44 protein-coding genes and 1 pseudogene are annotated in these 55,870 nt (G+C 55.0%); 18 read left to right on the top strand and 27 right to left on the bottom strand.

Annotated elements, in window-relative coordinates; translation table 11 throughout:
• Positions 1–474, bottom strand: a pseudogene (locus B2R48_RS17960) (ABC transporter permease); the annotation flags it as partial.
• A gap of 94 nt (positions 475–568) precedes the next feature.
• Here B2R48_RS17960 and B2R48_RS17955 point away from each other — a divergent pair.
• On the top strand, positions 569–1,276 hold the full coding sequence (locus tag B2R48_RS17955; protein ID WP_297003196.1) for a regulatory protein RecX: 708 nt from the start codon (positions 569–571) through the stop codon (positions 1,274–1,276).
• A gap of 66 nt (positions 1,277–1,342) precedes the next feature.
• Positions 1,343–1,678: an arsenate reductase (glutaredoxin) gene (gene arsC / locus B2R48_RS17950; protein ID WP_297003193.1), complete on the top strand. Its 336-nt coding sequence runs from the start codon at positions 1,343–1,345 to the stop codon at positions 1,676–1,678.
• A gap of 47 nt (positions 1,679–1,725) precedes the next feature.
• Here the strand turns inward: arsC and B2R48_RS17945 are convergent, their stop codons facing one another.
• Positions 1,726–2,352: a hypothetical protein gene (locus B2R48_RS17945; protein ID WP_213475344.1), complete on the bottom strand. Its 627-nt coding sequence runs from the start codon at positions 2,350–2,352 to the stop codon at positions 1,726–1,728.
• Positions 2,353–2,523: 171 nt separating this feature from the next.
• Between B2R48_RS17945 and B2R48_RS17940 the strand changes: the two genes are divergently transcribed.
• Genes B2R48_RS17940 through B2R48_RS17930 form a run of 3 tightly spaced genes read left to right on the top strand, consistent with a single transcriptional unit; the run spans position 2,524 to position 3,794 of the window.
• Positions 2,524–2,892 carry a CidA/LrgA family protein gene (locus tag B2R48_RS17940; protein ID WP_062953619.1) on the top strand — a complete coding sequence of 123 codons (369 nt, stop codon included), beginning with the start codon at positions 2,524–2,526 and terminating at the stop codon, positions 2,890–2,892.
• Positions 2,889–3,614 (top strand): LrgB family protein, encoded by a 726-nt coding sequence (locus B2R48_RS17935; RefSeq protein WP_062953618.1) that lies wholly within the window; start codon positions 2,889–2,891, stop codon positions 3,612–3,614. Before B2R48_RS17940 ends, B2R48_RS17935 begins: the two co-directional genes overlap by 4 nt.
• Before the next feature lie 6 nt (positions 3,615–3,620).
• Positions 3,621–3,794: a hypothetical protein gene (locus B2R48_RS17930; RefSeq protein WP_297003189.1), complete on the top strand. Its 174-nt coding sequence runs from the start codon at positions 3,621–3,623 to the stop codon at positions 3,792–3,794.
• 53 nt (positions 3,795–3,847) lie between these two features.
• Here B2R48_RS17930 and B2R48_RS17925 read toward each other — a convergent pair whose 3' ends face one another.
• Entirely contained in the window at positions 3,848–4,300 is a 453-nt protein-coding gene (locus B2R48_RS17925) for a hypothetical protein (protein ID WP_297003187.1), read from the bottom strand.
• 198 nt (positions 4,301–4,498) lie between these two features.
• Between B2R48_RS17925 and B2R48_RS17920 the strand changes: the two genes are divergently transcribed.
• Complete coding sequence (locus tag B2R48_RS17920) at positions 4,499–4,942, top strand: MarR family winged helix-turn-helix transcriptional regulator (RefSeq protein WP_297003185.1); 444 nt, start codon at positions 4,499–4,501, stop codon at positions 4,940–4,942.
• Positions 4,943–4,978: 36 nt separating this feature from the next.
• On the opposite strand, the gene truA is transcribed toward B2R48_RS17920, so the two are convergent.
• Both truA and B2R48_RS17910 read right to left on the bottom strand, forming a co-directional pair.
• Entirely contained in the window at positions 4,979–5,725 is a 747-nt protein-coding gene (gene truA, locus B2R48_RS17915) for a tRNA pseudouridine(38-40) synthase TruA (protein WP_297003183.1), read from the bottom strand.
• A gap of 111 nt (positions 5,726–5,836) precedes the next feature.
• Positions 5,837–7,057, bottom strand: coding sequence for an argininosuccinate synthase (locus tag B2R48_RS17910; protein WP_062953614.1), 1,221 nt, complete (start codon positions 7,055–7,057; stop codon positions 5,837–5,839).
• A 218-nt stretch (positions 7,058–7,275) separates the two neighbouring features.
• Here B2R48_RS17910 and B2R48_RS17905 point away from each other — a divergent pair, with 218 nt between their 5' ends.
• On the top strand, positions 7,276–7,992 hold the full coding sequence (locus B2R48_RS17905) for a M48 family metallopeptidase (protein ID WP_297003179.1): 717 nt from the start codon (positions 7,276–7,278) through the stop codon (positions 7,990–7,992).
• An 80-nt stretch (positions 7,993–8,072) separates the two neighbouring features.
• Complete coding sequence (locus B2R48_RS17900; RefSeq protein WP_297003177.1) at positions 8,073–8,705, top strand: LysE family translocator; 633 nt, start codon at positions 8,073–8,075, stop codon at positions 8,703–8,705.
• Between the two features lie 101 nt (positions 8,706–8,806).
• Here the strand turns inward: B2R48_RS17900 and B2R48_RS17895 are convergent, their stop codons facing one another.
• Positions 8,807–9,712 (bottom strand): LysR family transcriptional regulator, encoded by a 906-nt coding sequence (locus tag B2R48_RS17895; protein ID WP_062953611.1) that lies wholly within the window; start codon positions 9,710–9,712, stop codon positions 8,807–8,809.
• Between the two features lie 189 nt (positions 9,713–9,901).
• Here B2R48_RS17895 and B2R48_RS17890 point away from each other — a divergent pair, with 189 nt between their 5' ends.
• The 5 genes from B2R48_RS17890 (at position 9,902) to B2R48_RS17870 (ending at position 16,379) form a co-directional block, all read left to right on the top strand.
• A complete protein-coding gene (locus B2R48_RS17890; protein ID WP_062953704.1) occupies positions 9,902–10,891 on the top strand; it encodes a Bug family tripartite tricarboxylate transporter substrate binding protein in 990 nt (329 codons plus the stop codon).
• A gap of 61 nt (positions 10,892–10,952) precedes the next feature.
• A complete protein-coding gene (locus tag B2R48_RS17885; RefSeq protein WP_062953610.1) occupies positions 10,953–11,480 on the top strand; it encodes a tripartite tricarboxylate transporter TctB family protein in 528 nt (175 codons plus the stop codon).
• Positions 11,481–11,498: 18 nt separating this feature from the next.
• Positions 11,499–13,001 carry a tripartite tricarboxylate transporter permease gene (locus tag B2R48_RS17880; RefSeq protein WP_213475328.1) on the top strand — a complete coding sequence of 501 codons (1,503 nt, stop codon included), beginning with the start codon at positions 11,499–11,501 and terminating at the stop codon, positions 12,999–13,001.
• Positions 13,002–13,023: 22 nt separating this feature from the next.
• Positions 13,024–14,202 carry an acetylornithine deacetylase gene (gene argE / locus B2R48_RS17875; protein WP_297003171.1) on the top strand — a complete coding sequence of 393 codons (1,179 nt, stop codon included), beginning with the start codon at positions 13,024–13,026 and terminating at the stop codon, positions 14,200–14,202.
• Between the two features lie 746 nt (positions 14,203–14,948).
• The gene (locus tag B2R48_RS17870) at positions 14,949–16,379 is read left to right on the top strand and encodes a DUF4041 domain-containing protein (RefSeq protein WP_297003168.1); all 1,431 of its coding nucleotides are present in this window, start codon (positions 14,949–14,951) and stop codon (positions 16,377–16,379) included.
• A 157-nt stretch (positions 16,380–16,536) separates the two neighbouring features.
• Here B2R48_RS17870 and B2R48_RS17865 read toward each other — a convergent pair whose 3' ends face one another.
• Positions 16,537–18,417 carry a transglycosylase domain-containing protein gene (locus tag B2R48_RS17865; RefSeq protein ID WP_249742237.1) on the bottom strand — a complete coding sequence of 627 codons (1,881 nt, stop codon included), beginning with the start codon at positions 18,415–18,417 and terminating at the stop codon, positions 16,537–16,539.
• Between the two features lie 296 nt (positions 18,418–18,713).
• Positions 18,714–20,645, bottom strand: coding sequence for a transglycosylase domain-containing protein (locus B2R48_RS17860; RefSeq protein ID WP_297003165.1), 1,932 nt, complete (start codon positions 20,643–20,645; stop codon positions 18,714–18,716).
• Between the two features lie 419 nt (positions 20,646–21,064).
• Between B2R48_RS17860 and B2R48_RS17855 the strand changes: the two genes are divergently transcribed.
• The gene (locus B2R48_RS17855; protein WP_297003164.1) at positions 21,065–22,267 is read left to right on the top strand and encodes an aminopeptidase P family protein; all 1,203 of its coding nucleotides are present in this window, start codon (positions 21,065–21,067) and stop codon (positions 22,265–22,267) included.
• A 51-nt stretch (positions 22,268–22,318) separates the two neighbouring features.
• Here the strand turns inward: B2R48_RS17855 and B2R48_RS17850 are convergent, their stop codons facing one another.
• From B2R48_RS17850 to B2R48_RS17820, 7 genes are all read right to left on the bottom strand, one after another.
• Positions 22,319–23,722, bottom strand: coding sequence for an amidase family protein (locus tag B2R48_RS17850; protein ID WP_297003163.1), 1,404 nt, complete (start codon positions 23,720–23,722; stop codon positions 22,319–22,321).
• Between the two features lie 21 nt (positions 23,723–23,743).
• Positions 23,744–24,649 carry a 2-hydroxyacid dehydrogenase gene (locus B2R48_RS17845; protein ID WP_297003162.1) on the bottom strand — a complete coding sequence of 302 codons (906 nt, stop codon included), beginning with the start codon at positions 24,647–24,649 and terminating at the stop codon, positions 23,744–23,746.
• On the bottom strand, positions 24,646–26,265 hold the full coding sequence (locus B2R48_RS17840) for an ABC transporter ATP-binding protein (RefSeq protein WP_297003161.1): 1,620 nt from the start codon (positions 26,263–26,265) through the stop codon (positions 24,646–24,648). Before B2R48_RS17840 ends, B2R48_RS17845 begins: the two co-directional genes overlap by 4 nt.
• Positions 26,262–27,095 carry an ABC transporter permease gene (locus B2R48_RS17835; protein WP_084271919.1) on the bottom strand — a complete coding sequence of 278 codons (834 nt, stop codon included), beginning with the start codon at positions 27,093–27,095 and terminating at the stop codon, positions 26,262–26,264. Before B2R48_RS17835 ends, B2R48_RS17840 begins: the two co-directional genes overlap by 4 nt.
• Before the next feature lies 1 nt (position 27,096).
• Positions 27,097–28,074 (bottom strand): ABC transporter permease, encoded by a 978-nt coding sequence (locus B2R48_RS17830; protein ID WP_297003160.1) that lies wholly within the window; start codon positions 28,072–28,074, stop codon positions 27,097–27,099.
• Positions 28,075–28,162: 88 nt separating this feature from the next.
• Entirely contained in the window at positions 28,163–29,716 is a 1,554-nt protein-coding gene (locus tag B2R48_RS17825) for an ABC transporter substrate-binding protein (protein ID WP_297003159.1), read from the bottom strand.
• Positions 29,717–29,824: 108 nt separating this feature from the next.
• Positions 29,825–30,595, bottom strand: a complete 771-nt coding sequence (locus B2R48_RS17820) for a class II aldolase/adducin family protein (RefSeq protein WP_213475311.1) — start codon at positions 30,593–30,595, stop codon at positions 29,825–29,827.
• 186 nt (positions 30,596–30,781) lie between these two features.
• On the opposite strand from B2R48_RS17820, the gene B2R48_RS17815 reads away from it, so the two are divergent.
• The 4 genes from B2R48_RS17815 (at position 30,782) to B2R48_RS17800 (ending at position 36,819) form a co-directional block, all read left to right on the top strand.
• Positions 30,782–31,486 carry a GntR family transcriptional regulator gene (locus tag B2R48_RS17815; RefSeq protein WP_213475310.1) on the top strand — a complete coding sequence of 235 codons (705 nt, stop codon included), beginning with the start codon at positions 30,782–30,784 and terminating at the stop codon, positions 31,484–31,486.
• Complete coding sequence (locus B2R48_RS17810) at positions 31,483–32,529, top strand: histone deacetylase family protein (protein WP_297003158.1); 1,047 nt, start codon at positions 31,483–31,485, stop codon at positions 32,527–32,529. The genes B2R48_RS17815 and B2R48_RS17810 overlap by 4 nt, the downstream gene beginning before the upstream one ends.
• 109 nt (positions 32,530–32,638) lie before the next feature.
• Positions 32,639–34,018 (top strand): aspartate aminotransferase family protein, encoded by a 1,380-nt coding sequence (locus B2R48_RS17805; RefSeq protein WP_297003156.1) that lies wholly within the window; start codon positions 32,639–32,641, stop codon positions 34,016–34,018.
• Positions 34,019–34,215: 197 nt separating this feature from the next.
• Entirely contained in the window at positions 34,216–36,819 is a 2,604-nt protein-coding gene (locus tag B2R48_RS17800; protein ID WP_297003154.1) for a response regulator, read from the top strand.
• A 25-nt stretch (positions 36,820–36,844) separates the two neighbouring features.
• On the opposite strand, the gene B2R48_RS17795 is transcribed toward B2R48_RS17800, so the two are convergent.
• From B2R48_RS17795 to B2R48_RS17740, 12 genes are all read right to left on the bottom strand, one after another.
• The gene (locus B2R48_RS17795) at positions 36,845–41,701 is read right to left on the bottom strand and encodes a CHASE domain-containing protein (RefSeq protein WP_297003152.1); all 4,857 of its coding nucleotides are present in this window, start codon (positions 41,699–41,701) and stop codon (positions 36,845–36,847) included.
• Positions 41,702–42,466: 765 nt separating this feature from the next.
• Positions 42,467–43,108: a dTDP-4-dehydrorhamnose 3,5-epimerase gene (gene rfbC / locus B2R48_RS17790; protein WP_297003151.1), complete on the bottom strand. Its 642-nt coding sequence runs from the start codon at positions 43,106–43,108 to the stop codon at positions 42,467–42,469.
• 6 nt (positions 43,109–43,114) lie between these two features.
• The gene (locus B2R48_RS17785; protein ID WP_297003149.1) at positions 43,115–44,281 is read right to left on the bottom strand and encodes a hypothetical protein; all 1,167 of its coding nucleotides are present in this window, start codon (positions 44,279–44,281) and stop codon (positions 43,115–43,117) included.
• A gap of 112 nt (positions 44,282–44,393) precedes the next feature.
• Positions 44,394–45,599 carry a polysaccharide pyruvyl transferase family protein gene (locus tag B2R48_RS17780; RefSeq protein ID WP_297003148.1) on the bottom strand — a complete coding sequence of 402 codons (1,206 nt, stop codon included), beginning with the start codon at positions 45,597–45,599 and terminating at the stop codon, positions 44,394–44,396.
• Between the two features lie 91 nt (positions 45,600–45,690).
• Positions 45,691–46,686: a UDP-glucose 4-epimerase GalE gene (galE, locus tag B2R48_RS17775; protein ID WP_297003147.1), complete on the bottom strand. Its 996-nt coding sequence runs from the start codon at positions 46,684–46,686 to the stop codon at positions 45,691–45,693.
• 109 nt (positions 46,687–46,795) lie between these two features.
• Positions 46,796–47,986 carry a polysaccharide pyruvyl transferase family protein gene (locus B2R48_RS17770; RefSeq protein WP_297003145.1) on the bottom strand — a complete coding sequence of 397 codons (1,191 nt, stop codon included), beginning with the start codon at positions 47,984–47,986 and terminating at the stop codon, positions 46,796–46,798.
• Between the two features lie 38 nt (positions 47,987–48,024).
• Positions 48,025–49,347, bottom strand: a complete 1,323-nt coding sequence (locus tag B2R48_RS17765) for a glycosyltransferase family 4 protein (protein WP_297003143.1) — start codon at positions 49,345–49,347, stop codon at positions 48,025–48,027.
• Positions 49,334–51,529 carry a hypothetical protein gene (locus tag B2R48_RS17760; RefSeq protein WP_297003142.1) on the bottom strand — a complete coding sequence of 732 codons (2,196 nt, stop codon included), beginning with the start codon at positions 51,527–51,529 and terminating at the stop codon, positions 49,334–49,336. Before B2R48_RS17760 ends, B2R48_RS17765 begins: the two co-directional genes overlap by 14 nt.
• 62 nt (positions 51,530–51,591) lie before the next feature.
• Positions 51,592–52,362: a hypothetical protein gene (locus B2R48_RS17755; protein ID WP_297003140.1), complete on the bottom strand. Its 771-nt coding sequence runs from the start codon at positions 52,360–52,362 to the stop codon at positions 51,592–51,594.
• A 20-nt stretch (positions 52,363–52,382) separates the two neighbouring features.
• Positions 52,383–53,648 carry a glycosyltransferase family 4 protein gene (locus tag B2R48_RS17750; RefSeq protein ID WP_297003138.1) on the bottom strand — a complete coding sequence of 422 codons (1,266 nt, stop codon included), beginning with the start codon at positions 53,646–53,648 and terminating at the stop codon, positions 52,383–52,385.
• The gene (locus B2R48_RS17745) at positions 53,645–54,490 is read right to left on the bottom strand and encodes a class I SAM-dependent methyltransferase (RefSeq protein ID WP_297003136.1); all 846 of its coding nucleotides are present in this window, start codon (positions 54,488–54,490) and stop codon (positions 53,645–53,647) included. Before B2R48_RS17745 ends, B2R48_RS17750 begins: the two co-directional genes overlap by 4 nt.
• The coding region (locus B2R48_RS17740; RefSeq protein WP_297003134.1) for a glycosyltransferase family 2 protein at positions 54,487–55,870 on the bottom strand (1,384 nt) is incomplete at its 5' end. The genes B2R48_RS17745 and B2R48_RS17740, both read right to left, overlap by 4 nt.

The raw sequence follows: 55,870 nt of genomic DNA, 5'->3' as shown, positions 1-55,870 counted from the left end.
GAAATACAGGATCGCCCAGATGTTGTGAATCGCGACATCGACAAAGAATGACATGAAGATCGCCGTTACAACGCCGACAACCACCCCGCGCGTCACCGCGCCAAAGGCAAAACCGGCAACCATTTCACCGGGCGACAGTGGCGGCATCAGGATATCAACGATGTTGCCCTGAACCTTTGCAATCGTGATCGAGCTGGATGTATTGGCAAAGGCATTCTGCACCATGGTCATCATGATCAGACCCGGGGCGAGGAAGGTGGCAAACGCGATGCCGTTCACCGTTTCAACAGCACGCCCAAGGGCCAGCAGGAAAACAGCAAGAAACAGCAGACTGGTCACAACTGGTGCTGCAACCGTTTGCAAATAGACATTCAAAAACCGACGGACTTCTTTGGCATAAAGGGTCCAAAGTCCAAGCCAGTTCACAGCCCCCATATGACGCGGGGCAAGAGCAGGTTGCTCTGACTCGTTCATGGAATTTCCTTCGGAAAAATGCAGACAATTGCGCGTAAAATAGGGAGAGTGGGGGCACACTTGCAAGGGTGTGAATTCATTCATAGTGGCAGCCATGCGAAACAAACATCGTCAAAGCCCGGAAACCAGCGACTCAGAGCCGGAAAAAAAGCCCGCCGGAAATGCGCGTTTTTCAAGCCGATCAGACAAAAAGTCGAAAACCCGGTCATATGAGCCCAAACGCCCGCGCAAGGTCACCCGTGACTATCTGATGAATTATGCCACCTGGTATCTCGAACGCTTTGCTGCGTCGCGTGCCCGGCTTGAAACGCTGATGCGCGGGAAAATTCGCCTGTCGGTCGCAGAACACGGCACCGACCCGGACGAAGCCGTCGCGTGGATGAATTCGGTGCTTTCGGCCTGCGAAAAGGCGGGATTCATCAATGACGATGCCTATGCCAAGGGACGCGCACGTTCCTTGCTGCGCCGGGGCAAGGCGCTTCGGGTGATTGCCGCTGATCTGTCATCGCGTGGCATTGCCAGTGATCAGGTCGATGCGGCCCTGGCCGAACTCAGGGCCGAGGCCGATGACGCCGCTTATGAAGAAGTGCGCGGCACGGACCCGAACATTGCCGCCGCCGCCGCCTATGCCCGTCGTCGGCGTCTTGGCCCGTGGCGCCGCCCCGACATCCGAGAAGAAAAACGCGACAAGGATATGGCAGCCCTTGCCCGACAGGGTTTTGGCTATGACACCGCCACCCGCATCATCAATAGCGAGATCGAGGAACTTGAAGACCTGCTGTCGATGATCGACGGCATTTGATCAGCCCGCCAAAGCCGGGTATCACTAAACAACACCCAGACACCCGCTGATACGGAGAGCCCACCCATGATGGTCCGCATCTACCACAATCCGCGCTGCTCGAAATCGCGCCAGACCCTGGCCCTGATCGAAGAACAGGGCATCACGCCCGATGTGATCGCCTATCTCGACACCCCGCCCACCCCACAGGAACTTTCAGGCATTCTTGATATGCTCGGCATGAAGCCCGAAGACATCCTGCGCAAGAAGGAGGCCCGCGAAGAAGGCATTGCCGATCTGCGCGGCGACGAGCTGATCGAAGCCCTGTGTGCCCATCCGCGCGCCCTTGAACGCCCGATTGTGGTCAATGGTGACAAGGCCGTTCTCGGCCGTCCGCCGGAAAATGTTCTGGAAATCCTCTAGGACATACGCATGCTATTTTACAATCATGCCTAACAACCGAGGCTTGGCTAAGTTTGCCAAGCTTCAAACAGGCTCTGATGCCTATCTCTCCAGACCTTTTTTGTGGCTGAAGCACTGACGGTGTATGTTCCGGATGCAGCTCCAAGCAACTCGATAATTTCGCCCGCCTTGTCGGCTAAGTGCCATAAATCTGTATAAAAGACCCCCTCTGGCTCGAAATCGAGTAAATGCGCCTGTCTTGCATTTCGATAGTCGCGAAATGCCTTAAGGATTTTTGTTTGGTTGTTTGCTTTAAGTGAACGGTGAGAGTTTGTGTCCTTTAGGCTTTCCCATACATCTCTCGCCCGCGTCAGCTGAAGCTGTCCATTATCTGCCCTGCAAAAATCAGACGCCAACTCGGGTTCTTCAAGACAATGCATCATCCGTGGAATGCAAATTCGATTTTCACCAGCATTGTTATCAAAGAGCCTCGCAACACCGGCAACCGCATTACTCCCCACAACTGACTTAACAATCAGCTTTAGTGAAGCTCTAGCAGGCTGTGATTGTTTCTCGAACCAATACTGAAACTCTTCACTGTCCCATACCAATGCAAACTCACTACATCCGGCCACCCAGTCCCACTGCGTGCGCAACTTTTTTAACCAGTCGTCCAGTGTCTCGACGTCAACCATCGGCTACCCTCCAGCGAACAAAAGCGTCGCTAAAATCCAGAACAGAGTAAATTTTCAAACGCCTGTGCCAACCTGGCACGGGCGTTTTGCGTAATTAATAAAAGTAGAACACCCCCGGACGTATTATGTCATGCGCAGAAAAACATGCATGTACCTGTGGGGAGGTCGCCCGTGATTGCTGCTTTTGCCCTGATCCTCGTTTGCCAGCTCTTTGGCGAGGTGGTCTCGGAACTTTTTGATCTGCCGGTGCCCGGACCGGTCATTGGTCTGGTGTTGCTGTTTGTTGGTCTTCTGATCAAACGCAAGCCGCCCAAGGTGCTGACAGATGCGGCCGACAATCTTTTGATTCATTTCTCGTTGCTGTTCGTTCCGGCCGGTGTCGGGGTTGTCACCCAGATTGATCGCCTTAAAGGTGACTGGCTGCCGATTGCGGCCGCCCTGATCATCTCCACCCTGCTGGCCATGGTGCTGACCGCGCTTTTGATGTCGAAACTGCTGCCCAAGGCCAAACCGGGCGAAAGTCTGGAGGACGGGCAATGAACGAGACTGATATCACCCAGCTTTGGGTTTACCTGTCCGCCAAACCGCTGACCGGGCTGACCATCACGCTTGTCGCCTATGCGATCGGCTTTTGGCTTTATCAGAAAAGCGACCGTAACCCGATCTGCAATCCGGTGGTCATTGCCATTGCCCTGATTGCCCTGTTGCTGAAAGCCACCGGCACGCCCTATGCCACCTATTTCGAAGGTGCGCAGTTCGTTCACTTCCTGTTGGGTCCGGCGACCGTGGCCCTTGCCGTACCCCTGTTTCGCCAGACCGAAACGCTTAAACGCGCGCTGCCCGTCATCGCCTTTGGCGTTCTGTTCGGATCGCTGGTTGCCAGTGCCAGCACGGTCATTCTGGCCTGGGCATTGGGCGCAAGCCCTGAAACGCTGGCCTCCCTTGCCCCGAAATCGGTCACGACACCGGTTGCGATGGGCATTGCTGAAAATATCGGCGGCGTTCCGGCCCTGACCGCGGTTTGCGTGATCGCCACCGGCATTGTAGGGGCCACACTTGGCCCGATGGTGATGAATATGGCGCGCCTCAAGGACTGGCGGGCACGCGGCTTTGCCATGGGCGTGGCATCGCATGGCATCGGCACCGCACGTGCCTTTCAGGTCAATGAAACCGCCGGGGCCTTTTCCGGCCTTGCCATGGGGCTCAACACCCTGGCCACGGCATTGACCATTCCGTTCCTGTGGCACTGGATATTCGGCTAGGCGACAATGCCCTTTGTACTGATCCGCAGGAAAAGCACATCACGCGTACAGGCGGGCAAGGATTCGGCTTATGACCGCAATTACGGCACCAAGGAAATCTGGCGTCAGGAATTCCCCGACATCGAGAAGGTGCAGTTGCCTGATGAGTCCGAACTGTTCGAGTTCTTTGGCTTCGCGTAACGCAAACTGGTGCTGAATTCAGGCAAAAGGGGTGGGACATGTCCCACCCCTTTTTACGTCGATCTCGCCAAAGCCAATCCATCCCGGATATTTAATCCGATCAGGCAGATATTGATCAGACCTGCCAGCAGCTCAAGAATCTGAACGCCGACAAAAAGGCCGTCAAAACGGCCCTGCTGCGCAAGTATGGCCAGTGTAATCGCCGAAGGTGCGAGCACCAGTATGCCATTGGCCGCAATCACCTGCATCCGGCGAAGCTTGGTCTTGAGAATCCCGCTTGGCGTCCCGCCCGACAGGGCAAAACCCGACCCGCCCGTTGCGGTTAGTACAGGGATCAATCCGATCAATCCCCACGCAATGGCCGTCTTCACCAGCGTGATTTCGCCAATGTTTCCGCGCAGTTCAACAATAACCGTCGCCAGCCAGAAGCTGGCAATAAAACCAAGGGCTGCCATGCCCGCAACACGATGCAGGCGGCGCAGCAATAAACGATTGAATGTGGACATCGTAATCTCACTTTCCAGACAGGTTGATACGATGTGGCGCCACACACGATTTCGTCACCATACGTGACCGAGAAAACGCGACCGGTTGCCTGAACAAAACACTCGCGAACCGTTGGGTCATTGCGTACAGTACACAAATTAAATAGCACGCTATGTATTATATAGCAAGCTATGTATTTATACCGTCGAGAAGTTGCCATGCCCCTTGATCGCCGCCAATCCGCTGGATACATGACCAACTGGGCCGCCCGCCTGTTTGCGCGCGCCATTGATCAGAAACTCAAACCGCTTGGACTAAGCAGCGGCTATCTGCCGGTGTTTTTCGCCCTTGCCGATGGCAGTGCGCGTACGCAAAAGCAGTTGGCCCGCGATGCCAGCATCGAACAACCCACCATGGCCGCGACCTTGAACCGGATGGAACGTGACGGGCTGATCACCCGCGAAAAGGACTCTGATGATCGCCGTGTTACCCATATCCGGCTCAGCGATCAGGCGCGGACAAACGCCGCAGACATTCAGGCCATGGTCAATCAGGTCAACGAAACCGCACTTTCCGGGTTAAACAGTCTGGAACAGCGGGTGTTTCTTGATGCGCTGGGCAAGGTTACCACCGCCCTTGCCAAGGCCGAGGACGCGGAATAATCGGCGCTTCGATCTAAACGGAATTTGCTCTGGGGATCAGTAATCGACCTTGACGAAATAAAGCCCGTCCGCCGGGGCCGTCGGGCCACCAGCGGCACGGTCGCAGGCCTCAAGCGCATATTTAACGTCAATCGGCTTCCAGTTGCCCTTTCCGACCAGTACCAGCGTGCCAACCATGTTGCGCACCTGATGATGCAGGAAGGACCGGCTTTCGGTATGGACCCGGATTTCAAGCGGGTTTTCGATACCGCGCGTGACTTCAAGTTTTTCCAGCGTCTTGATCGGACTTTTGGCCTGACATTCACTGGCCCGGAAGCTTGTGAAGTCAAACGTGCCAATCAGGTGCTGGGCCGCTTCATTCATGGCATCAACATCAAGCGGCTTATAGATTCCCCACGCAAGCCCGGCCTCGAACGTCAGCGGGGCGCGACGGTTGATGATGCGATACATGTAGTAGCGTTTCTTTGATGAAAAGCGTGCATGGAAGTCCTCAGTGACTTCCTCGCATTCCTTGATCGCCACCGGATCGGGTTTCAGGTGATGGTTGATCGCATTCATCACCGCGTCCGCCGGGTAATATTTCGGCAGGTCGAAATGCACCACCTGCCCCAGCGCATGCACCCCGGCATCGGTCCGGCCCGACACATAGACGCGCACGAACGTCCCGACGAATTTTTCGATTGCGGTCTCAAAGACCTTCTGAACCGAAATCACTTCGTCCTGGTACTGCCAGCCGTGATAGGGGCGGCCATCATATTCGACGGTGCATTTATAGCGCTGCATGACCGATATAGTTGTCTGAACAAGTTATGCGCCCGGTTATAGCCGGGCTTGGAAACGAAAACGAGGGGCGAAATCGCCCCTCGTTCGCGATCCATCACAGTAGATGCGTGATTACTTCAGATCGTCATTGCCATAGCCAAGGCGCAGACGCAGTGCGTTCAGCTTGATAAAGCCTTCTGCGTCATGCTGGTCATAGACCGTGTCGGCTTCGAACGTGACGTGTTCTTCCGAATAGATCGAGTTCGGCGATTTACGGCCTGTAACCGTGACATTGCCTTTGTAAAGATCAAGGCGAACCGTGCCGTTCACCGAACGCTGGGTATCGTCGATCAGGCGCTGCAGGGCCTGACGTTCCGGCGACCACCAGTAACCGTTATAGATCATCTCCGCATAGCGCGGCATCAGCTCGTCCTTCAGGTGACCGGCATTACGATCAAGCGTGATGCTTTCCATTGCGCGGTGCGCAGTCAAAAGGATGGTGCCGCCCGGGGTTTCGTAAACGCCGCGCGATTTCATGCCGACATAGCGGTTTTCAACCAGATCCAGACGACCGATACCGTTCTTGCCTGCCAGCTCATTAAGCTTGGTCAGCAAGGTGGCCGGGCTCATGCGTTCGCCGTTGATCGCAACCGGGTCACCTTTTTCGAATTCGATTTCGATGGTGGTGATCGCATCAGGTGCGTTCTGCGGGGAAACGGTGCGGACAAACATGTTTTCGTCCGGCTTGACCCACGGGTCTTCCAGCGCCTTGCCTTCATAGGAAATGTGCAGAAGGTTGGCATCGGTCGAATAGGGCGGCTCATCGCCACCGGCCTTGTCGGCCGAAATCGGAATCTGGTGCTTCTGGGCAAAGTCCAGAAGTGCTGTACGCGAATTCAGATCCCATTCACGCCACGGTGCGATAACCTTCACATCCGGCTTCAGGCCATAATAGCCGAGCTCGAAACGGACCTGATCGTTGCCCTTGCCGGTGGCACCATGGGATACCGCATCGGCGCCGACTTCCTTGGCAATCTCGATCTGGCGCTTGGCGATCAGCGGACGCGCGATCGAGGTACCGAGCAGGTAAACACCTTCATACAGTGCATTGGCGCGGAACATCGGGAAGACATAGTCGCGGACAAATTCTTCACGCAGATCTTCGATAAAGATCTGTTTGACGCCGAACATCTCTGCCTTTTTGCGGGCCGGCTCAAGCTCTTCGCCCTGGCCGAGGTCGGCGGTGAAGGTCACGACTTCGCAGTTATACTGTTCGCGAAGCCATTTCAGGATGATGGAGGTATCCAGACCGCCTGAATAGGCAAGGACGACCTTTTTGACCTGATCGCTCATGGGAGTGACGCCTTTCTTCTTCCGATGTAATGCAGGGCGCGGCACCAAACGCCTGCGTCCTGTCGGGGCTGCAACTCATCTGTCGCAAATCGCCCCTAGACCTTGAGCGCGGAGTATAGGAAAACACTACTAAGGGGCAAGACCCAAGATGGGCTTGGCTCCAAAAAGGCACAAAAAGATCGCACTTTTTGCCCCGCTTTTGGAAAAATCTGCACCGAATGCTCAAGAATACCGAAGAAACCGAGATCGATCTGCCCAAAATCGGCCCGCTGCCGGTCCGTTTGCGCCCAAGTGCGCGCGCGACGCGACTCAAGCTGCGCATCGATCCGACATTTGACGGCGTTGAAATCGTCGTGCCCAAAGGGGTCTCGCGCAAGATGGCGATTTCGATGCTCCATCAGCATGGCGACTGGGTCACCGCCCACATGCAACGCCTGCCCGAACGGGTGCAATTTGCGCCGGGCGCGTGGATTCCGTTTTTGGGCCACGATCACGCCATTCGTGCCGTGCCCGATGCCAAACGCGGAGTCTGGGTCGAGGCGGGTGTTATCTGGGTGTCGGGTCAGCCCGAACACACCAACCGCCGGGTAACCGATTTCCTTAAGAAGCAGGCCAAGCTTGAAATCGCCCCGCGTGCGCATGCCTATGCCGAACAGATCAGTAAAAAGGTCAATCGCATTTCGCTAAAGGACACCCGGACGCGCTGGGGCAGTTGTTCGTCCTCGGGCAATCTGTCGTTCAGCTGGCGGCTGGTGCTGGCCCCCGAAGATGTGCTGGATTACGTCGTCGCCCACGAAGTCGCGCATTTGCAGGAGCTTAATCATTCTGCCCGCTTCTGGGCCGTGGTAGATGATTTGTATGGCCCGTCAAAAAAGCAGCAACACTGGCTGAAGAAAAACGGGCCAGCCCTGCATCGCTATGGCGCGGGAACCTGACATTGCGCACCGCCACAGCCACCCCGACGCCAACCGTAAAATAAGCATCCCCCACATTCCGTTCGGAAAGACGCCCCGATATGCTGATCCCTTTTGAAACCCTTGCGATTTTCATCCCCACCGCGCTGGCGCTGAACATGACGCCGGGCAATGACATGCTGTTTTGTCTGGGTCAGGGCATCAAATCGGGGCCGATGGCGGGCAATGCGGCAAGTTTCGGGATTGCCACGGGGGCGCTGATCCACACCATGCTTGCGGGACTGGGTCTGGCGGCACTCGTTGCCGCTCATCCGGTGGCACTTGATGTGTTGCGCTGGGCGGGGATTGCCTATCTGGTGTGGCTGGCGATTGGTGCGTTTCGAAGTACAGATCAGCGCCTGAAACCCGCACAAACCAAGCGTTCCGGCGCGTTTGCCGCCTGGCGGGACGGGATTGTGGTGAACCTTCTGAACCCCAAGATCATTGTCTTTGTGCTGGCGTTTATTCCGCAGTTTGTCGATGCGTCACGCGGGTCGGTGTTGTTGCAGTTCCTGATTTTCGGGCTGATTTTGAATATCGGCGGGACGATTATCAATTGCCTGGTGGGCAGTTTTGCCGGGAAAATCGGGCAGGTTCTGTCACGGTCTGCGAAGATTGCCCGTGCCTTTCAGATCGCGACCGGATGTATCTTTTTGGGGCTTGCCGCCAAGCTGGCAATCGATAAAGGAAATTGAATAATCCGGGGCATTATTCAAAATTTCTGAATAATCGTTGTTTCACAGGTGTTTCACAGATGTTTCACAGATCAGCTGCGAAAACCCAGCACATCAAATCCTCATACAATACAGCCACTGGCCCGCAGATTTGGCAATTCGGCCCGCAGGAATGCCAGAAAGCTTTTTTCCACCGCGCTCAGTTCACGTGACGAGGTAAACAGCGCGACATCCCATTCGATGGAGGGCGTCAAAGTCCGCGCGACCACCTTGTCGGTATCGGCCAAAAGGGCAGCGAACGGATCGCTGACAGCAATGCCGACATTGCGTTCGACAAGGCGCGAAATTGTCCGGATCGTGCGGGCCTCGACCGCGATTTTGCGCGGCCAGCCGGCAATCTGGAAGATATAGTCGATCTTGGTGCGCAAGGGGGATCCGATGGACAGCTCGACAAAGTCCTCGCCGCGCAGCAAATCGATATCGATGGTTTCAAACTTTGCCAGTCTGTGATCAACCGGCATCAGACAGACGGCACGCGATTGCGCAAGCGGGGTGATCACAACATCGGGGTCCTGCAGATCAAGGGTAATCCCGATGCCCAGATCGCATTGCCGGGTGGCAATCATGTCAAGCATCCCTTCGAGTCCCGTATCAGTAATACTGATCGAAACGTTCGGGTGGTTCTGTTTGAACTTTGCAATGACATCAAGCAGATAAGTATCGACATAGATCGGCTGGGCAGCGATCCGGATTGCGCCGAGCTGATCATTGGCAATCGCACGCGCCTGGGTTTCAACCTCGCGAAAGGCATTCAGCGATCGCAGCACGGTTGCATGGAACTGCTGGGCCTCGCTGGTGGCGGTCAGCTGATTGCGTTTGCGGGTAAACAGTTCAAACCCGACCGATTTTTCAAAATTGTTCAGCAACCGGCTGACCATCGGCTGGGAAATGTTCATCGCCTGAGCCGCACGCGTTACAGAACCGTGGGTCATAAAGGCATTGAAACTTTCAAGTTCGCGCAGGTTCAAATCACTCTCTCCGACATTCGGCTTTCATCCGCACCGGGTCTTTCAGTATGTATTTTAGTTATACTGGAATTAATTTTTTGCGTCACCAGTTATGCTTTGGTTATGCAGGAAGGCACAAAAACAAAAGACAGAGTGAAAACCCGTCTGAGCTCCGGCAATCCTGCCACCACCATCCAGGGAGACATGAAAATGTTTCGACAGCTCAAAAAAGCAGCCGGCATTGCTGCTGCCATCCTTGCAACGACAACCATGATTTCCACAGCCCAGGCCGATGCCTATCCCGAGAAGGCCGTGACGCTGGTCGCGCCGTATGGCGCTGGCGGTGCATCTGACCTGGCCGCCCGTGCGCTGGCAGAGACCGCAAACAAGTATACCGGCGGGCAGCCGGTCGTTGTTGTCAACAAAACCGGCAATGGCGGCATGAATGGCGCGCGCTTTGTTTCCGAAGCGGACCCGGATGGCTATACCCTTCTTCTGTCGCGTGTCGGCATGGCGCTTTATCCGGCTGTTTACACCGACAGCCCGGTTGGCTGGGATGCCTACACCTTCCTTGGCATGCTTGAAGCAACCCCGATGATTTTGGCTGTTAACGCCAATTCCGACATCCAGAACATCGACGAGCTGATTGCCAAAATCAAAGACAGCAACGGTGCAACCACCTATGCCGCATCCGGCCCCACCGCGATTGACGGCTTTACGGTTCAGGCATTGCTGTCTGACGTTGGTCTTGACCCGCTGACCGCTTCCACCCTCGTGCCATACAAAGGCGGCTCTGCTTTGGCTGCTGCCCTTCTTGGCGGTCACGTTGACTTCCTGGCCATTGCTGCCGGTTCACTGATGCCCCACATCGAAGCCGGTAAAATGCGTCCGCTGATGGTTTATTCGCCCAAGCGCATGGCCGCACTGCCGGACGTCCCGACCGCCAAGGAACTCGGCTATGCACAGGCTGGTCAGGTTGGCGGCTGGAGCGGTTTGTATGCTCCGAAGGGTCTTCCGGAAAACGTCGTTGCGAAATGGACCGAGATCCTGGGTCAGGTTGCAACCGACGAACAGTGGCTTGACCTTGCCGCCAAGCGTGGCTCGACCTCGATCATTGGTGATCAGGACCCGGCCGCCTTCGTCAAGAGCCAGTACGAGCTCTATAACGGCATGGCCAAGAAGTTTGGCTACATCCAGTAAGCGATAGGGTCCCGACCCTACCAACGTCGTTTAATTCAGACTTTTGATGCGAGACGGAACCATGAACCAAAATCGCGATTTCTATGCCGGACTGGTGGCCACGGTGTTCTTTGCCGTCATCCTGTTCGTTCTGATTCCGATCTATGTGAAGGTTCCGTCTTTCATTCCGGGCTTTGCCCCGCCACCTGACATGTGGCCGCGCGTGGTCGCGGTGATCGGGCTGGTGATGGGGGTTCTTGCCCTTGTTCTTGCCTTTCCCAAGATGCGCGAAGCCAGCCGCAATCAGGTCGAAGGCCTTGGCAGTCGCGTGCTTGGCAACAAGACCCACATTCAGCGCTTTGTTGGCGTCTTGATCGTGTTTGCCGCCTTTGTCTATGGCATGCCCCTGATCGGTTTTGTTCCGGCAACGGTGTTGTTGCTTGGCGTGCTGTTCATCATGACGGGCAATTTCGAACGCAAATTCTGGATGATCGGCCTTTCGATCATCTTCCCGGTCTTGCTGTATCTGCTGTTTACCAAGGTCACGCACACGCCCTTCCCCGAAGGCAAGCTGTTGTCTTTCAGCCTTTCTGACCTCGTAACACTTTAACCGAGAGCCCCGAACGTTATGTGGAATGAATTGCTTTACGCCTTTGAGGCGGTCGCGACCCTTCCGAATTTTCTGGCGATGTTTGCCGGGATCTGGGCCGGGGTGATCATCGGTGCCATTCCGGGCATGACCGGAACAATGGCCGTGACGCTGGCACTGCCCTTTACGTTTTACCTGCCGCCGGTCACCAGCATTTTGCTTTTGGTGGCGCTGTATAAAGGGTCAACCTATGGCGGGTCGATTTCGGCCATTCTGATCAAGACACCGGGGACGGCATCGGCCGCGTGCACGGTGCTGGACGGTTATCCGCTGGCGCGTGCCGGCAAGGGTGGCAAGGCCCTGAATATCGCGCTGGTATCAAGCTGTATCGGTGACTTTATTTCGAACATTTCGCTGTTCTTCCTGGCCATTCCGCTGGCGACCTTTGCGCTGCGGGTCGGACCGCCGGAATTCTTCATGCTGATGGCGTTTTCATTGACCATCGTGGCAAGTATTTCGGGCCGTTCGCTGGTTCTGGGGATCATTTCGGCCTGTCTTGGCCTGCTTCTGGCGACCGTGGGCGAGGATATTTACGGATCTTATCGGTTCGCGCTTTCCGAAGACATGAAATCGGGTCTTGGCATGGTGCCGGTTCTGATCGGTCTGTTTGCCCTGCCGGAACTGATCAAGATGGTTGTCTTCCGCCCGGAAGAAAACAACGATGCGATGAAGCTTGGCGATAACCGCCTGACCCTTGCGGAGTTTCGCGGGTCGATCAAATCGATTTTCCGCGGATCAATCATTGGCGTGATCCTTGGTGCGATCCCCGGCATTGGCCCGTCGACAGCCGCCTTCTTTTCCTATAGCGAAGCGCGCCGGACGTCGAAAAACGGTGACAAGTTCGGCGAGGGTGAGCTTGAAGGCATTGCCGCATCCGAGTCCGCCAATAACGGGTCTTGTGGTGCCACCATGATCCCGCTTCTGGCCCTTGGCGTGCCGGGGGATGTGATTACCGGTGTGATGCTCGGTGCCTTTATGATCCACGGCCTGACACCGGGACCGCTTCTGTTCCAGAACAATCTGGGCGATGTCTATGCGCTGTTTATCGGCATCCTGTTTAGCTCTGTCTTCCTGTTTATCGCAGGCAAGGCAACAGCCGGTGCCTTTACCAAGATTTCGCGCATTCCCCAGACGCTGCTTTTGCCCTGCATTCTGATCCTGTGCGTTTATGGCATCTATTCCATCGGGGCCAGCCCGTTTGATGTCACAGTCCTTCTGGTGATGGGTGTGGTCGGCTTTGCCATGATGTTGCTCAACATCCCGGCAGCCCCGTTCCTGATCGCCTTTATCCTTGGCCCGATGTTTGAAGACAATATGCGCCGGTCGCTTGCCATTTCGCGCGGTGATCTTGGTGTCTTCTTCCAGTCATGGATTTCCTGGGGCTTCTTTGCCCTGACCGTTCTGTTCGTCATCCTGACCATTCGCCGCGAATGGAAGAAATGGCGCAACAATCGCAATGCCGATGCGGCATCTGCGTCCTGATCCGAGCAAAAAAGAAGATAAAATGTCCAAACCAAACATGTCGCGTCTCCACAATGCCATTGATCTGCTTGGCAAACTGGTGGCGTTCGACACGACCAGCAAAAACTCCAATCTTGGTCTGATCCATTTCGTCCGTGACTATCTGGCGGAATACGGCATTGAGTCGACGCTGTTCCATGATGAAACCGGACAGAAGGCCAACCTTCTGGCGACCATCGGTCCCAAAGGGGTACCGGGCATTGCGCTTTCGGGTCATACCGATGTGGTGCCCGCCCTTGAAACCACCTGGGAAAGCCCGGCGTTTGAGCTGACCGAGCGCGATGGCAAGCTTTATGGTCGTGGGGCGGCGGACATGAAGGGCTTTTCGGCCTGCGCGCTGGCGATGATCCCGGAACTGGTCAAACGTGATCTTGAAATCCCGTTTCATCTTTGCCTGTCCTATGACGAGGAAGTCGGCTGCATCGGTGTTGGGTCAATGGTCGATCACTTGGCGGCGATGGAGACACCACCGCGTCTGGCCGTGATTGGCGAGCCGACCAACATGAAGGTCATCAATGGCCAGAAGGGTAAATATTCCATGCGGGTTGGCGTGACCGGCACGGCGGGGCACAGTTCCTTTGCCCCCAATCACGTCAATGCCATCGAATATGCATCGCGTGCGATTAACCTGATTGCCGAACAGGCCCGGGATTTTGAAGAAAACGGCCCGTTTGACGAAGACTTCACCGTGCCGCACAGCACGATGCTGACGACCACGATCAGCGGCGGGACCGCGACCAACGTCACCCCGGAATATTGCGAATTCACCTTTGAAATTCGCCATCTGCCCGACCATGACGCCGAAGCGGTGATCGCCGGTCTGCAACAGACCATCATGGATACTCTGGATGCGGAGATGAAGGCCAAGGCGGAAGATACCGGCTTTAGCTTCGAGAAGATCTTTTCCTATCCGGGCATGGGTGATTGCACGGATGCGGACGCCTTTTCCTATGTCAGCAACATCATCCCGGAAATTTCGGGCAAGGTGTCATATGGCTCCGAAGGGGGCGTATTTGAAAAGCAGGGCAACATCCCGTCGATCATTTGCGGTCCGGGCAGCATCCGACAGGCCCACAAGCCCAACGAGTTCATTGAAATTTCGCAGATCGAGGAATGCCTGGACTTCCTCGAAGCGTTAACGGATCAGGCCATCGCGGCCTGATATCTCACCATGACGAAGCGCCACCCGCACCGTCAGTTGGAACCCTGCAGCAGAATGTCTCCCATCCCGATGCTGCACCCACGGGGTTTTGACAGGTGAGAAACTCCCGATCACATCCCCCCCGATGTGATCAAAGCAAGCCAAACTCAAGGCCGGCTCGTGAAAGCGATGCCGGTCTTTTTTTGTGGTTTTAGCGGAAATAAGGAAAAAATGAACCTGTCCCCTTTTCACTTTCTTTTCGCCCTGTTGGAAGCATTAACCTTGCTTCGGGTATTTGCGCTTGCTTTCTTTTCGTGTCAATCTTAGCAGGAACACAATCTTTCCGGGTATTGCTGCATGGGTTCTATTTGCTTGCTCTACAGGCTGGTCCGGTGAGCATAGGTCTACTGTATCGATAAAGGCTCAAGTTGGGATTGCAAGTTATGGCTCGAAGAAGCGCTTTAAGGACGACTATTAAGGTTGTTAAGGCCATTGATAGGGCTAACCGACGAGCCATTAAGGAACGAGAGCGACAGGAGAGGGCTAGAGAGAGAGAGGCCCTGCAACGTCAGCGAGAACGGGAGCGTTTGCAGCGTGAGCGAGAAAGGGAAAAGCTAAAGCTGCAGAAAGAGAAAGAAAAGCGCCAAAAGGAGCTGCTAAAGGTCGCGATTCAAAAAAATCGCGAGGAAGAGAAAATCGCCTACGAGAAGAGATGTATCCGTAGAAAGAACCTTAGAGAGACAATTATTGATTTGGAGTTGATGTAGGTGGATTATTCTCTTCCAGTATATATTTTGATTTCAGTTTGTTCCTCTGTAGTTGTTACATACGCCTTTGTTCGTCGCCGGTTTGGTAAGAAAATTAAGAATTTTTCTTCATTAGAGCGTGATATTGAAGAGAGAATTGCGAGGAAATCTGAGCTAAATACGCAACTGATCGAAGCGAATGAAAGTCTCAAAAATATTAAATCTGAGACAGCTGACCTTCGGCAGCTTAAGGATTCTGAGGGGGCGTTAATAGAAGCTGTCGAGTGCCTGAAGGAAGAGCAGGGCGAGATTTCTCAAAATATTAAGAATGCTAGAATTCAGCTTTCAAACATAAAAAACGAAATGTCTGAGCTCGTACCTCAGCTCGATTTGTACTCGCGGCTTGAAGATTTTGTTAGTTACGGGCATTTCGAAACTCCCGACTACTTATTCGAGACAACCGAACGATTTGAAGAAGAAATTCGGCGCGTTCGAGATCAGCAAAAAGAGCTCATCTCTAGTAACCGAGCTGTTGAGATCCCTGATTCGATAAAGTTGTCACAAGATGAGGCTCAGAATAAGAAAATTCTCAAGGGTCAAAGCCAGTTATTGTTAGCGGCCTTTAACATCGAATGTGATTTTCTAATCGGAAAAGTTTCCCCAAGTCGGTTTTCTAGATCTTTAGAGCAGATAGAAAAACTCGCAAACAAGCTTGAGAAAAACATGCTCAGCTTAAAGTGTGGGATTACCGATGCATATATAAAGCTGAAGTTCGAAGAATGCCGACTGTTCTATCAATACAAGTTGAAGAAGCAGGAAGAGCAAGAGGAACAGCGCCTCATTAGAGAGCAAATACGGGAAGAGCAAAAGGCAATTAGGGAATACGAAGCCGCAATAGCAAAAGCTGAGCAGGAAGAGAAAATCTATCGAGATATGCTTGAAAAAGCGCGAGAAGAATTGCTTCTTCTTGGAGATGAGCAAAAGGCGGCGGCAGAATCCAGAATCAAGGAGCTTGAGGAAAAGCTTCTGGAAGCTGAAGCAAGTGAGAGGCGTGCTAAAAGCTTGGCCGAGCAAACCAGAAAAGGCCACGTATATATCATTAGCAACATTGGCTCGTTTGGAGAGAACGTTTATAAAATCGGTCTCACGCGGCGTCTGGATCCGATGGACCGCGTCAAAGAACTCGGCGATGCCAGTGTTCCATTCCCTTTCGATGTCCATGCAATCATCTACTACGACGATGCCCCTGCACTGGAAGCTGCGCTGCACCGCGAGTTCTCTCATTCGAGAGTAAATGCCGTAAACTTGCGCAAAGAATTTTTCAGAGTGGACTTAGAGAAAATTCGAACCGCTACAAACAAGCTAACAGAGAAAGAAGCTGAGTTCCGAACTACGATTGTTGCCGAAGAGTATTACGAAACGAAACGGTTACAAGAGGCTCACTCTGCTTAAAAGGGGGACAGTCCCCTTTTCACATTTGCTGTCCATAGATTCCCGCCTTCGCGGGAATGACGGATGGGATGGGATGGGGCGGCGCTGAGCGAGCGGTTGAACGAAAACAGGCGGCCCGAAGACCGCCTGTAATTTCGCCAAAGACACTTGAGGTGCCTTACTGCTTCTTGTTGCCCGAACTGTAGCCGGCGGTGAAATCGCGCCAGCTGTCGTCCTCGCCGATCTTTTTGGAGCGCGCGAGTGCGGCCTTGCCAAGCGACCGGACCGGGATGTTTTGGTGGGCGTGCAGCATGAAATCACGCCAAAGCGCGGCGGGAAGCCCACCACCGGTGACCTGTTCATCCATCGGACTGCCATCGTCATTGCCCATCCAGATGCCCGCCACCAGATCGGAGCTGTAGCCGATGAACCAGGCATCGCGGTAATCGGACGTCGTGCCGGTCTTGCCCGCGGCCGGGCGGTCAATGATGGCGTTGCGCCCGGTGCCCTTGGACACGACCGCGGCCAGCATGTTGTTCATTTCCCCGGCATGAAGCGGGTTCATCAGACGGGACGGGAAGTCGTCAGAGCGTTCATACAGCACTTCGCCCCCCTTGCCGGTGATCTTGCTGACCGCATGCGGGAAAACGGCAAAACCGCCATTGGCAACGATGGCATAGGCACCGGTGAGCTCGAGCATCGAGACTTCGCTGGTGCCAAGGGCGAGGCTTGGTTCCGGTTTGAGTTCCGATGAAACGCCCATGTCGCGGGCCTTTTGAATGACCTTGTCCAGGCCGACTTCAAGGGCAAGCTGTACGGCAATCGAGTTGTTCGAGGTCGCGACCGCATCACGGATCGACATGGTGCCGTGATGCTTGCGATCAAAGTTGCGCGGTTCCCACCCGTCAATGACGATCGGTCCGTCACGCATCCAGTCATTTGAGCCAAAACCGTTTTCAAGCCCGGCGAGATAGACAAACAGCTTGAATACCGAGCCCGGTTGACGGCGCGCCTGTGTCACGCGGTTATACTGGCTTTCAAAATAATCACGGCCGCCGACCATGGCGCGCACCGCCCCGTCGGGCGTCATCGCCAGAAGGGCGGCCTGTCCGACATTGTGTTCCTTGGCACCGTTGCTTTCGAGCGCACGGAGCAGGTTTTCCTCGGCGATTTCCTGAAGGCGGGAATCAAGCGTGGTATGTACCAGAAGATCCTGATCGACATAGCCAACATAATCGCGCACCCGATCAAGAACCCAGTCCGAGAAATAGCGAACCCCCGGCCCGCTCTGAGCGGAACGCGCGGTTCGTACACGGGTCTGTTTGGCGCGTTCGGCGCGCGCCTTGGTCAGTGCCCCGGTCGATGCCATCGCGGCCAGAACGACATTGGCGCGATCAGCGGCAATTTCGGGATCAACCATCGGGTTATAGCGGCTTGGTGCCTTGGGCAGACCGGCCAGAACCGCCGCCTCATACAGGTTCAGGCGCCGCGGGTCGGTGCCGAAATAATGGCGTGCTGCGGCATCAATGCCATAAACACCCGATCCGAAATAAATGCGGTTGAGGTACAGCGACAGGATCTGTTGCTTATCAAACTTGAATTCCAGCCAGATGGCCAGAAGCACCTCTTCGATCTTGCGGCCAAAGGAACGTTCGGGTGACAGGAACAGGTTCTTGGCGAGCTGCTGGGTGATGGTGCTGCCGCCTTCGGTAATGCGCCCGGCGGTCAGGTTGGCCCAGGCTGCACGCATGATACCAACGACATCAATGCCGAAATGGTCATAAAAGCGGCGGTCTTCGATGGAAACAAAGGCCTGACCGACATAATCGGGAAGGTCACGCACTTCGACCGGGTTTCCGTATCGATTGCCATAGGCGGCCAGATTCTGGCCATCAATGCTGATCACGCGGATGGATGGTTTGCGTTCGCTCGCAACATCAAAGCTGACCTTGTCTGGCAGGCCATAGCCGTAATAGGCAACAACCCCGCCGCCCAGAACCATGACCCAGATCGAGCCGAGAACGATGAATTTTGCAATGGCTTCCGGCCCCGGAATCATATCGCCGAGGCGCGCGAAAAGACCACCGCCCTTCCTGCGCGCGCTGCTGACCCGTTTTTTGGTCTTTTTGGAACCTTTCGATCCCTTACGGACACTTTTCTGTCTTTTGAATTCTCTTTGCGCCACAAACGCACCTATCGGTCTGGTCCGGCCCTGGCACACGCGAACTCACCGGTTATGTCAACGCGCCCCAAAATCGCGTCCAACAGGTGATCGCGCCGCTGTTTCCGGCGAATGTCAATTTTTGTCCCAACCGAGGAGGGAGTCCCCCGTCTCCCCGTTCTGCGACGGTTTTGTCAGTTATTATTGCTTGCCTGATCGTGCTTCCACAGATCCTTTACGCCATCGCCTGCGCGACGGCGTTCTGATGATGCACGGACCATTGAACGAATGGGCAATCCATCATGCGCGTCCAGCATAAATAACCGCCACAAAGACGCAAGCTCTACCTCGCCGCGCACGTCCATACGCGACCCGTCATCATTGCCAGCCCATACCGTTGTGATCAGATCGGACGAGAAGCCAACATACCACGCATCAGAACGCCCGCCGGCCACCGTTCCATACCCGGCAAAGGGCCGATCAAGGCGCACCTGCGGATCGGTAACACTGGCAAACAGCACATATGATCCCTGGATGGCCTCGTCGGTCAGCTGTTTTTCCTGAACCGCGTCAACGCGCTGATAGACCGGTGTCGCGCTTTCATCCCCGGTATATGACACCCTGTTGATCAGGGTCATCTGGACCGGCTTGCCGGAATTTTGCGGCAGGGCATGGATGGCGGTGATATCGGAAATGGTGACCGGGTCGAGCCCGACGACGGTCCGGATGTCTGTTGAAAGCGGACTTTTGATCCCGATGTCGTGGGCAAACTGCCGGACATTCAATAGCCCGAAGTGATCAGCCAGGCTGGTTGGTACCGTGTTGACGTCACGCACAAATGCCTCGCGCAGTGAAATCATGCCCATATAGTCATGATCAGGGTTGATCGGCCGCCAGCCGCCCACCGCCATGCGATTGTCGCGCACCCATTGCGCCGGGTCGCTGTTTTGATTCAGGGCATAATAATAGGTGGCGATCTTGATCATGCGCCCGGCAGAACGCCTAACCTCGGTCACGCGATTGCGCTGGAATGGTGAATAATCCGCACCGCCGATCATCGCACGAATGCGTCCTTCGGGGCTGATCGACAACAGCCCGGTCTGGTTTGCGCCGCGCGGCTTGATGCGCAATTTGGCGACTTCGGGGACAATTTGCTGTGCCAGATTCTGGATTGTCCAGTCGATGCTGGTGAGAACGTCGATGTCACGGCTGCTATAGCCGACGATGTCGGCAACTTCTTCGAGCACCATGTCCACGACATAGCCCGAAAGCACGTTTTCGGCGTATTGCACATCAAGTTGCGGCTCAATCAAGGTCAAGGCCGAAACACGGTCCGCCTCGATGAACTTGTACTGACCCAGACGGGCCAAAATCTTGTTGGCTTCTTCGGCGGTTTCACGCGGATAAAACAGCGGATTGAAGGTTTCCGGATCGCTGATGGCTGCGGCCAGAACAGCGGCCTGATGCAGGGTCATGCGCTCTGCCGGGCCGCCATACCAAAGCCGGGAGGCCGCAGAAATGCCAAAAATACCGCGCCCGACATAGCTGCGTTCAAGGTAGCTTCGCAAAATCGTCTTTTTGCTGAAATTCCATTCCAGCCACAGGGCAACCAGAAATTCCTGCATATGGCGTCCGGGGCCGCTGTCCTTGCGCTTGAAGAAGCTGCGCGCGACTTTCATGGTAATCGTCGATCCCGGCGCATCTTGGGTGCTGAAAATCCGTGCGAAATCAGCGCCCGATACCCCGAGATGATCAAAAAAGTCCGGATCAGCCGCCGCGACAAAGACATTCTGAACCCGTTCGGGCAATGTTGTCAGCGACACGTCCTGGCTGTAATGCCCCTTGATGGTTTCAAGCAGGGCACCGTCATAGCCGAGAATCCGGATTTCCGGGCTGCGCACCATGTTGCGGCTCAGGTCCAGATTGGACTTGATTGAATAGATGATGCCGAAAATGGTCAGGAACACGACAGAGAAACACACCCCGAACACAATCATGCGCCGTCGACGCTGACGGCGGAGTGCTTCGCGTCGTTCCTTTGCGGCGATGCGTTTCATCGCCGCCTTGGCGGCTGTTCTGCCGCCTTCGTTATTTTCGTCTTCGCCGTTTTCGTTTTCTTCTGCCACGCCGCGTGTCCGTTTTTGCCCGCGTTTTAGGGTCAGGACCCTGAATGCTCTCTGACAGTAAAGCGCCAAGCTGTTAAAAAAGTACTGTTAACCATACAAACGTATGGTGAGGCTTACACAAGGGGTCCCGTTTTGCTTGTGCCCGTTTTGCTTGTGATAGTGTGACCATATGGGAACAAGGCGGGGCGTGCTGTGATCTATGCTATGGGTGCGTAAAATTTGCTTGCCATTGGAAGCGCCCATCGCCAAAGTTCATCCAGGGCAGGCGATGGCGTCGCCAGCGTGAAAAACGATCTGAACCACGCGCCCGACCATCACCATACATATCCTGAACGCCGGGATCTTGCTTTGTCGCTGTTTGCACAAGGGGAGGTCTCAGCCCCTTTTGATGCGCAGCGCGTAAAAGAGGGAACTCGTTTATGGATCGCCCGGAATTTTACCGTTTCCACCAAGGTGACCGCGTCCTGCCGTTTGCGGCGGCCGAATATGATGCCCGTCTTGCGGGCTTGCGGAGACACATGGCCGATACCGGGGTTGAGGCCTGTGTTTTCACCTCCATGCATAACATCGCCTATTATTCGGGCTTTTTGTATTGCGCCTTTGGCCGACCTTACGGGCTTGTCGTCACACCAGGCGAAAGTGTCACGATCAGTGCCGGCATTGATGCCGCCCAACCGTGGCGGCGCTGTCATGGCGACAACATCACCTATACCGACTGGCAGCGAAACAATTACTGGCGCGCCATTCTTTCGGTGACCGGGCCGGGCAAGGTGATTGGCTATGAGGGCGATCATATCAGCCTCGCGCAAAAGGCGCTTTTGGATGAGTTCCTCAAACCGTCAAACAGCAAGGATATTGCGCCGGCGACCATGCGCCAGCGCATGCACAAATCAGCAGCCGAAATCGCGCTGATCCGCCATGGCGCGCAGGTTGCCGATGTGGGCGGCTATGCCATCCGGGACGCGATCAGGGAAGGGGTGCGTGAAATTGACGTTGCCATGGCCGGACGTGACGCGATGGAACTTGAGATCGCCAAACGCTTCCCGAATGCGGAATATCGCGATACGTGGGTCTGGTTCCAGTCCGGGATCAATACCGACGGGGCGCATAACCCGGTGACCGCGCGCAAGCTTAAGCGTGGGGATATCCTGTCGCTTAACACGTTCCCGATGATTTCGGGCTATTACACCGCCCTTGAACGCACGATGTTTGTGGGCGAGGTCGATGACGCCAGCCTGAAAATCTGGAACGCCAATGTGGCGGCCCATGAATTTGGCATGAGCTTGCTTAAACCCGGCGCGTCCTGTGCACACGTGACAGAACAGATCAACACGTTCTTTGCCGAGCGCGATTTGCTGCAATACCGCACATTTGGTTACGGCCACAGCTTTGGCGTGCTGTCGCACTATTATGGGCGCGAAGCCGGGCTTGAGCTGCGCGAGGATATCGACACGGTTCTTGAACCGGGCATGGTGATCAGCATGGAACCGATGCTGACCATCGCCGAAGGAAAGCCGGGTGCGGGTGGCTATCGCGAACACGATATTCTGGTGATCGCCGAAGACGGCAATGAAAACATCACCGGCTATCCTTATGGGCCGGAGTTCAATGTGGTTGGGTAAGCCCCCCATCTATACCAAGAAAAGGGCCCGCGAAAGCGGGCCCTTTTGAGGTTAAAGGGTTATCTGCGGCAGGCCGAAGCCTTGCTCCAAGACTTCGCCGGCCGTCAGGCAGATGTCTTCGCGCCAGGGGGCGCTGACAAGCTGGACGCCGGACGGGATGGTATTTTCAACGCCCGAGCAGATCGAGATGGCTGGCAAGCCGAGCAGCGGGATGGCGATTTGCGGGAGTTGGGATTCCCAGAGGCGCGCGATGGTTTCAGAGCCTTCGAGGTCTTCGTCCTTGCGGAACGGCAGTTCGGCCGAGACCGGCATCAGGACGACGGGATAGTTTTCCAGAAACGCCCGCCAGGCACGAATAAGGGCCGCGCGGCGGATGAAGAGCTGGCTGAAGGCTGCCATATCAATGGATGCCGCACGGTCAGCATAATGTTCAAGCAGGGCAATCGCGCCGGGATCGTCTTCCTTGCGTGCGGCAGTGAGTTTTGCCTCGTGATCATCGGAAAGCCAGAGGTCGATTTGCAGTTGAACGGCCTCGCGGATTTCGGGGATTTCCGGGGTGTCGACGGTCCAGCCCGCGGACCGGAAGATGTCGGCCGCCCGTTCCAGATCCGCGACGATCCTTGGGTCGGTATTGATCCCACCCGGATGGGTCACGAGCGCGACACGTTTGACAAAATCAGGGCCACGCAGTGGCATCGGAACGCTCCAGACATCTTCGGGGGCGTAGCCCGACATGCCTTCCAGCCCGAGCCTGAGATCATCGACACTGCGCGCAAGCGGGCCCGATACCGCCATCAATTGCCCGCCAATCGGGCGGTCCCCACCCGTCTGATTGAACATCGGAATGCGGCCATGGGTCGGGCGCAAACCCTGAATGCCACAGGCATAGGCCGGGTAGCGCACGGAACCCGCGATATCGGTGCCATGACCAATATGACCCAAGCCCGCCGACGTGGCCGCGCCGGCCCCGCCAGAAGACCCGCCCGGCGTCAGGGTCGGGTTATGGGGATTAAGCGTCGTGCCGTGCACCTTGTTGGAGGTAAACCAGCGATAGGAAAAGGCCGGTGTGTTGGTGCGCCCGATGACAATCGCGCCCTTGTTACGCATGTTGCGCAAAAACGGGCTGTCCTGGGTTGCGATCAGATCAGACGCCAGCGTCGTGCCATTGGTTGTGGCATACCCCGCCTGATCTGAAATCACCTTGATCGTGACCGGCACCCCGGCCAGCGGGCCAACATCATCCCCGGCAGCAATGCGGGCATCGAGATGCTCGGCATCTTTCATCGCCTCTGCTGCGCAATCCTGAACGATGGCGTTGATACCCGGATTGATGCGCGCCACACGATCAAGCGTCGCGCGAATGACCGAAGTCGCGCTGAGTTCGCCGGTTTTGATGCGATGCGCCAATTCACGGGCGGAAAGGGAATTCGGATCAATGCTCATCTGGGTCGTCATGTGGGGCGCTACCTTTGCTGGTTAAGCCGACAGGGGCACGAGTTGGAGTTGGGTCCGGCGAATGGAAAGGACAGTCGTCTGCGGTTCGCAGATGCTGGCGACATGCGGGGTGACGAAAACCTTGGGATGGGTCCATATCGGGTGTTCGGGCGGCAAGGGTTCGGAATCAAACACATCAAGCGAAGCACCCGACAGATGCCCGCGATCAAGGGCGTCAATCAGGGCGGCCTCATCGACCTGTCCACCGCGACCAAGATGGATCAATGCCGCGCCCTTTGGCAGTTTTGACAGCGTATTGGTGCCAAATAGACCTTTGGTTTGTTCGGTCAGGGGCAGGACATTGATCAGAATGTCGCTTTGGGCGAGAAAATCATCAAATGCACCGGCGGTATAATGGGTGACGCCATCCTCGGCCGGTTGCGGACGGGAACGGGAATAGCTTGCCACCGGATAGCCAAGTGCAACCAGTGCCTTGGCCACAGCCCTACCCATATGGCCAAAACCCGCCACACCGATCCGCTGGGCACGGGGCGACAGGCCGGTCAGATGGCGTTCCCAATGGGCGGCTTTCTGATTGGCAAGGTAATTGCCCATATTGCGATGATGCCAAAGCACATGGAAGGTCGCAAAACCGGCCATCTGGCGCGCCTGATCTGGGTCTTCGACCCGGTGAACCGGCAAGCCGGGCGGCAGGGATGGACAGGACATGATCGCATCCACCCCCGCCCCGATTGAATAGACCGCCTGCAGATTGGGATAGGCAACAAACGCGTCGTCTGCCGGGATGAAAGTGACCATGAAGCTGACATCTTCGGGCCGGTCGATTTCATCTGGCAGACGCAGGTCAAGCTCGGGTGCCAGGGCCTCGAAATGCGGGCCATAAATGCCCCGCAAATCGAGCCTGCTACAGGAAAGAACGCCAATCATGCCATGGCTTCTTCCGGTTGTGCCCAGTCCGCACCCGGAACGGCAGCCAGAAGCTGGCGGGTATATTCCTGCTGCGGTTTAAGGAAGATGTCCTCGACCCGGCCGATTTCAACCAAGCGGCCCTTTTGCATCACCGCAATGCGGTCACACAGCTGGGCTGCAACCCGCAAATCATGGGTGATGAACAGGATTGAAAGCGACAGCCGTTCACGCAGTTCACGCAACAGATCAAGCACCTGTGCCTGAATAGACACATCAAGGGCCGAGACGGCCTCATCGGCGATGATCAGTTCAGGTTCCATTGCCAGTGCCCGGGCGATCCCGATGCGCTGGCGCTGCCCGCCGGAAAATTCGTGCGGATAGCGCATGGCGGCATCAGCCCCCAGACCGACAATTTCAAGCAGTTCGCGGGCTTTGGCCTGTGCCTGTTCCTTGGGCACGCCACGATTTATCGGGCCGTCGGTCAGGGCCCCCATGATCCGCTGACGCGGATTGAGCGAGGCATAAGGATCCTGAAAGACCATCTGGACCTTGTTGCGCTGACGACGGAGTTCTTCCTCGGACAGAGCTGCAAGATCAACACCGCCAACCATCACATGCCCGCTGTCGGGCGTGACAAGACGCACAGCCGTTCGGCCAAGGGTCGATTTGCCCGAGCCTGACTCGCCGACCAGACCAAGCACCTCGCCGCGTGCCACGGTGAGCGACACATCATCCACTGCCCGGACTTCGCGCACGGGCTTGAACAGCCCGCCACCCGTCCGGAAAGTTTTGCACAGATTCTTGATTTCAAGCGCTGGTGTATCGCTTAGTTCGCGGGCTTCCGGAAGTTTTCCGGTCGGAATCGCATCAAGCAGGCGTTTGGTGTATTCGTGCTGCGGGTTATCAAGAACTGCCGCCGCATCACCGCGTTCAACAACCTTGCCTTCACGCATCACGATCACCTGATCGGCGATTTCGGCCACCACCCCAAAATCGTGGGTGATAAACATCACCGCCATGCCACGCCGTTCGCGCAGATCAAGAATAAGATTCAGGATCTGTGCCTGTGTCGTGACATCAAGGGCGGTTGTCGGCTCATCCGCAATCAGGAGTTTCGGTTCCAGGGCAAGCGCCATGGCGATCATCGCGCGCTGGCGCTGACCACCGGAAAGCTGGAACGGATAGGCCCGAATGATCTTTTCCGGGTCGGGCAGGCCGACTTCCCGTACCAGATCAAGCGCACGTTTGCGCCGTTCGGACTGGGTGTAAAGACCATGGGCGGCAAAGACCTCGGATATCTGATCGCCAATGCGCATCAGCGGGTTCAGCGCGGTCATGGGTTCCTGAAAGATCATCGCGATCTGTGCGCCGCGCAAGGCCTGTTTGTCGGCCTCGGACAGACGCAGAACATCGCGGGATTCAAACAGGGCACGTCCGGATTTGACCTCTACCCCCTGGGGCAGAAGCCCCATCAGGGCATTGGCCGTCATCGACTTGCCAGAGCCGGACTCACCGACCACGCAAAGGATTTCGCCCTTGTTGATGGTCAGGCTGACATTTTCGACCGCAAAGGGGCGATCCGCCCCTTCGGGCAGACCAATGGTCAGCCGTTCGACTGTCAGAGTCTCACTCATGCTTTGCCCTTTCGCGACAGATGCGGATTGAAGGCATCATTGAGTCCCTCACCGATCAGGTTGAGCGCCAAAACAGTGATCACGATGGCAATGCCCGGGAAGAAGCTGAGCCACCAGCTGGTGCGGATAACCGTGCGGGCCGCACCAATCATGTAGCCCCACGACATCGCGTTGGGATCACCAAGCCCCAGGAAGGAAAGCGAGCTTTCAAGCAGGATCGCGGTTGCCACCATCAGGGACGCCATCACAATGATCGGGGATACCGTATTGGGCAGGACCTGCTGGATCAGGATGCGCGGTTTGGAAAGACCGGCCAGACGCGCGGCATCAACAAATTCGCGGGTGCGGACTGACATGACTTCGGCACGCACAAGGCGGGCGACCGGTGGCCAGCTGACAATCGCAATCGCCAGCGTGATCGAGAACAGGGTCGGTTCGAAAATCGCCACCAGCACAATGGCCAGCGCGAAGTTCGGGATGGTCTGGAAGAATTCGGTGAAGCGCATGGCACCTTCATCGGCATAACCACCATAGAACCCGGCCAGCGCGCCAAGCGGCACACCGATCAGCAGTGCAACCAGCGTTGAAACCAGCCCGACCAAAAGGGAGACCTGCGCCCCATAGGCCAGCTGGGCGGCAACATTGCGGCCCAGTGTATCTGTGCCCAAAGGCAAGCCATCAACCGCAAACGGGGCGAGGAACGGGCGCTGGACCATTTGCCATGGCCCATCGGGAAAGAGCAAGGGGGCGATCAGGGCGATGACGATAACCGCGATCAGCAAGACCACACCAATCATGGCGCCCATATTGCTTCTGAAACGTTTCCACATGTCAGCTACGGGCTCCGATACGGGGATCGACAATGCGATAGACAATGTCGGTCACAATGTTGAACAGGATCACCATGGCGGCAGAGACAAGGAACACGCCCAAAATCGTGTTGTAGTCACGTGCAGCCAAGCTTTCGAACATCAATCGCCCAATACCCGGCCAGGCAAAGACGGTTTCCGTCAAAACGGCCCCGCCGACCAGCTGACCGGCCTGCAGACCCGCCAGTGTCACCACCGGCAAAATGGCGTTGCGCAGGATGTGGCGGCGGCGAATGACAGCGTCAGACAGGCCTTTGGCCTTGGCGGTCTTGACGAAATCAAGCTGCGAGACTTCAAGCATGGAGGCACGCGCCATACGCATGTAAACGGCTGTGAAGAACAGCCCCAAAGTCAGGGCAGGCAGGACCAGGTGTTTGGCGATATCAATGACGCGGGCGAAACCGGTGTAATTGGCACCGACAGTTTCATAACCGAAGCCCGGCAGCCATCCAAACCATACCGAAAACACCAAAACAGCCATAAGTGCCAGCCAGTATAGTGGCGTTGCATAGAATAAAAGCGCCATCGTCGTCAGCACAGTATCGGATGGCTTGCCAACGCGTGCGGCGGCAGCAACGCCAAAGGCGATGCCAAAGGCAAGCGAAACAACAAAGGCGGTCATGGTGAGCAACAGTGTGGCAGGCAGCCGATCAGCAATGAGTTCGGCAACCGGTGCGCCCTGGCGGAAGGAATAGCCAAGATCAAGTTGCACAATGCCAGCGATGTATTTGCCAAGCTGAACATAAAGCGGCTGATCGAGCCCGAAGCGTTCGCGCAGCTGTTCGATCATCTGCTCGTCGGCGGCACCGGCTTCACCCGCAAGCACGACAGCCGGGTCACCGGGTGCTGCATGAATGAGGAAAAAGTTTAGAATCGCAATGGCCAGCAAGGTCAGAATAGCCTTGGAAAGCCGCGAAGCGATCACAGCGAAAATGGTCATATGTCCCTGTCGCATCCCGTATTTGAAAGCCCCGCTTGCTGCGGGGTGTCAGAAAAAGGGGCGGGCCGATGGTGGCCCGCCCGCAGACTCATTTTTCAATCCAGGCGTTACGCGGACCGTCATTGATACCGATGGCCGTCGTCACCAGGTCGTTGACGTTGCAACGGTAGATCGTCGGGAAGGTCAGCTCCTGCATCCAGGCAACGGGCACGTCATCGACGATTTCCTTCTGGATTTCGAGATAAGCTGCTTCGCGCTCTTCAGGTGTGACCATGGTTGCCGCAGCAGCCCATTTTTCATCAAGGGACGGGTTTTCATAGCCCTCGACATTGTTCCACGGGCTGCCTTTCTTGATGCGATCGGCGGTATAGTTGCGCGATACACCAAGGGCCGGATCACCGTACTGATAGAGATAGGTGAAGGCCATGTCGTAATCCCACTGGGACGTTTTTTCGTTCCAGCCAGCAACATCGGCACTGTCGATGTCGACATTGATGCCGACTTCGCTGAGGTTCTGACGAACAGCCTCGGCCCAGCGCTGCCAGGTTTCACCATATGGCAGCGGCAGGATGCTGAGCGGTTCACCGTCATAGCCCATCTCGGCGAGCAGTTCCTTGGCCTTTTCCGGGTTGTGATCATAAATGGTCACGTCATCGGAATAGAAATTGGTGCTTGATGCGATCGGACCGGTCGCGACCTTGCCATAGCCATTCCAGACCACGTCACGCATGAATTCACGATCCATGGCGTACATGACGGCCTGACGAAACTTCTCGTTTGCGGTCGGACCTTCGCGGTTGTTAAGCCACATCCATGCCAGCGGTGCGAGGAATTCCCAGCCCTTTTCGGTGACACAGACACCGTCCATTTCGGCCAGACGCGGGATATCCCAGTTTTCGACCGAACCGCCCGGAAGAACATCAACTTCGCCGGTCTCGAACGCCACCGCACGGGCCGCAGCATCCGGGATCACACGGTAGTAGACTTCGTCCAGATATGGCAGGCCATCGACATAGTAGTCCTCGTTCTTGACGAGATGAATGTGGCTGCCCTTGACCCATTCCTTGAACTTGAACGGACCGGTGCCAATCGGATTGGCGTTCGCCGGGTTGTTGGCGAAATCAGTACCTTCGTAGATGTGCTTGGGCACGATCGGCATGGTGCCGTTTTCAAAGGCGTTGATGAACGGACCAAACGGCTCCTTGAGTTTGAAGACAACCGTCATCGGATCCGGGGCGGTGATGCTTTCGACATAGGCCAGCGATGCACGCAGACGCGCATGGGTTTCACGCAGGAAAACATCGGCAGAAAACACAACGTCTTCTGCGGTGAACGGTTCGCCGTCATGCCATTTGACACCTTCGTTAAGCTTGAAGGTATAGGTCAGACCATCTTCGGAGATCTCCCAGCTTTTGGCCAGGCTCGGCATCGGGTTCAGATCGCCGTCATAGCGCAGAAGGCTTTCATAGATATCACCCGCGACAAGCTGGGTCGGGCCGTTCTGAACGAGGCCAAGCATCAGTCCCGGCGGTTCGGGCTGAACAACGATGTCAAGACGACCGCCAGCTTCCTGGGCGGCCAAAGGCGACGCCAAGGAAGCAGCGATTAGGAACGTAGTCGCTTTCAGTTTTAGGTATTTCATAGCAATCCCTGATTGTTTTCTGGATTTCAGATTTTTGTTGTTTTTGTTTTGCGTAATTAACCATGGCCCAAAGCCGACATATGCCGCCATTGGACAAGGTGGAATGGATTACCCGAGGTAACCCGGTGCGCAGGCTTCCAGCCTGCGAAGTTGGGCCGCCCATTCCGGGTCTGATTTGCCCTTGTTTTCAAAAGAGTCGTACATTGACTGGTATTGGCCAGCGGTATGTTCTGCAACCTCGTGCGGCAGCACAACCGGTGTCAGCCCCATGCCAAGGGCCGCCACCTGCGCCTTGCAGGACCGTTCAAGATTAAGGGCCAGCTTGACCGCCTCGGCAACGGAACGCCCCAAAAGCAACGTTCCGTGATTGCGCAGAAGCATGACCGATTTATCCCCGAGATCCGCAACGATGCGGGCACGTTCATCAAGGTTAAGGGCGATGCCCTCGTAGTCATGAAAAGCGATCCGGTCATAGAACTGTGCCGACCATTGATTAAGCGGCAAAAGGCCTTCCTTGTTCGAAGACACCGCGACCCCGGCCACCGTGTGGGTATGAAGCACACAGGCCGCATCATGACGCGCCATGTGGACCGCCGAATGAATGGTAAAGCCCGCCGCATTCACACCCGCGCCATAGGGGTCGTCGATCACAGCCCCGGTTTCATCGACAGTAACCAGATTGGCTGCGGTGACTTCGTCAAAGCGCAGCCCATAAGGATTGAGCAGGAAGCGTTGTTCGCCCCCCGGTCCCGAGGGGAGTCGTGCCGAAATATGGGTATAGATGCCATCATCCATGCCCTCCAGCGAGATCAGCCGGTAGGCCGCTGCCAGATCGCGTCGTATTTCAGAAATCGTCTGACCACTCGCACCGTCGCGCATTAGTGCCGCCCTTTCGTGTTGCCTTTTTTTGATTGCTTCAAGGCTGCGGTATGATCTTTGTCCAGTCAAGTAAATTGTCGACAATCTACAATTCATTCCCTAGACTGCTTTAAATCATACAAATTCGTTGGCATTGCCGACGCGCTGATTACAAAGAACTCGGACACATCTTCATCAGGCTTGCACATGACAGAAACACAGCCATCTTCCGGCTTCCAACAGCTTGATCGCGAGGGACTCGTACAGCGCGTCGCCAAACTGCTGAGCAAGGCAATCGTCAGCGGAAAGCTTGCACCCGGTGCACGTTTGTCGGAATCGGTTGTGGCCCGCGAACTGGGTGTGAGCCGCGCGCCTGTCCGTGAGGCCGCGCGTTTACTGGAAAGCTCGGGGCTTGTGACATCCGAACCAAACCGGGGCTTTTTCGTACGTCAGATTTCCGCCAAGGCGCTTGATGATCTCTATGAGCTGCGTCTGGCCATCGAAATTGCGGTGATCCAACGGCTGGTTCAAAACTGGAACGAAGAGACGGAAGCCGTACTTAGCGCACAGGTTGAAGCACTGCACCGGGTCGCGACCCTTGATGCCGATATCTTCACCCAGGTCGAAGCCGACATGCAGTTTCACCGTCTGATGTGTACGGGCAGTGGCAACCCGAAATTCCTGACCGTGTTTGAACAGATCGCCATCGAAACCGAATTCAGCATCATGCTGATCGGACAGCTTTACGATGATCCGACCCAGATTGCGGAAACCCACGAGCCGATCCTTGAGGCATTGCGTGCGCAAGATACGGCGATGGCGATTGATGCGATCCGCTATCACATTTGCGAGGCGCAACGCATCGTCACCAAGCAGTTCCGCATCCTCGAAGAAGGCAAGACTTCTATATGAAATGCTTCTACGCCCCCGAAACCGAAACGCATGATCCGCTGTTTCGCCTGACCTATGGCAAGATCCAGCGCAATGCCGAACAGGCCGAACGCGCAAGACTTCTGCTTGCCGGGCTTGATGCGCTTTCGCTTTCGGTAACCGCCCCAGCACCTGCCCCACAGGCTGCACTGGAAGCCGTCCATACAAAACGGTTTCTCGACTTCCTTGAAACCGCCTGGGATCATTGGCAAAAACTGCCCGACGCTGGCCCGGAAGTTGTGCCCAATGTGTTCCCCCGCGCTGCCACATCATCCTATCCGGAAACCATTCTGGCCCGTGCCGGCTGGCATATGGGTGATACATCCGCCCCGATCGGCAAGCATAGCTGGCGGGCAGCAGTGCGGGCCGCCGATTGCGCGGTTGCGGCAACGGACGCCGTGCTGGCAGGCGCACCCCACGCCTATGCGCTGTGTCGCCCGGCCGGGCATCATACCAGTGCGGAAATTGCGGCGGGTCATTGTCTTTTGAACAATGCCGCGATTGCAGCGGCACGGTTGCGCACCAAGCACGAAAGCGTTGCGGTACTGGATATCGATGTTCATCACGGCAACGGGACGCAGGATATTTTCTATGACCGTGATGATGTCCTGACGGTTTCGATCCATGCGGATCCCACGGACTATTACCCGTTCTTTACCGGCTTTGCCGGGGAAACCGGCACGGGGGCCGGTGAGGGTTATAACCTCAATCTCCCCCTCCCTCGCACCACCACCGACGCGGCTTGGCTTTCGGCCATTGATACCGCACTGACACGAGTCGCCGCCTTCAAGCCGGACGCGCTGGTTCTTGGCCTGGGGCTTGATACCCATGAGGATGATCCGTTAATGGGCATGAAAGTAACCTGGGACGGGCTGCGCCATGCGGGCGAAAAGATCGCGGCCGCAGGCTACCCCACCGTTCTTGTGCAAGAGGGCGGTTATCTTTCGCCCGCATTGCCCAAGTCGCTGGCATCGTTCCTGTCAGGTTATCTGGGGGTCCGGGCTCCGGCCCTTGAGCCAACCTGATCCGCGCCATTTGCAATCTCACCAATGGCGCATTTTAACGCCACCAATTACACTACACCCATAATCGCCGCCCCCAGCATGGGCATCATCTTTTAAACGGGAGTTTCACATGAACCATCGCCCGAATTCGCTCCACATCTCGGACGTCGCCCACTCAATGCATCCCTATACCAACATGCGCCTGCATGAGGAAAAGGGCCCGATGATCATGACCGAGGGCAATGGCGCGCGCGTCACCGACAGCGAAGGCAAGGAATATATCGAAGGGCTGGCTGGCCTGTGGTCGGTTGCCGTCGGTTTTTCCGAAACCCGTCTGGCCGACGCCGCCTATGCGCAGCTTAAACGCCTGCCGTACTATCACAGCTTTGCGCACAAGGCGCATGAGCCGTCGATCCGTCTGGCCGAAAAACTGGTGGAAATGACGCCCGAAGGCCTGAACCGTGTGTTCTTTACCAATTCCGGGTCGGAAGCCAACGATACCGTCGTCAAGATGGCGTGGTTCCTGAATAACGGTCTGGGTCGTCCGGAAAAGAAGAAGTTCCTGTCGCGCACCAAGGCCTATCACGGGATTACGATTGCCTCGGGCTCGCTGACCGGGCTTGCCGGCAACCAGAAGGACTTTGATCTTCCTGCCATTCCGGTGACCCATCTGACCTGCCCGCATTACTGGCGCTATGGCGAAGAAGGCGAGTCCGAGACCGAATTCACCGCGCGTCTTTTGAAGGAACTTGAAGACACGATCATCGCCGAAGGCCCGGAAACCATTGCTGGCTTTATCGGCGAACCGGTCATGGGTGCCGGTGGCGTGATGACCCCGCCTGAGGGGTATTGGCCAGGTGTGGTTGAAATCTGCCACAAGTACGACATTCTGGTCGTGTCCGATGAAGTCATTAACGGCTTTGGCCGGACCGGCGAACGCTTTGGTTGCGAAAAATACGGCTTCACCCCGGACATTCTGGTGACATCCAAACAGCTTACCTCGTCCTACATGCCGCTGGCCGCGATTGTGGTGAATGACAAGGTCTATAACGCGATTGCCGATAACACCGCCAAGCTTGGCAATTTCGGCCACGGCTTTACCGGCACCGGACATCCGGTTGCCTGTGCGGTTGGTCTGGAAAACCTCAACATCATCGAAGAGCGCGATTTGATGGGCAATGCCAAACGCCTGGAACCGCTGTTCCAGGATGGTTTGCGTGCCTTTGCCGATCATCCGCTGATTGGTGAAATCCGTGGTGTTGGCCTGATTGCGGGCCTTGAGATGGCAGACAAGAAAACCAAACAGCCATTTGGCAAACCGGGTGCTGTTGCCGCCAAGGTCGTCGCCCTTGCCGCGGAAGAAGGGCTTATTTGCCGCAATGTCTATGACACGGTTGCACTCTGCCCGCCGCTGATCGTGACCGAGGACGATGTCCGCGAAATCCACGCCCGTCTGGGCCGCGCACTTGATCAGGCGCTGGATTGGGCAAAGTCCGAAGGGATGCTGTGATCAGGAAGTGACGACCGACAAGGTCACGACCCGTCAAAAACAAAGCCGGAGACAAGCTGTTCACTTGTATCCGGTTTTTTGTTTGATCTGATGACGCAAGGTGTTGTGCAAAATAAATCAAAGATACTGCGCAACTTGAACGACAACAATTCGTCCCAATATCAGTTCGGTAGATATTTCCGTCGGTGGAGAAAGTATTGAAAAGTCGTCGGTTCTGGCCGCTGGCAGTTTTCTGTGTATCTTGCGCTCTGGTTGTCGTTTCACTTGCGACCCTTGGGGGTGACTATGAACTTCATCCCGCCATTGTCATTGCGGCTTTGATGTCGAGCATTGCTGCGTTCTTTTCCGGCTACTTTTTGCCCAACGAGCTTGTTTGGGATGACCGTCGATCAACAGATAACGAAGAAACGAACGGTCACGCAGGTCTGGAGAACCTCAAGGATTACCTTGAAATCTCTTTGTCGCCTTGTCTGATCATCAACCAGAACCGACAGATTCTTGAGAGCAATCATATTCTTGAGAGCCTTTGGGGTGTCTCAAGAAACCGCCTTAAAGAAGCACATATTACCTTTAACAATCACTCCTCAAGCGGTGATGTCTGGGACATCGAAACGTCCCAGCTGGCAATTGGCAAGTCAGGCTATCTTGCCGGAGAGCTTCGCCTGCGCGGCAAGGTGAAAAGTCGCGGTGTGTTTCATCTGACTTGGGTGGGGTATCCCGGGCCCGAGGATCGGGCCCTGTTTATCGAGATCGCCGAACCCCTGTCCGAAGCCAAATTTGGCGAGAACCGAAGAATTGAGATGATAGAGGCCTTGCGGCTGCGTGACGATGACCGCACCTTGCTAAAGGAGCTCAATCATGGCTTGAGAACCGAACTGCACGGGTTGCTCGGCATGATCGAGCTTCTGAGAGGTGGCCCTGATCCCAAGCAACAAACAAAATATCTTGATGCCCTTGATGGCTCTACCAAGTTGATTCTTGAGAGTGTTGATACCCTCATCGATTTCTTCGAAATCGACGAGTATTCCGGCCAGGCTGGCAACGTTTACAGCATTGACGAGCTTTTACGTGGCCTTTCCGATACTCTGAACCGTCGCACCGATTCCGATACTTTCGAGGTGCTGTACGATACGGATCGCTCTGTCTTCCGAAATGTAAGGTTCCCGCGGGAGGTACTTGAGAAGCTCATTGGCCATCTTGTGGCGCATATCGTCCAGACCGACCTGGACGGATCAGTTATTGTCAGGCCAAGAATTTTTGAGAGCAATAACAGTACGACTGAACTGAACATTGAGGTCCTGCAGAACTCAGCCACGTTGCCCCGGATCAAAACCGGTTCCATTCACGATCCCGACAAGATCAGTCTTGATCTTGAAATCGCAAGGCGCCTTGCAGGTGCCGTCAAAGGCGAACTGCAAGCTGGCCGCTTTTTCACTGATAATCCCGGCTTTAAACTGACGTTAAAAGGTGTTGTCACGGACGATATGGGAGCCGCCTTTGTTGTCCCGAATCATCTGAAAAACCTTCGCGCTCTGATCATTGATGACAATCCGGCGTCTCGCGAGGTGCTTCAGGAACTTGCCCACGAAATAGGGTGGCATGCAGACGTCGCTGCGTCGGGAGAGTCTGCATTGCATATGATGAATTTTAAATCCGCCCTGGATGCGGCCTATGACATCGTACTGGTCGATTGGCGTATGCCAGACATTGACGGCTGGGATACCTCACAAAAAATCCGTGAGGAAATCGATGGTGGGAAGCTTCCTATTATCGTGATGATCACGGCACACAGTCACGATTTCATGTCAAAAAACTCCCTGGACCGATCAAAAGTCATCAACGGATTTCTGACCAAGCCGGTCAGTGTAACCATGTTGCTGGACGCGGTTGCTGATGCCATGGCCCACAAATATGAGCCTGATAAGTTTGTGCTCGCAAGCATCGAGAAAAAGCCGGAGGTCGACATGTTGGCGGGACGGAAAATTCTGGTGGTTGATGACAATGCCATGAACCTTGAGGTCGCCAAGGAGTTCCTGTCTTTGTACGGGGCAAAGGTCATCACGGCCGGTGGCGGCTATGGGGCAATTTCGACAATCCAGAGCGCCGCCAGTGCGCTTGACCTTGTTCTGATGGACATACATATGCCCGATCTTGACGGCTTGTCTGCGGTCAAGCAGATCAGGTCACTTGGTTATCTTTCTTTGCCAATTGTCATTATGACAGCAAATACATCGGAAACCGTGCGCAGCGATTGCTTTAAGGCAGGGGCGCAAGACGTGGTGCAAAAGCCGTTTCTGGCAAAAGAGATTGCAGCAACCATTGCCAGCAACCTGCGCGGAAAACCAGCCGAGACGTCCGATAAGGAATACATCAACCTGTCAGAACGCACGACGTCACTTGCAGGTGAATTCGGTATCGACCTTAAGGCTGCGATTGGCAATTTTGATGGCAGCATCGCATCATATAACCGTGCGCTTGAAAGCCTTGTCCTTGATATCGGACGTGTCCGCGGTCAATTGACCGAACATATTCCAGAAGATGTGCAAGAGGATATCGTAAGAGAGCTCCAAACACTGGGTGGTATGCTGTCTCTGGTCGGTGATCCAAAGGGCAGTGCGTACGCGAAGTCACTGGCAAATAACTTTGCGATGGTTCAGGAAAATCAGTCGGATCAAGACGCACTCCGGCAATCGATTGCGCAGTTTGTTGCCCACCTTGATCACGTTTCGCATATTGGCAAATTGCTGGTTTCATATCTCGTGACCGAGTTGGGACGCACCAGCGATAACGTAAGTGCTTAACCACCGGATTTTGGCGTCTGGTTTGTTATTCTGCGTTACTTTTCGCAATCGGTTTGATCATTTCGGCAACAATGTCGAAGTCAAGATTGCGCAGATGGTTCTCCATGACTGCGACCTGATCGTGAGAAGTCAATTCCGCCAGCTCAGATGTCACTTGTTTGAATTTTTCCATCGCATCAGCGCTTCCAGCTTCAAGCAAATTCAACAAGTTTATCAGGTCCTCGTTCTGGCCGTTGGCTGGCGCGGTTTCTGATACGCCATTGGTCAGCCACGCTTCGATAAGGATTGCCGTATCTTCGACAGTTCTGGCAAACTCATCAAACTCCGTTTTCAAGGGGGAGACGCCTTCTTCAAGTGTGATGTTCTCAAGTTTCTTGCCGTGTGCAGCCGCCTTGAGGGCGGCAACCTGGGACGCGGCACCTTGCAACGTATGCAGCAACATTGCACAGGCTTTCGCATCTTCATCGGACAAAGCCGTGCGCAGTTTATCGATGATCTCGCGTGCCTGGGGCGGGAACAGGCCGGCAATCCTGATCAACAGGGCCTCGTTGCCGTACACCAACGTCATTGCCCTTTGCTTATCCCAGAGGGGTAATGCCTCCTCAGAGACACTTGAGGCCAGATCTGCTGATGCAGGGGGGCTGGCCGTGGTATTGCGATCCGGGACTTCCGACAAAGCCGTTTGAGGTTTTGCGGCCGATACATGCGAAGTTACCGGAATTGACTGGCCGCGGCTTTGTTCAACGCATGCTCTTATTCTGTTGATGAGGCTCTGCGGTTCGATCGGTTTGGTCAGGAAGTCATTCATCCCGGCATTCAGGGCGGCCCTCTTTTCCTCAACAAGCGCACCAGCAGTCAGGGCAATAATCGGCAGATTTTCCAGTTTCAGGTTGTTGCGAATAAACTGCGTTGCTTCGTAGCCGTCCATGCCGGGCATCTGAATATCCATCAACACGGCGTCAAACATCAGAGGTGTTTTTTCGAGCAGTTCAATGCATTTTTCTGCGCTTTCGACGGCCACAGAATGCGCCCCGTTTCTTTTAAGTATCTGGTGTGCGACTTCACGGTTCAGAGCACTGTCATCAACAACAAGAATCTTGATATCAGCCAGCCAATTCGCATTCAGAGAGGCCGTGCTTGTGCGCTCCAGCACTTTATTGAGACGACCGGTTTTCACCGAAACGATTTCGTTGACGGTGTTAAACAGGGTGGAGCCGTCAATCGGTTTATTGACGATTTCATCGACCAGCCTGCTTGCGTCTATTTCGGCAATTTTATCTTTGTCAAAGGCCGAAATCATCAGGGCTGCCGGCAAGGTGTCCCCACCGACGTCGTCTGCCAGCTTTTGAATAGCGCGCAGCCCATCGAAGTCGGGCAATTGCCAATCAATGATGATGGCATCTGGCAGTCGCCTGTTGTTTTTATGGCGTTGCATATACTCATCCACCAGCTCTTGGCCGGTGGAAAGCGCAATTGCACGCCACCCCAAAGACGTCGCGAGTTCTTTCAGCCGCAAGCATTCAGCCTGATTGTCTTCGACAACAAAGACAAACAGGGGATCAGACCCGGCATCTTGTTCGTCACTGCCATCTGCTTTGACCAGTTCAAACGGAAGGGTCACAGCAAAGGTGCTGCCTTTTCCAGGTTCGCTTACAAGGCTGGAGGTTCCGCCCATCAAATCAGCCAATTTTCGTACAATCGACAGACCAAGTCCTGTTCCGCCAAATTTGCGCGAGGTACTGCTGTCGGCTTGTGAAAATGGCTGGAACAATTTTGCCTGCACGTCTTCGGGGATGCCTATGCCGGTATCGGTTACCGAGAAACGCAAAGTGACATTGCCTGGCGTATCGGCATTTTGTGTTTCGACCAGTTCGGCTTTGAGCGTGACAGACCCTTTTTCCGTGAATTTGATGGCATTACCGACAAGATTGGTCAAAATTTGACCAAGGCGTTTACCATCGCCAATCACCAAGTCCGGCACGCCCGGTCCAAATTCACTTATCAGTTTTATGCCAGCGTTCTCAGCCTGATTCTTAAGAACTGTTTCAATCTCGGTCAGTTTTTCTTTTGGGGCGAAGACAACCTTTTCAAGGGTCATCTCGTCGGCCTCGATCTTTGCAAGATCGAGAACGTCATTCACGATGCCAAGCAAAGAACGGCCTGCAAGATTGATCTTGTTCAGATAATCCCGATGGCGATCAGGCAAGTCATCATCAAACAACAGGCTGGTCAGACCGATAATCGCATTGAGCGGCGTTCTGATTTCATGGCTGATATTGGCCATGAAGGCGCCCTTGGCTTCACTTGCCTTCAGGGCGGCTTCTTTTGCAGCAAGCAACACCGCCTCGGCTCGGCGGGCCTCGGTCAAGTCACGTAGGGACACAATGACAATTGTTTGGCCCGAAAGCTGCGCCGGGGCGAGGCTTATTTCAATCGGGAAGGTTGAGCCATCCTTCCTTTGTGCGATGATTTCTCTGTCACGACCCATCGCCACCAAACCAGGGTTTGTCATATATTGCTTCATGCCCGCTTCATGGGCGGCGACGTCTTGAGGTCTGACAAATATGCTGACGGAACGGCCCAACAGTTCATCGGTATCATATGCGAATGTTGATCCGGCCCGATCGTTGGCAAGAGTGATGATGCCTTGATCATCAATCACCAGCATCGCCTCTGGCGCTGCGGCAAGAATTCCGCGAAATAGTTCCTCCTGCTCCTTTAGTCTGTCTGCGGCAACAATTTGTTCTTCTAGTAACTGCTCCTGCCGGCCCTTGCGCCATGACGTATACAAAGTCATCAGGACAACAAAGATGGTGATAAAGAAGGCGAGCGCGACAACACCTACTGGTCGAAGGAATGCGGTATAGATGCTGCGCATCGGCTTGCCAAAGATGTAGGTGATCTTGCCACTGGCCGCGTTGGAAGTGCCTTGGGTTGTCGTACTTGCGGTCAGAATTTCGCCAAATTCGCTGTCAAACATTTGTAGTCGACTATCTGCGCCCCAAGGAAGTGCAATTTGACGAGATAATTTGTCCCATGCGGGGGCTTCACCCTTTTCAAAGGCGAAATTTCGGCTAGCGTCTGGATAGGAGATAATGTTGGCATTCCGATCAAGTGCGATCGCCAGAAGATCGTGCGCCTCAGTTGCAAGACTCTCGGCAAGCACCCCCTCGGCATCGACATTCAGAATGGCGATACCAAACAGCTGCTGACTGTTGTCAAAAATCGGCGAGACAAAACGAACCGTGGGCTCGAAAGGCTCTACAATTTCGCCAAACTCTCTGTTCAGATTAATATCGGAAATCCAAATGTCACCGGAACGCAAAGAATTGGCGGCCTGCATGTAGGGTTCTTGAGCTTTTTCCTGAAGCCGTGACTGATCAAATTTAACGAGATGACCGTCTTCGTACTGAACCCGGACCAGCTCGCGTCCATTATTGGCGACACCAACAATGCGTGCTTGGGTAACGGCCTCAGAAGACAGCATGAAGGCGACAAAGGAATCTGCAATTTGATCTTTCCAGACGGCGGGCGCGACCTTTTCATCATCAAGATAACTCTGAAAAGATGCCATTGACTGAACGCTTGTCGCAAAGAAGCTCACGGCTGCTTTGTAATCCGAGTAATTATCCTGATGCGCGTCGATTGCCTCAGCTGTGCGGTCAATCAGCTCATCAGAAAATGTCGATATATTGGTGCGCCAGATGTAAACCGCTGTCGCCAAACACACCAACAAAGACAAGCCCAACAGCAGGGTTGTTGACGAAATTGCGATTGGCTGTCTTAGAAAAGCGATAAGACTTAGGTCTTTGTCATAGGCTTGATGGAAATTCTTCCTCCGCGAAATCATCTGCCACCAGATAATGCTTGAAACAGCAAATGACAGAGCCGCGGCAAGCGCAGCAATCAGCCATGGGCTAAGCAGACCAATGCTTTGTGATAGACCAGGTAAAACGGCTGTCTGCATCAACCAGTCGCGCCCCTTGACCTTGATCTGACGCGATTGAGTCAGCCTTTCCGATGGTTGCTGCCCGGACGTGTCCGACACAAAGAATGGTTCGGACTCCGACAAATCGGTAAGTGTCAGGCTGATATTGCCAAGGTTGGGTTCAAAGTCATATAGAACCTCGTCAACGACGAGTGGTGCGTAAGACCAACCGGCGATCGCCTGTTCCCTCTGATCCGGAGTGCCGATCGGCATACCCGGATGGTAAACAGGCAACAGCACCAAGAAGCCGCGTCTGACATTACCATCGGCCTGAACAAGCGTAATCGGCTGGGTCAGCCTTACATCGCCGGTGCGTGCTGCTTCGAGCGCGGCAGCCCGTCGGTTTGCCTCAGATGCGATATCAAGACCCGTGGCGCCTTCGTTCCCCGCAAGGGGATAGATATACTGAATAACAAACCGGTCACCGGAATTTGGGGATAGTTCGCGAATGCCAAAATCGGGGAAATCATCAGCGCGTGCACGCTCAAGGAATTGCTGAGTATCTTCGGCCTCAACAAACTTGATATAGCCAAAACCACGCGCACCGGGGAACTCCCGCCTGTTTTCACGCGACGCGATATAGCGTTGTATTTCGGCGCGGGTCAGGTTTTCGGGGCCAGCGGTGATAACCACACCACGCAAACCACGCAAACCGTACTCGTAGACACCAAAGCGGGTTTTGACCAGTTCTTCGGCCTGATCCGTCAGTCGCAACAACTCGGCATTGATGGCCTCCTCGTTTCGGGTGTTCCAGGACCAACCAAGCGCAAATGAGATGAGCAGCCCAAGCAATAAAGCCAGGGCAGGTATGGCAATGATTGAGCCCGTCGAGCTGCCCTTATCACGTTCCGCCGTCGCAGCGTTGGCAACGCCTTGCCGCACTGGTTGTTTCATGTGTAAACAGCCCACAGAGTGTATCTACAAAAAGTTGTAAGATACTATGTTTGGACGATCATCAATGAGAACAAGGTGCTAGGTGAATTTGAACCCCAATAAGTGTGATAGTGTCAAAACTTGCAACACAGAGCTCCAAAAACAAGAAAGGCCCGCATGAGCAGGCCTTTCTTGTTTTACGCGTCACAGATTCTAAAGTTATGTGTCGCGTTTCCAGTTTTATGAGTCAATTCACACGAGATTTGTGAATTGACGCATAAACCCAGAAACTCACACCACCGTTTACCAACGAAATCTCGAACTTTGCGACGCATTATGCTGAAAGTTTTGAAGCATAATATTGGAACTTTCTCGATTTCGAAAAACACAAAAAAATCAAATGCTTATTAGGCGCCCAACTTGTACAGAAGGCTGAAAATTTCAGAGATTATGTGTCGAATTTTACTTGCAGTGTAATTTTGTCATGCATCGAAACGGATGTCACATTCCTAGATACACATCGAAGCTAGCGTTGATTACGGCCTTTTAAGGAGCCCCAAATTCAAGATGCTGGTGGCGGTGTCATATGTCGACCAGGGCAGTGAGTTGGCGTGTCGCCGTCGCACACTAACGCTATTAATCGCGGCATATAGTGATGCGCCTATGACATTTTGATACGTATCATCTGCCAAACGAAGAAACGGGCCCGATAACGGGCCCGTTTCTGGACTGAGTACGCGTCGGACAGGGAGACATGATGGGCAAAACCGTGCGCACCCAATCCAGTTACGATGGATTGGCGCTCAACCCCGCGACGTTTGTCCGGCCCAGATTGGCCGTCGCGAAAGCATGGCTTGGCGGCATGTGACCAAGGGCTTCTGGTCCCAAATCGGATAATGAAGGCTGTCTGCTGTCCTTATCTGAAACAACCGCCTGCTGACCATACAGTTGCCAGTCGATACCAAGATCGGGATCGTTCCAGGCAATCCCGCGATCATGGTCCGGGCTGTAATAGTTCGATGCCTTGTACATGACATGGGTGTCGGGTTGCAGGGTTTTGAACCCGTGCGCAAAGCCATCCGGGATCCAGAGCTGGTACCAGTTTTCGGCACTGATTTCGATCTTGATGTGCTGACCAAAGGTTGCCGATCGCGGGCGGATATCGACGGCGACATCAAGAATTGCCCCCTGTGTCACGCGAATCAGTTTGCCCTGGGCATAGGGGCTGGTTTGGAAATGCAGGCCGCGAATGGTGTTGATCGGAACACTGATCGAGTGGTTTTCCTGCACCAGATCAATATCGCCAACCACATCGCGGAAATCGTCATAGCGAAATGTTTCGGCAAAAACACCGCGCTTGTCGCGATGTCGGTTCGGCACGAACAGGACCGGACCGGCGATATCAAATTCGTCAAATTCGACAGGCATTGTTCTTTACTCCTTGATTGAGATCGGAACACGGATCAGCTGACGCGGGACACGCCAGCGACCCTTGTAGGGTTTGGGGACAAGACGGACGAAAACGAGGCTGGCCTTGTCATCGACCGTGCCAAACAGACGGTCTGTGCTGTCTTCGTCGATGATGGATGGATAGGCGACAAACGGTTCGCCATCACCCGCATCGCGCCTTAGCGGTTGGCGATAGAGCAGCTTGGGTTCCGACCAGTTTTTGAGATCCGTCGAACTCGAATAGAAGAAACCGGCAATATCGGGTTCGCCTTTTTTGCGAATGCGGTGCAGATAAACGGTGATGAAACTGTTCGATGCTTCGTGACGCACCAGACCGCGGATTGATGAGACACCAAAAGGCCCGACCCGCGCACATTCGGTTTCGCGAACCGACCACCCCTGATCGGTCAGGGTCGCGGCCAATTCAAAATCCGACCCATTCCAGACATCCCATTTTTTGGGATCATCAATCGGTGCGCGTACCAGACAGTTACGCGACTCTTCCCAGTTATCGGCGCGCCGCCAGACAATGGCGTAATAGTAGTTCTGCCATGAGATGATGTTGGTCACCGTCACATAGCTTGGCGCGCGTTTACGATCATCGCGATAAGGTTCGGGCGGCGGGAACGGTGCGTGATGGGGGGGATTACCCAGATAGTCAAAGGTCTTGCCCCCATCACCGGATTTCAGCGTTACCAGACCATTGATCCAGCAATCGGTACGTTTGGTGCGCCCCTCACACGGCATGTCGTGGCGATAGGGCATGAAACTGGCGCTGCCCAGCGCGTAAACATTGCGCCCGTCACGGGTATAGATCGCCTGAAGCCAGGTGCGGTCATCAAGCAATTCCGGCACAGCCTTGCCCGCAGCCTTGAACCGGCTGTCACAATCGGGCTGGAGACTGTTAAAGCCATAGCCAACGAAGGCCCGGTTCTGAAAATTCGGCGCAAACAGAACCATTTTGCCCTGATCATTGCGAAAGGCACGCGCCGGGGAATCTGGCAGATGATGGTTGTCACATCCGGTGACGTCGCTATCAAAAATGACGGCTTCTGATCCTGAAACAGTCACCTCGGCGGCTCGTAAATCCGGGTTCCAGCCAAACATCCCCCCGACCGACAAACCGAGCAGGAATGCCGACAGAGCGGTCATGCGTTTTGATAAGCGCAGCTTGTGCAAGATCTTCCCCGCCACGGTTGATAAACGAGTATGAAAGTGTGGTGCGTGGCGTTACTGGGGATACGCCACGCACCAGACAGCAAGGTCACGCCGCCTCTGCGACGTACGGGGCCGGGATACTGCCCAGACGGTGCGCCATGCTGTTTTCTTCAAGAAAGGTTTTCAGATCGCCAAAGCGCTTCTGATAGGTTTTCTCGAACAGGTCGAAATCGGCATTATCCCAGGCTTCCTCGAACGAGAATTTGTCCATATAGCGACCATCAACGAACGGGATACCCAACGTTTTGACAAATTCGCGGGTCCGCGTGTCATAGGTGACATAAAGGGCCGGAACTTCATTGGCCAAGGCCAGCAAATTGCCATGCAGGCGATAGCCGGTCACCGCATCAAGGCATTGCTCGGCCCGTTCAAAGTCGGCAACACTTTCGAATACGGACAGCGAGGATTTATACAGCGCAAGCAACGGATCCTTCGGGCCATAGATCCACTTTTCAGCCGTCAGTTTTTTGACCGCTGCGTCCATGACCTGGTCATAGTTTTCGACCAGTTTGGCGCGGGCGTAATAGATCTGCTTTTCTTCAAGTTCGCCCGCACACAGGATTTCGGTGTCATAACGTTCGGCCAGCGTGCGCAACACGTAACGTTGCTGCGTATGGAAACCATGTGTCTTGCGACGCAGGGTAAAGCCAAGCCTGTTGATGGATGATGCATCCACCCAACGCAATTTCAGTTGCGGTTTGCAATGACGGAAGGCCGTCGGGCAGCCAAAGATACGCACATTCTTGATGCCGATGGAATTGAGCGCCTTCTTCGAGAGATTTCCACGCACGCCAATCGAAACTGAGCGATCTGCAACCAGTTGCAGGAACCGCTTGGTCGATGAATTGACGTATTCGTCGGAGTTGTCTGGCACCTGAACGCCAATGCCAAAGGCGATTACCGGCACCTTGGTCTTTTCAAGAACCGCCGTGATCGGGTCCCATTGACCATTGGTGTTGATATAGTTCGACCCGCGCAAAAAGATGTAATCAAGCTGGTTGATCTTTTCGATCTGGGTTTCCGACAGATTGCCATCCGCAGGCACATAGATCGGGAAAAGTTCGGAATAATCGAGAATGCGCAGCGAGGAGTCATAGACAAAGCAGTCACCAATATTGGTAAATAACGTCTTTGCCTTTTCGGGATCATTATAGGTGTGCGTGACAACGCCAAGATTGCCTTCTAGACGGCCCGCGGGCATCAGCACGCCAATACGGGGCTTACGCCCACCGGTCGAGAGTTCGGATTCCATCAATCGTCTCCTGCGTGTTTGGTTCGTGTCATTTTTGACGTTGTTTCGAACCGTTGCTCGTGTCTGGAAATGCAGGTCGCGGGATGTGCGTTCAAGCCGCACTTACCTCGCGGGTTTTAAGGCTTTGTTCCCAATCAAGGGCATGACGCACGATGGCTTCGAGGTCATCATGAACCGGGGTCCAGCCGAGTTTCTGGCGAATGCGGTCCCCCGCAGCAATCAGGGCAGCCGGATCACCGGGGCGGCGGTCGGCGAGTTCGACTTCGAAATCAATGCCCGAAACCCTTTTGACCGCGTTGATCACTTCATGAACCGAGAAGCCGCGACCATAACCGCAATTCATGACGTCGCTTTCGCCACCCTTTTCAAGATATTCAAGGGCAAGAAGGTGTGCATTGGCCAGATCAGAAACGTGGATGTAATCGCGAATGCAGGTGCCATCCGGGGTTTCGTAATCTTCGCCATAAATGGCCATTTGCGGGCGGACACCCGTCGCAGTCTGGCAGGCGATCTTGATCAAATGGGTTGCCTTGCGCGATGTTTGACCGGCACGGCCTTTGGGATCGGCCCCGGCAACATTGAAGTAGCGCAGTGCGACATAGCGCAAATCATGCGCAATGGCGGCATCGGTCAGCATCTTTTCGGTCATCATTTTTGATGTGCCGTAAGGCGAGATCGGCTTGAGCGCGAAGTCCTCGTCGATCGGGGTGTTTTTGGGTTCGCCATAGACGCCAGCAGTCGAAGAGAAGATGAAGTGCTTTACCCCGCCATCAACAGCAGCCTGGGCAAGGGCACGCGAGTTAACCGTGTTGTTGCGGTAATATTCCAGCGGATAGATGACAGAGTCCGGTACAATGATCGAACCGGCAAAATGCATGATGGCCGTCACGTCATGTTCATCAATAACGCGCCGCACCAGATCCTCGTCGCCACAATCACCCTCAACAAACGCAGCCCCGGCTGGTACAGCCCAGCGATGCCCCTGACTCAGGTTATCGAGCACGACGACGTCACGCCCATTATCGAGAAGTGCAAGTGCTGCGTGACTGCCGATATATCCTGCGCCACCTGTTACAAGTACAGTCATTGCCGTGTCTCCTTATTGATATTGCCTGTTGCTCTTCAGGCTGATCTTTGGAGGTACCACCGTCGGACATATCCCATGCGGAACAGCCAAACGGCAGTACCGGATACGATCACGCGACCTTGCGTTGCGGCTGCGCGTCGGCGTTCATGACATCGATCATTTTGTGGTCGATATTGTTCTCGGTCAGGAACTGCGCCATTTCACGGTAAGTCTGGAACCAGGCGCGGTTGAACTTGTCGAACAGATCCTGATTCCAGTAATCCTCAAGCACGAATTCCTTTTCGGAGAACACGTCATAGGATGGGATCTGATAGGTCTCGGCGAATTCGACAGTGCGGCTGTCATAGGTGAAGTAAATTGACGGCACACCATTTGACAGCGCCATCAGATTACCGTGCAGACGATAACCAAGGACGCAATCCTTGGTGCGCACCAGGTCCTCGTAATCAGACACAACATCGGAATAGAACAGCTTCTCGCGATAGAGGCGCTCCATCGTATCGTCGAGATACCAGTTCTTGACCCAGTCGTTGTTTTTAAGCGCCTGCATGGCTTCTTCGCGCTGGATCTCGCTGCCGAAAACGAGCTTTTTCTCTTCGGGTTCGCCTTGAGCCATCAGGGTCATATCATCAAAACGTTCAGCCAGTTGTTTGACCAGATCCCGGTGGAAAGTGAGATAGCGTTTGATGTCCTGCGCGTAAGCGGGTGAAACTTCACGACGCAGGGTAATGCCGACATTCTTCACGCTATCAAGGGATGGCAGTTTGATGCGCATGTCGGGATTGTTTTGCCGGAATGCGGTCGGGCAGCCGACAATACGGACATTGGTAATGCCAAGATCCCAAAGAACCTGAGCGGTATAAGCCCCGCGCACGCCGATGGATGTGGTGGAATCTGCCATCATGTGCAGAACGGTTTTCGTCTGCTCCGACAGTTCGATCTTGCCTTTAACCGGTGCCTGCGCACCAATGCCAAAGCCCAGAACCGGCAATTTCAACCGTTTGAGAACATCAATGGTATTGCGCCAGTCCATGTCCGAATGGATGTAGTTCGATCCGCGCAGGAAGACATAGTCATATTCCTCACGCAGGCGATCGATGTCTTCCATCTTGGGGTCGGCAATCGGCAAGACACCAAGCTTGTCGTAATTCATCAGTTTGAGCGATGAATCGAAGACAAAGGCATCACCGATATTGTGATAGTGATTTATGCTCTTTTGAACATCCTGATAGTTGTACCAGCGGACGCAGTCGTGGTCGTAGACTTCGCCAGACGGGATCATTACAAGAACGCGCGCCATGTTATCTCTCCTTGGTTGATCACGTTTTTGTTCTGAATTCATGCCGTACTTGCCACTGTTTGCAGGCTCGCAGCCTTTGCAGACTGGCGGCGCGTCTCCAGAACCTCCCGATACTGCGCGAGATGTTGCTCGGCGCATTCTTCATAGGTCGTCACGCTTGGTATTCCCTCGCGCATCCGATCCCAGGCCTTGTTGTCGCTGAGAACTTCGATCATCCGATCGGCAAGGTCTTCGGCACTTCCGACGCGGAAATGCAGGCCGTTGACCCCATCGGTAATTTTTTCGGCCATGCCGCCGATGTTTGAGCAGATCATCGGACGCCCGTGGAAAAAGGCTTCCTGAATCACCACCGGCGAGTTTTCCCACCAGATGGACGGGATGATCGTCCAGTCGGCGAGTTCCATCAGCTTGGGCATTTCGGTATTCTGATAGGCCCCGTAAAAACGAACGCGTTCGCCAGCCTTTTCGATCAGGTCATGGACCTTTTCCTGATATTCCTCGGGTTGGCGATCAAGGTTGCCACCAAAGATCATCAGCCGCGCATCATCGCCCCAGATTTCCTCGGGTACACGCCCGACGGCATCCAGAAGGATGTCAGCGCCCTTGAACATCGTGAGCTGCCCGAAAAAGGCAAAGCGCGACCGGCGGGGCTGGCTCTTGGAAAGCGGGCGGTCCTTGGCCCGTTGATCGATGTCGAGACCATTTTCGATCACCGACATCTTTTCGGCCTTCATGCCCCAGTCAATGAAACGGTTGGCAAGGAATTCACTGGGCGACACATAGTGATCAGCCAATTCCAGCATGGCCTTGATAAAGCGTTCGCGCCGAAGGAAAGATGCTGGCGAAATATTCGGGAAGCACCCATTGCAATCGATCGGACTTGACCTGTTGCACAGCTTGGTTCCGCCGCTTTTGATCATCTGCCCGTGATTGTGGCAAATCGTCAAAAACTCGTGGAAAGTAAAGAAAATCGCAGTTTCCGGCAGAGCTTCACGAATGGCATAGATGGTTTCCAGCCCGAGCCCCAGATAGTGATGGAAATGCACCACATCGGGTTCGTAATCCTTAACAAAACGCAGAAAATCCCGATCAATTTCATCTGTGCTGCCATTTGAGAGCAGGAAATGATCATAGTTTTCCGCGTGATAAAGGATTTCATTTTCCTTTTGACGCAAGCTCATCAGTGCTGAGGCCCCATGACGCGGTACGGGACTGCCAACGCGGGCCAGATAAAAGCTTTCGACCCCATCGAGCGTGTTCAACCCTTTATGCAGGTTGTAGGAGGCCACTTCGGCCCCGCCCAGCGAGATGCTGGGATGGCCGTGCGAAATAACGAGGACGCGTAAATCAGTCGACGGCATTGTTGTGGCTCCGCAAGTTTGAAACGACCAATGACCAGCGGCGATCAAACGCCCAGCGGTCAAGACGATTGGAAAGTTCCTCCCAGGCAGGGGCTTTGCTTATGGATTGTTCGCTGCCCAGCACTTCGACATCGGGGATCCAGTAGGATGGCGTACCCGCCATGCGCAGCTTGAGCGCAAGGTCGAGGCTTTTTTCGCCGGGTCCGATATAGCCACGGGTAAAACCGTCACTGTCCTTGAAGGCCTTACGCGGCAAAACACAGCATTCAAGCGTACCGGCGCTGACTTCGCTGGGTTGGGCATCGGCAAGGACTGCACAGGGATAGCCGACATAACGGTCCGACAGATATTGTCCGACATTGGCGTCACTGTTGATCCAGGTTCCGGCCCAACGCACAGAGTCATCCTCAAACAGGATGGTTGGCGAAACGAGGACTTTGCTGCCGCGTTTGCTGTACGCGGCCAGTAACTGATCAAACCAGCCATCATCGCGCGGCAGAATGTGCGCCGACACAAGCCCGACTGTTTCGGAGTTGGTCGCATCCACGCCAACTTCGAGCGCGTCGCAATAATCTTCGACACCCTCGGCAAAAACGATCCGGGTGTTGAGTTTGTAAAAGGCCGCAAGACGCAAGATTTCGCTGCCGACCTGATCAAAACTTTCGACCGGACCGGCGATGACAATCGGCAGATGCCGGGTCGCGCTATCAAGCCCGAGGAGGGCGATGGTCACGCCGATATCGTTGATCGTATCATCAACCCCGACCACAAGAGTCACAGGCGCATCTTCGTCGAAGTCCCCGATATCATGGATATCTACCGCATAGGGACGCTGTGCTGTCATTGCCTGCAACATTGGGCCGAACTGACGTTCGATACTGTTTGACGCCGTGACCGAGCGCGGATCAAGCGAGGGCAAAACCCGTGAAAGTGCCTGACGTGCCGAAGCCCGCGTCGGGTTCAGCGGACAATAGGCCGGGAAAGCATCCGCGATGCCCAGTTCCAGATAAGTTGCCTGATCGGATGGCGGGGTAGCTTCCAACGGACAAAATACCAGAAACCCGTGATTATTCCGGGCCGGGTTCATCCCGGAAAACATGGGATCATTGGCAAAGGCATCGGTCACATCGGCACGTGATTGCCGCGTCCAATGATCATCAATGCGCACGACCTCACCGCCAACACGCAAGGAGACATCGCTCACTACGCGGTCCGGATCAAGCATCCAGCCAGAGATCAATATGCCGCTGCCTTCGATCAGGAGGGAAAAATCAATCCCGATGCGGACCGGGCGATCGAGTTCCGAAACTGTGTCGCGCCCATCAAAACGATGTGCGGCCATTTTAAGGGTGTGCAGGATTTTTTCCGGGGCACGCACGCGATCAAGCACAGAGCGAATATGGGCTGGAACATCCGGCGGTGCGACCAGAACACGATGTTGGTAAACCTCGATCGAGTACCAGCTTTCGCGCCCGCGGAAATAAACCCGTTTAAGCTTTTTCGGGTTGATCGGTTTATCGCCCAGCATCAAACCGGTAACGCCTGATGCCTCATCTCCGAGATCATCACGCTGGAAATCCGCACTGGTCAATTCCGCCAGAACCGGTGATTCTTCAACGGCGATAACGCGTGTGCGCCCGGTGGGAAACCCGCTTGACCAGCCCTGGATATAGATATCGCCTTCTTCAAGTCCGCCCAGAACTTCGATGAAGCCATTGCTGCGCGCGGCACTTTGCACGAATGCGGCAACCTTGCTGAGGCGTTTTTTATCCGGGTCACCGGCAAGCAGAGCCTCAATCAAACCATCAATCACAGTGGCGAAGGCCGAACCGGACTGATCCGCAACAGCGGACAAAACCGAGTCAATTCGGTGCTGACGGTTATCGATCCGGTATTCACGCGGTTTGCCCGCCCCCCGGAAAAGAACCGTTTTCAAACGACGTGCAGAGATATCCTTCATCGGCAACAGCGCAACAAAGCCATACGCGTTATCGGGTTCGGCATCGTGGCGACGCCATGAGATGATAGACGCCTGTACTTTGGCCTCAGACTGACTGTTGAGGTAAATATCAATCGTTGCCGGCAGGGCATTGCCCACCCCGACCATCAAAGCCAATCCTTCATCGACCAAGGCGGCGACAACGGTCCTGCCATCCAGCGGCATTCCATTCTGTTCGGTCATGCCCGGGTTTCCTTATGTTTACGCATGTGCTTCAAAACGAATGATTTCCATGCCATGAGCGATCACCAGACAAAGGCACCGATGGCCAACCCGGCGGTCACACCAATCAGGCAGGACAGGATCAGCAACGGGGTTTTGAGATCATTGGTATGGCGTGCGGTCAGGACCGAAAGACGTTCGTCAAAGCCACCCAGCGATTTATCAAAGCGCACCAGAAAGACTTCGAGTTCATCCACCCGGCTTGAAAGTTCTTCCTGACCGGTACGAACCAGTTTCACACCTGCCTCGATGCCGTCATCTGCCGAGGCAAGTTCATCCATACGTTTTGATGCACTGACCAACCGTTTGGCAGCTTCGCGCTGGCCGGTTTGCAGGATGTGCTGTGCGGCCAGCAACCGGTCCAACCGATCCAAGATTTTGCCAAGCGGCGCATTCAGGGCAGTGTGTGCTTCCTGTTCACTTTGTGACGGGATGCGCAGGGTAATTTCATCTTTCGTGCCGGGAATGACGGCACAGACCGAAAGGCTGTCGACACTGGCAACTGCGGCATCGGGCAATTCGACCTCGAAGGCATGTTTGCCATCGCCAATACCATTGCGGCGCAGATCGACACGTTCATTTTCGGCGGTCTCACGCAGCAGAGCATGACCGTTGAGACGAATGACCACCTCAATTTTGGCATCCGGGCTTTGCGGCGACCAAACCCAGCCATACAGCCGGTTCTGATCAATGGCATCTACCCGCCCTTCCAGCGCCGGTGCAGGTTGCTCTGCATCCTGCGTGACAGTCGGTGACGGGGTGTCTTCCATCGTCTTTTTTTCGGCAACAGCCATAGCGGCCTCCTCGTTAAACGTCAGGCGGCAACAAAGTCGGGGCGAACCATCCGGCGAAACATCGCCAGATATTCCTGGGCTACATCATCAATCGCTGCCGGCGACCGGACATGGCCCGACAGTTTTTTCCAGAGTTTCGGATTGGTTGCGCAATCTTTCATGACGCGGGCCAGTTCGGCCGGGTCATCGGGGCGGACATGAATGCCGTCATGAGCGTTGCGCACCATCTCGGCCATACCGCCGATTGAGCTGGTGATCACCGGACGGCCATGCTGGAACGCTTCCTGAATCACCAGCGGCGCATTTTCCCACCAGATCGAGGGCACAACGACCCAGTCGACCCGGGCCATCAGATCGGAAATATCTTCGCGTTGATAAGCCCCGACATGCTGAACTTGTGGACCACTTTGCGCGATCAGATCGGTAATGCGGGACGTGAATTCGTCGGTCTGATACAAGGCCGCGCCATGAATGCGCAGATTAAAATCGACCGCATCCGCCGTAAGAATTTCCGAGGCTTCAAGCAGGATATCCGCGCCTTTCCACGGGTTGAGATTCCCGAAATAACCAAAGACATTGGGCATCCCGGCGGTCCCGATTTCGCGTTTGGGCGCGGCCGGAACAGGCGGTCGACCATTGTTGATCACCGATATTCTGTCCGGGTCGATGCCCCATTCGATATAACGGTCGCGCAGGAAATTACTGGGCGAGATGAAATGATCAACCGCTCGCAAATGGTTGCGCAGATTGACCGCACGCATCGCATGTTGATCGGCTGTGAACCCTTCAAGCCCGCACAAGCGCCCCGTGACGTCGGCCTTGGTATAGCGGGTCTTGGTGTCGCGATGGATCATCAGGCCGTCATTCGGGCAGATCTGATAATAGTCATGCAGTGTCATCACAATCCGACAGTTCGGCAGAACACGGCGGATCAGCATCGGCAGTTCGATGCCCCACAGGACCAGATGATGAATATGCACCACATCCGGCGCCCAGTTTTTCAGTAGGCGCGTGAAATCAGGGGCCACCGCATACAAATCGGTCTGCGACATGTTGAAGCGATCAAAATGCCCCGCCCAGAACAGCATTTCATCACCGGCATCATTGATGGCCTGAAAACTTGTGCCCGGGCGGCGTTCGCGATGAACATCGTTGGTCGCCCCGACAAAAAGCGCATCGCATTCCGCACGCTTGTAGGCCTGGAACAGGTCATGGGCGAAAATTTCGGTACCACCCGGATGCAGATCGGGGTGATTGTGGGCAAGCACCATTATCCGGGGGTTCATGCGTTCCTCCGTGGTTTCTGGGCAATCAGGAAATCCTGGTAATGGGCGGCGGCTTTGCCGCGCCACGCGCCAAAGCTTTTGGTGTGGACGTCAAAGCCCGCTGCCGCGAGTGCACCATCGAGAAAAGCATCGTCAAACCCGACCGCTGCCATCGGGTTTTCGCCGCGCAGATGCCAGCAGGGCTGACCTTCGGCTTTTTCGAACCCCTTGAGACGGGCATCGCAGTCGGGATTTGACGGGTCGTCATCTTCGCGAATGACAAAGGCGGTCAAAAACAGCCGACCACCCGGGCGCAGCACACGAAAGACCTCGGAACAATAGGTTTCGATTTCGTCCGGCGGCAGGTGGGTTGCCACCGAGATCATTGCGGTGAAATCGAATGTTCCATCCTGAAAAGGCAATCGCATGCCGCGCCCGCTGATTTCACCTTCGGGGTTGTACAGCGCATTCCTGATGTCCGAACAATCGAACCGGAAATTCGGGTAGGCTGGCGTGATGGTGCGTTTGCACCATTCAATGCCGTTGCGCACAGGGTCCATGCCGCGATAGATCGCCTGTTTCGGGCTCAGGAATTGCGTCAGTGGCACGGCAATTCGGCCAATGCCACAGCCGATATCGAGAACATCCTCTGTAGTTTTAAGTCCGCCCATGCGAACGAAATGATCCAGAAACTCCGCGCCAATGGCACGGTAATCGCCATCACCAACAAAGACGTCCTCTTCGGGCGGGATCGGCAGGAAACGGTTGGAAATGAGCTGTTGGCACAACCATGCAAGCTGGTTGTCGTCCATATCAGATGTCAGCGAAGCTGGGTGGTCGGACAGTGCAAGAACCTGGCTCATGCCGCTTCTCCGTCAGGGGTTTTTCGCGATCGGTTTTGCGGCACGCCGTTGGCGTGAAGGTCTTCAAGCGCATCCGCCCAGCGCGACGCATGCAGCCAGGCGTTATATTCAGCGGCAACCCCGCGCATGTAATCGGCATGTGTCGAGATGGATTTGCGTTCGAAGTGATAAAGGCTGACATCGGGGACATATTTGATGTCGAAATCGGCCTTGCGAATTTTCAGACAAAGGTCACTGTCTTCGTAATCGCCAATGACATAGTCCTCGGTGAAGCCGTCGACCGCGTCAAACGCATCACGATGGATCATCATGCAGGCGCCTGTCACACCAGGGACCGAGCGTTCAATATTGGCATCCCTGAACTGATCGGGCATGCCTTTGTGATAGTGATAGTTCAGCCATTTGCCACTTTCGTTGCGGGCAAAATACATCCCGGCATGCTGGATCGAGCCATCTTCAAAAAGAAGTTTCGGACCGACGATGGCGACCTCTTCGGCCCCTCCCAGTTTCGATGCCATGCCGCGTGCCCAGCCGGGTGTATGGGGAATCACATCAGAATTGAGCATGGCCAGAAAATGCCCGCGAGCCTGTTCTGCGCCGGCATTACATGCCCGGGCATAGCCGCCATTGCGCGTCATCACCACCAGACGCATCGGGATGCCATACAGAACATGCAGACCGCGCAGCAGATGTTCGCATTCTTCGGCCTGTTCAGGAGAATCGAGCACGAAGACCAATTCACAATACTTTGCGACCCAGTCGTCACAGACAAAGGCCCCGACTTGCGCGCGCAGGAACCCCAGAACGCGATAGAGCGGCACAATAATCGAAACATCCGGATCGTCATGCGCGCTGCCGATTTCAATCACCCGGTCAACCTTGGCAGATGCCATAAGTTTCTGCTGAAGATCGCCAATCACAGGCGCAAGACAGTTTTCGATAATGTCTGCGGTCAGGTGTTGTGGCGGAACTGCGCGCAGAATGCGGGCACGCGCCTCGGCGGGATCAATGGGCTGGGCAGGCGGCACCATGAGATGCCGGTTGCCTGATTTCAGGCGCATCAGGCTTCTGGGTTGAAGGATCGGCACCGGGCTTTGGATGTCCTGGTAAAACCCGACAAAACCGGTTGCCGGCACCGTCCGGCCATCGTCCTGAACGTTGCCGTGATATCGATAAAACCCATCGCCAAACGGATGGGCGATACCGTTGCTATCAAGAAGATCAATGCTGGCAATCATATCGACCGGATCGCGATACCATCCGCCAATCAAAGTGCCGCGCGCCGTCGTTACAGCAAGATCGACCTCACCACTTGGCAAGGAGCCGCCACCTGACACGCGCTGGCTTGAAAGCGGGCAGCGGAGCTGGAATTCAATCGCG

The sequence above is a fragment of the Thalassospira sp. UBA848 genome, assembly GCF_002295455.1.
Lineage (GTDB): Bacteria > Pseudomonadota > Alphaproteobacteria > Rhodospirillales > Thalassospiraceae > Thalassospira.
This window is presented reverse-complemented; position numbering and strand designations above follow the sequence as displayed.

Bases quoted from the DNA above. Each gene is read 5' to 3' on its own strand.
- B2R48_RS17955 (WP_297003196.1), top strand. From the start codon at position 569: ATGCGAAACAAACATCGTCAAAGCCCGGAAACCAGCGACTCAGAGCCG.
- arsC (WP_297003193.1), top strand. From the start codon at position 1,343: ATGATGGTCCGCATCTACCACAATCCGCGCTGCTCGAAATCGCGCCAG.
- B2R48_RS17945 (WP_213475344.1), bottom strand. From the start codon at position 2,352: ATGGTTGACGTCGAGACACTGGACGACTGGTTAAAAAAGTTGCGCACG.
- B2R48_RS17935 (WP_062953618.1), top strand. From the start codon at position 2,889: ATGAACGAGACTGATATCACCCAGCTTTGGGTTTACCTGTCCGCCAAA.
- B2R48_RS17930 (WP_297003189.1), top strand. From the start codon at position 3,621: ATGCCCTTTGTACTGATCCGCAGGAAAAGCACATCACGCGTACAGGCG.
- B2R48_RS17925 (WP_297003187.1), bottom strand. From the start codon at position 4,300: ATGTCCACATTCAATCGTTTATTGCTGCGCCGCCTGCATCGTGTTGCG.
- B2R48_RS17920 (WP_297003185.1), top strand. From the start codon at position 4,499: ATGCCCCTTGATCGCCGCCAATCCGCTGGATACATGACCAACTGGGCC.
- truA (WP_297003183.1), bottom strand. From the start codon at position 5,725: ATGCAGCGCTATAAATGCACCGTCGAATATGATGGCCGCCCCTATCAC.
- B2R48_RS17910 (WP_062953614.1), bottom strand. From the start codon at position 7,057: ATGAGCGATCAGGTCAAAAAGGTCGTCCTTGCCTATTCAGGCGGTCTG.
- B2R48_RS17905 (WP_297003179.1), top strand. From the start codon at position 7,276: ATGCTCAAGAATACCGAAGAAACCGAGATCGATCTGCCCAAAATCGGC.
- B2R48_RS17900 (WP_297003177.1), top strand. From the start codon at position 8,073: ATGCTGATCCCTTTTGAAACCCTTGCGATTTTCATCCCCACCGCGCTG.
- B2R48_RS17890 (WP_062953704.1), top strand. From the start codon at position 9,902: ATGTTTCGACAGCTCAAAAAAGCAGCCGGCATTGCTGCTGCCATCCTT.
- B2R48_RS17885 (WP_062953610.1), top strand. From the start codon at position 10,953: ATGAACCAAAATCGCGATTTCTATGCCGGACTGGTGGCCACGGTGTTC.
- B2R48_RS17880 (WP_213475328.1), top strand. From the start codon at position 11,499: ATGTGGAATGAATTGCTTTACGCCTTTGAGGCGGTCGCGACCCTTCCG.
- argE (WP_297003171.1), top strand. From the start codon at position 13,024: ATGTCCAAACCAAACATGTCGCGTCTCCACAATGCCATTGATCTGCTT.
- B2R48_RS17865 (WP_249742237.1), bottom strand. From the start codon at position 18,417: ATGATTCCGGGGCCGGAAGCCATTGCAAAATTCATCGTTCTCGGCTCG.
- B2R48_RS17855 (WP_297003164.1), top strand. From the start codon at position 21,065: ATGGATCGCCCGGAATTTTACCGTTTCCACCAAGGTGACCGCGTCCTG.
- B2R48_RS17850 (WP_297003163.1), bottom strand. From the start codon at position 23,722: ATGACGACCCAGATGAGCATTGATCCGAATTCCCTTTCCGCCCGTGAA.
- B2R48_RS17845 (WP_297003162.1), bottom strand. From the start codon at position 24,649: ATGATTGGCGTTCTTTCCTGTAGCAGGCTCGATTTGCGGGGCATTTAT.
- B2R48_RS17840 (WP_297003161.1), bottom strand. From the start codon at position 26,265: ATGAGTGAGACTCTGACAGTCGAACGGCTGACCATTGGTCTGCCCGAA.
- B2R48_RS17835 (WP_084271919.1), bottom strand. From the start codon at position 27,095: ATGTGGAAACGTTTCAGAAGCAATATGGGCGCCATGATTGGTGTGGTC.
- B2R48_RS17830 (WP_297003160.1), bottom strand. From the start codon at position 28,074: ATGACCATTTTCGCTGTGATCGCTTCGCGGCTTTCCAAGGCTATTCTG.
- B2R48_RS17825 (WP_297003159.1), bottom strand. From the start codon at position 29,716: ATGAAATACCTAAAACTGAAAGCGACTACGTTCCTAATCGCTGCTTCC.
- B2R48_RS17820 (WP_213475311.1), bottom strand. From the start codon at position 30,595: ATGCGCGACGGTGCGAGTGGTCAGACGATTTCTGAAATACGACGCGAT.
- B2R48_RS17815 (WP_213475310.1), top strand. From the start codon at position 30,782: ATGACAGAAACACAGCCATCTTCCGGCTTCCAACAGCTTGATCGCGAG.
- B2R48_RS17810 (WP_297003158.1), top strand. From the start codon at position 31,483: ATGAAATGCTTCTACGCCCCCGAAACCGAAACGCATGATCCGCTGTTT.
- B2R48_RS17805 (WP_297003156.1), top strand. From the start codon at position 32,639: ATGAACCATCGCCCGAATTCGCTCCACATCTCGGACGTCGCCCACTCA.
- B2R48_RS17795 (WP_297003152.1), bottom strand. From the start codon at position 41,701: ATGAAACAACCAGTGCGGCAAGGCGTTGCCAACGCTGCGACGGCGGAA.
- rfbC (WP_297003151.1), bottom strand. From the start codon at position 43,108: ATGCCTGTCGAATTTGACGAATTTGATATCGCCGGTCCGGTCCTGTTC.
- B2R48_RS17785 (WP_297003149.1), bottom strand. From the start codon at position 44,281: ATGACCGCTCTGTCGGCATTCCTGCTCGGTTTGTCGGTCGGGGGGATG.
- B2R48_RS17780 (WP_297003148.1), bottom strand. From the start codon at position 45,599: ATGGAATCCGAACTCTCGACCGGTGGGCGTAAGCCCCGTATTGGCGTG.
- galE (WP_297003147.1), bottom strand. From the start codon at position 46,686: ATGACTGTACTTGTAACAGGTGGCGCAGGATATATCGGCAGTCACGCA.
- B2R48_RS17770 (WP_297003145.1), bottom strand. From the start codon at position 47,986: ATGGCGCGCGTTCTTGTAATGATCCCGTCTGGCGAAGTCTACGACCAC.
- B2R48_RS17765 (WP_297003143.1), bottom strand. From the start codon at position 49,347: ATGCCGTCGACTGATTTACGCGTCCTCGTTATTTCGCACGGCCATCCC.
- B2R48_RS17760 (WP_297003142.1), bottom strand. From the start codon at position 51,529: ATGACCGAACAGAATGGAATGCCGCTGGATGGCAGGACCGTTGTCGCC.
- B2R48_RS17755 (WP_297003140.1), bottom strand. From the start codon at position 52,362: ATGGCTGTTGCCGAAAAAAAGACGATGGAAGACACCCCGTCACCGACT.
- B2R48_RS17750 (WP_297003138.1), bottom strand. From the start codon at position 53,648: ATGAACCCCCGGATAATGGTGCTTGCCCACAATCACCCCGATCTGCAT.
- B2R48_RS17745 (WP_297003136.1), bottom strand. From the start codon at position 54,490: ATGAGCCAGGTTCTTGCACTGTCCGACCACCCAGCTTCGCTGACATCT.